Source organism: Streptomyces sp. NPDC048496 (assembly GCF_043200055.1).
Taxonomy (GTDB): domain Bacteria; phylum Actinomycetota; class Actinomycetes; order Streptomycetales; family Streptomycetaceae; genus Streptomyces.
Window position 1 is genome coordinate 229563 of sequence record NZ_JBICXB010000003.1, and the last position, 46236, is coordinate 275798.

General features: G+C 70.8%; 50 protein-coding genes (1 of these 50 cut by a window edge). 26 read left to right on the plus strand and 24 right to left on the minus strand.

The genetic code is table 11. The annotated features are described in order from the left end of the window. Positions 1–342 carry the 3' portion of a LysR family transcriptional regulator gene (locus tag ACGFSA_RS05375; protein ID WP_393299943.1) on the plus strand. 612 nt of this gene lie to the left of the window's left edge, so the window shows 342 of its 954 coding nt (coding positions 613–954); its start codon lies beyond the left edge, outside the window; the stop codon is at positions 340–342. A gap of 27 nt (positions 343–369) precedes the next feature. Here ACGFSA_RS05375 and ACGFSA_RS05380 read toward each other — a convergent pair whose 3' ends face one another. Continuing rightward, a complete protein-coding gene (locus ACGFSA_RS05380; RefSeq protein ID WP_393299946.1) occupies positions 370–639 on the minus strand; it encodes a hypothetical protein in 270 nt (89 codons plus the stop codon). Between the two features lie 274 nt (positions 640–913). Here ACGFSA_RS05380 and ACGFSA_RS05385 point away from each other — a divergent pair, with 274 nt between their 5' ends. Continuing rightward, complete coding sequence (locus tag ACGFSA_RS05385) at positions 914–1477, plus strand: Uma2 family endonuclease (RefSeq protein WP_393299949.1); 564 nt, start codon at positions 914–916, stop codon at positions 1475–1477. Positions 1478–1652: 175 nt separating this feature from the next. Continuing rightward, the gene (locus tag ACGFSA_RS05390) at positions 1653–1817 is read left to right on the plus strand and encodes a hypothetical protein (RefSeq protein WP_393299952.1); all 165 of its coding nucleotides are present in this window, start codon (positions 1653–1655) and stop codon (positions 1815–1817) included. A gap of 16 nt (positions 1818–1833) precedes the next feature. Here ACGFSA_RS05390 and ACGFSA_RS05395 read toward each other — a convergent pair whose 3' ends face one another. Further along, positions 1834–2511, minus strand: coding sequence for an alpha/beta hydrolase (locus tag ACGFSA_RS05395; RefSeq protein ID WP_393300285.1), 678 nt, complete (start codon positions 2509–2511; stop codon positions 1834–1836). A 187-nt stretch (positions 2512–2698) separates the two neighbouring features. Between ACGFSA_RS05395 and ACGFSA_RS05400 the strand changes: the two genes are divergently transcribed. Together ACGFSA_RS05400 and ACGFSA_RS05405 are read left to right on the plus strand one after the other, a co-directional pair. After that, a complete protein-coding gene (locus ACGFSA_RS05400) occupies positions 2699–3853 on the plus strand; it encodes an adenosine deaminase (RefSeq protein WP_393299956.1) in 1155 nt (384 codons plus the stop codon). A gap of 134 nt (positions 3854–3987) precedes the next feature. Then, on the plus strand, positions 3988–4338 hold the full coding sequence (locus ACGFSA_RS05405; RefSeq protein WP_393299962.1) for a hypothetical protein: 351 nt from the start codon (positions 3988–3990) through the stop codon (positions 4336–4338). 105 nt (positions 4339–4443) lie between these two features. Here ACGFSA_RS05405 and ACGFSA_RS05410 read toward each other — a convergent pair whose 3' ends face one another. The 5 genes from ACGFSA_RS05410 to afsQ1 form a co-directional block, all read right to left on the minus strand. Continuing rightward, positions 4444–4647, minus strand: a complete 204-nt coding sequence (locus tag ACGFSA_RS05410; protein WP_366691116.1) for a PspC domain-containing protein — start codon at positions 4645–4647, stop codon at positions 4444–4446. 94 nt (positions 4648–4741) lie between these two features. Further along, positions 4742–5296, minus strand: coding sequence for a VanZ family protein (locus tag ACGFSA_RS05415; RefSeq protein ID WP_393299966.1), 555 nt, complete (start codon positions 5294–5296; stop codon positions 4742–4744). 70 nt (positions 5297–5366) lie between these two features. Then, positions 5367–5990 carry a hypothetical protein gene (locus ACGFSA_RS05420; RefSeq protein WP_393299970.1) on the minus strand — a complete coding sequence of 208 codons (624 nt, stop codon included), beginning with the start codon at positions 5988–5990 and terminating at the stop codon, positions 5367–5369. After that, positions 5990–7528, minus strand: a complete 1539-nt coding sequence (locus tag ACGFSA_RS05425) for an ATP-binding protein (RefSeq protein ID WP_393299973.1) — start codon at positions 7526–7528, stop codon at positions 5990–5992. The genes ACGFSA_RS05420 and ACGFSA_RS05425 overlap by 1 nt, the downstream gene beginning before the upstream one ends. Then, a complete protein-coding gene (gene afsQ1 / locus ACGFSA_RS05430; protein WP_189275392.1) occupies positions 7525–8202 on the minus strand; it encodes a two-component system response regulator AfsQ1 in 678 nt (225 codons plus the stop codon). The genes ACGFSA_RS05425 and afsQ1 overlap by 4 nt, the downstream gene beginning before the upstream one ends. A gap of 181 nt (positions 8203–8383) precedes the next feature. On the opposite strand from afsQ1, the gene ACGFSA_RS05435 reads away from it, so the two are divergent. From ACGFSA_RS05435 to ACGFSA_RS05445, 3 genes are all read left to right on the plus strand, one after another. Then, positions 8384–9172 carry a SigE family RNA polymerase sigma factor gene (locus ACGFSA_RS05435; RefSeq protein ID WP_393299976.1) on the plus strand — a complete coding sequence of 263 codons (789 nt, stop codon included), beginning with the start codon at positions 8384–8386 and terminating at the stop codon, positions 9170–9172. A 393-nt stretch (positions 9173–9565) separates the two neighbouring features. After that, entirely contained in the window at positions 9566–9700 is a 135-nt protein-coding gene (locus ACGFSA_RS05440; RefSeq protein ID WP_393299979.1) for a hypothetical protein, read from the plus strand. 556 nt (positions 9701–10256) lie between these two features. Continuing rightward, on the plus strand, positions 10257–10508 hold the full coding sequence (locus ACGFSA_RS05445; protein ID WP_393299983.1) for a hypothetical protein: 252 nt from the start codon (positions 10257–10259) through the stop codon (positions 10506–10508). 94 nt (positions 10509–10602) lie between these two features. On the opposite strand, the gene ACGFSA_RS05450 is transcribed toward ACGFSA_RS05445, so the two are convergent. Continuing rightward, positions 10603–11313 (minus strand): uridine kinase, encoded by a 711-nt coding sequence (locus tag ACGFSA_RS05450; RefSeq protein ID WP_393299986.1) that lies wholly within the window; start codon positions 11311–11313, stop codon positions 10603–10605. A 64-nt stretch (positions 11314–11377) separates the two neighbouring features. Here ACGFSA_RS05450 and ACGFSA_RS05455 point away from each other — a divergent pair, with 64 nt between their 5' ends. Beyond that, the gene (locus tag ACGFSA_RS05455; RefSeq protein ID WP_393299989.1) at positions 11378–11782 is read left to right on the plus strand and encodes a hypothetical protein; all 405 of its coding nucleotides are present in this window, start codon (positions 11378–11380) and stop codon (positions 11780–11782) included. Between the two features lie 69 nt (positions 11783–11851). Here the strand turns inward: ACGFSA_RS05455 and ACGFSA_RS05460 are convergent, their stop codons facing one another. Genes ACGFSA_RS05460 through deoC form a run of 3 tightly spaced genes read right to left on the minus strand, consistent with a single transcriptional unit; the run spans position 11852 to position 15145 of the window. Next, entirely contained in the window at positions 11852–12748 is an 897-nt protein-coding gene (locus ACGFSA_RS05460; protein WP_393299992.1) for an aldehyde dehydrogenase family protein, read from the minus strand. Then, on the minus strand, positions 12738–14177 hold the full coding sequence (locus ACGFSA_RS05465) for an aldehyde dehydrogenase family protein (protein WP_393299995.1): 1440 nt from the start codon (positions 14175–14177) through the stop codon (positions 12738–12740). Before ACGFSA_RS05465 ends, ACGFSA_RS05460 begins: the two co-directional genes overlap by 11 nt. A gap of 5 nt (positions 14178–14182) precedes the next feature. Continuing rightward, on the minus strand, positions 14183–15145 hold the full coding sequence (gene deoC, locus ACGFSA_RS05470) for a deoxyribose-phosphate aldolase (protein ID WP_393299999.1): 963 nt from the start codon (positions 15143–15145) through the stop codon (positions 14183–14185). Positions 15146–15282: 137 nt separating this feature from the next. Between deoC and ACGFSA_RS05475 the strand changes: the two genes are divergently transcribed. Then, positions 15283–15927, plus strand: coding sequence for a PH domain-containing protein (locus ACGFSA_RS05475; protein ID WP_393300002.1), 645 nt, complete (start codon positions 15283–15285; stop codon positions 15925–15927). Positions 15928–16539: 612 nt separating this feature from the next. Here ACGFSA_RS05475 and ACGFSA_RS05480 read toward each other — a convergent pair. The 3 genes from ACGFSA_RS05480 to ACGFSA_RS05490 all read right to left on the minus strand — a co-directional run bounded on the left by ACGFSA_RS05480 (position 16540) and on the right by ACGFSA_RS05490 (position 19650). Beyond that, positions 16540–18177: a phospho-sugar mutase gene (locus ACGFSA_RS05480; RefSeq protein WP_393300005.1), complete on the minus strand. Its 1638-nt coding sequence runs from the start codon at positions 18175–18177 to the stop codon at positions 16540–16542. A 108-nt stretch (positions 18178–18285) separates the two neighbouring features. Then, positions 18286–19110: a purine-nucleoside phosphorylase gene (locus tag ACGFSA_RS05485; protein ID WP_376338517.1), complete on the minus strand. Its 825-nt coding sequence runs from the start codon at positions 19108–19110 to the stop codon at positions 18286–18288. A gap of 102 nt (positions 19111–19212) precedes the next feature. Beyond that, a complete protein-coding gene (locus ACGFSA_RS05490; RefSeq protein ID WP_393300009.1) occupies positions 19213–19650 on the minus strand; it encodes a gamma-glutamylcyclotransferase in 438 nt (145 codons plus the stop codon). A 274-nt stretch (positions 19651–19924) separates the two neighbouring features. Between ACGFSA_RS05490 and ACGFSA_RS05495 the strand changes: the two genes are divergently transcribed. Both ACGFSA_RS05495 and ACGFSA_RS05500 read left to right on the plus strand, forming a co-directional pair. Next, a complete protein-coding gene (locus ACGFSA_RS05495) occupies positions 19925–21364 on the plus strand; it encodes an NAD(P)H-quinone dehydrogenase (RefSeq protein ID WP_393300012.1) in 1440 nt (479 codons plus the stop codon). A 187-nt stretch (positions 21365–21551) separates the two neighbouring features. Next, entirely contained in the window at positions 21552–22514 is a 963-nt protein-coding gene (locus ACGFSA_RS05500; RefSeq protein WP_393300015.1) for a DeoR/GlpR family DNA-binding transcription regulator, read from the plus strand. A 330-nt stretch (positions 22515–22844) separates the two neighbouring features. Here ACGFSA_RS05500 and ACGFSA_RS05505 read toward each other — a convergent pair whose 3' ends face one another. Continuing rightward, positions 22845–23441 carry a TetR/AcrR family transcriptional regulator gene (locus ACGFSA_RS05505; RefSeq protein ID WP_393300017.1) on the minus strand — a complete coding sequence of 199 codons (597 nt, stop codon included), beginning with the start codon at positions 23439–23441 and terminating at the stop codon, positions 22845–22847. Positions 23442–23624: 183 nt separating this feature from the next. Beyond that, complete coding sequence (locus ACGFSA_RS05510; RefSeq protein WP_393300020.1) at positions 23625–25379, minus strand: acetyl/propionyl/methylcrotonyl-CoA carboxylase subunit alpha; 1755 nt, start codon at positions 25377–25379, stop codon at positions 23625–23627. Positions 25380–25791: 412 nt separating this feature from the next. Between ACGFSA_RS05510 and ACGFSA_RS05515 the strand changes: the two genes are divergently transcribed. Further along, complete coding sequence (locus tag ACGFSA_RS05515; protein ID WP_393300023.1) at positions 25792–26262, plus strand: hypothetical protein; 471 nt, start codon at positions 25792–25794, stop codon at positions 26260–26262. 40 nt (positions 26263–26302) lie between these two features. Here ACGFSA_RS05515 and ACGFSA_RS05520 read toward each other — a convergent pair whose 3' ends face one another. The 4 genes from ACGFSA_RS05520 to ACGFSA_RS05535 all read right to left on the minus strand — a co-directional run bounded on the left by ACGFSA_RS05520 (position 26303) and on the right by ACGFSA_RS05535 (position 29087). Then, a complete protein-coding gene (locus ACGFSA_RS05520; RefSeq protein WP_393300026.1) occupies positions 26303–26914 on the minus strand; it encodes a nucleoside triphosphate pyrophosphatase in 612 nt (203 codons plus the stop codon). Between the two features lie 111 nt (positions 26915–27025). Continuing rightward, positions 27026–27154, minus strand: a complete 129-nt coding sequence (mmpB, locus tag ACGFSA_RS05525) for a morphogenic membrane protein MmpB (protein WP_393300029.1) — start codon at positions 27152–27154, stop codon at positions 27026–27028. Between the two features lie 128 nt (positions 27155–27282). Next, positions 27283–27489: an acyl-CoA carboxylase subunit epsilon gene (locus tag ACGFSA_RS05530; RefSeq protein WP_358857825.1), complete on the minus strand. Its 207-nt coding sequence runs from the start codon at positions 27487–27489 to the stop codon at positions 27283–27285. 14 nt (positions 27490–27503) lie between these two features. After that, positions 27504–29087 (minus strand): acyl-CoA carboxylase subunit beta, encoded by a 1584-nt coding sequence (locus ACGFSA_RS05535; protein WP_393300032.1) that lies wholly within the window; start codon positions 29085–29087, stop codon positions 27504–27506. 188 nt (positions 29088–29275) lie between these two features. Between ACGFSA_RS05535 and ACGFSA_RS05540 the strand changes: the two genes are divergently transcribed. The 5 genes from ACGFSA_RS05540 (at position 29276) to hutH (ending at position 35469) form a co-directional block, all read left to right on the plus strand. Then, positions 29276–30142: a biotin--[acetyl-CoA-carboxylase] ligase gene (locus ACGFSA_RS05540; RefSeq protein WP_393300035.1), complete on the plus strand. Its 867-nt coding sequence runs from the start codon at positions 29276–29278 to the stop codon at positions 30140–30142. Between the two features lie 362 nt (positions 30143–30504). Next, complete coding sequence (locus ACGFSA_RS05545; RefSeq protein ID WP_393300038.1) at positions 30505–31677, plus strand: adenylate/guanylate cyclase domain-containing protein; 1173 nt, start codon at positions 30505–30507, stop codon at positions 31675–31677. A gap of 70 nt (positions 31678–31747) precedes the next feature. Then, positions 31748–32560 (plus strand): enoyl-CoA hydratase/isomerase family protein, encoded by an 813-nt coding sequence (locus ACGFSA_RS05550; RefSeq protein ID WP_393300041.1) that lies wholly within the window; start codon positions 31748–31750, stop codon positions 32558–32560. Positions 32561–32646: 86 nt separating this feature from the next. Continuing rightward, complete coding sequence (locus ACGFSA_RS05555; protein ID WP_393300045.1) at positions 32647–33828, plus strand: diguanylate cyclase domain-containing protein; 1182 nt, start codon at positions 32647–32649, stop codon at positions 33826–33828. A 90-nt stretch (positions 33829–33918) separates the two neighbouring features. Then, positions 33919–35469: a histidine ammonia-lyase gene (hutH, locus tag ACGFSA_RS05560; protein ID WP_393300048.1), complete on the plus strand. Its 1551-nt coding sequence runs from the start codon at positions 33919–33921 to the stop codon at positions 35467–35469. Between the two features lie 156 nt (positions 35470–35625). Here hutH and ACGFSA_RS05565 read toward each other — a convergent pair whose 3' ends face one another. Further along, positions 35626–35931: a hypothetical protein gene (locus ACGFSA_RS05565; RefSeq protein WP_393300052.1), complete on the minus strand. Its 306-nt coding sequence runs from the start codon at positions 35929–35931 to the stop codon at positions 35626–35628. A 323-nt stretch (positions 35932–36254) separates the two neighbouring features. Here ACGFSA_RS05565 and ACGFSA_RS05570 point away from each other — a divergent pair, with 323 nt between their 5' ends. The 7 genes from ACGFSA_RS05570 (at position 36255) to gdhA (ending at position 42183) form a co-directional block, all read left to right on the plus strand. Beyond that, complete coding sequence (locus ACGFSA_RS05570) at positions 36255–36620, plus strand: hypothetical protein (protein WP_393300289.1); 366 nt, start codon at positions 36255–36257, stop codon at positions 36618–36620. Positions 36621–36827: 207 nt separating this feature from the next. After that, entirely contained in the window at positions 36828–38099 is a 1272-nt protein-coding gene (locus tag ACGFSA_RS05575; protein WP_393300055.1) for an Ig-like domain-containing protein, read from the plus strand. A gap of 207 nt (positions 38100–38306) precedes the next feature. Next, on the plus strand, positions 38307–38777 hold the full coding sequence (locus ACGFSA_RS05580; RefSeq protein WP_393300058.1) for a hypothetical protein: 471 nt from the start codon (positions 38307–38309) through the stop codon (positions 38775–38777). A gap of 44 nt (positions 38778–38821) precedes the next feature. Continuing rightward, positions 38822–39505, plus strand: coding sequence for an ABC transporter ATP-binding protein (locus ACGFSA_RS05585; protein WP_393300061.1), 684 nt, complete (start codon positions 38822–38824; stop codon positions 39503–39505). Between the two features lie 237 nt (positions 39506–39742). After that, positions 39743–40255, plus strand: coding sequence for a hypothetical protein (locus ACGFSA_RS05590; RefSeq protein WP_393300064.1), 513 nt, complete (start codon positions 39743–39745; stop codon positions 40253–40255). 107 nt (positions 40256–40362) lie between these two features. Next, entirely contained in the window at positions 40363–40533 is a 171-nt protein-coding gene (locus ACGFSA_RS05595; protein ID WP_393300067.1) for a hypothetical protein, read from the plus strand. 270 nt (positions 40534–40803) lie between these two features. Next, positions 40804–42183: an NADP-specific glutamate dehydrogenase gene (gene gdhA / locus ACGFSA_RS05600; RefSeq protein ID WP_393300292.1), complete on the plus strand. Its 1380-nt coding sequence runs from the start codon at positions 40804–40806 to the stop codon at positions 42181–42183. A 126-nt stretch (positions 42184–42309) separates the two neighbouring features. Here gdhA and ACGFSA_RS05605 read toward each other — a convergent pair whose 3' ends face one another. The 3 genes from ACGFSA_RS05605 to ACGFSA_RS05615 form a co-directional block, all read right to left on the minus strand. Beyond that, positions 42310–42666 carry a YrdB family protein gene (locus ACGFSA_RS05605; RefSeq protein WP_393300295.1) on the minus strand — a complete coding sequence of 119 codons (357 nt, stop codon included), beginning with the start codon at positions 42664–42666 and terminating at the stop codon, positions 42310–42312. A gap of 81 nt (positions 42667–42747) precedes the next feature. Continuing rightward, the gene (gene msrA, locus ACGFSA_RS05610) at positions 42748–43413 is read right to left on the minus strand and encodes a peptide-methionine (S)-S-oxide reductase MsrA (protein WP_393300070.1); all 666 of its coding nucleotides are present in this window, start codon (positions 43411–43413) and stop codon (positions 42748–42750) included. A 244-nt stretch (positions 43414–43657) separates the two neighbouring features. Next, a complete protein-coding gene (locus ACGFSA_RS05615) occupies positions 43658–44761 on the minus strand; it encodes a hypothetical protein (protein WP_393300072.1) in 1104 nt (367 codons plus the stop codon). Between the two features lie 67 nt (positions 44762–44828). Here ACGFSA_RS05615 and ACGFSA_RS05620 point away from each other — a divergent pair, with 67 nt between their 5' ends. Next, a complete protein-coding gene (locus ACGFSA_RS05620) occupies positions 44829–45974 on the plus strand; it encodes a cystathionine gamma-synthase (protein WP_393300075.1) in 1146 nt (381 codons plus the stop codon). Positions 45975–46236: the final 262 nt, after the last annotated feature.

Below are 46236 nucleotides of genomic sequence, written 5' to 3' on the forward strand. Positions count from 1 at the left end.
CTGGCCGAGGCCGCCGACGAGGCGTTCGTGACGCTGGAGCCGGGGTACGGTCTGCGGCGGATCACCGACGACCTGTGCGCGGAGGCAGGCTTCACCCCGCGTGTGGCGTTCGAGGGCGAGGAGGCGGAGACCCTGCGCGGCCTGGTGGCCGCCGGCCTCGGCGTGGCCCTGCTGCCGCCGCCCGCGGTGGCCCGCCCCGGCGTGGTCGAACTGACGGTCACGGCACCACGCGCGGCCCGCGAGATCGGCGTGGCCTGGCTGGACGGCCACCCGGACACACCTCCGGTGGCGGCGTTCAAACAGTTCCTGCTGTCGCGCCGGGGGCATCTGCTGCCGGAGTGAGCAGCCTTCAGCAGCCCTCGGCAGCCCTCAGATGAGTGCGTTCTTGTAGTAGAACAACTGGACTGCCAACAGGTGGAGTTCTCCCGGCGTCCAGGCACGTCCGGCGAGGATCTGATGCGCTTTCTCGATGAGGTCACCGGCCAAGCCGAGCGGAGCCGCCTCCATGTTGTCGGCAAGGCGTGACAGGAACCAGGCCCCGTCTCCTGCGAGGTAGCACGGCTTTCCCTCCGGCCCCGCCCACGGCAACAGGCGTGCGGCCGGTGCGCGGGCCCGGCCGCTACGGCGCCGCCCCGCCAACCCGAACCCGGCCCCTGGCCGCGCAGAACAGCACCCCGGAACAGCCGGTAGACCGCAGGATCTCCCGACGTGCAAGCACTTGGTAGGCCAGATCAGCCGTGCGCGAGCCCACGCCGACGCCGCCACTGGCAGAGGGCTGTACGGCACGCGTGTTCGGGGCCTCGCTCGTAGCAGCGAAAGCTGGTGTCGGCAGGTGGGAGCGCCCGTATGCTGGCCGTGTGCCGCTTGTCGAGGTCGCACCGAGACCGCCGGTCGGACGAGGAGGTGAAAGGGAATGAGCGTTGCCATCGACCACACCGGGCCCTGGACCGTCGCCGACGTCCTGGCCCTGCCCGAAGACCGCACGACCCGCTACGAACTGCTGGGGGAGTCCCTGCTGATGTCCCCCGCTCCCGGCGTTCGCCATCAGCGTGCCTCGTTCCGCCTCCACCTCGCCCTGGACGCGGCCGCCCGGGCCGTCGGCGCGCCCGTGGAGATCCTCGAAGGCGTCAACGTGGTCCTGCCGTCCGGGCTGGTCGTGCCCGACCTGGTCGTGGCCGATGCCGGTGCGACCGCCGACGACCCCGTCACCGTCGACATCGAAGCGGTCCAGCTTGTCGTCGAACTCGTCTCCCCCGGCAACAGCACCATGGACCGCAAGGTCAAGCCCATGCTGTACGCGGAGGCTGCCCTCCCGCACTTCTGGCGACTCGAATTTGACCCCGCCCCCATGCTCGTCATCTACGAACTGCAGGGCGGTCGCTACGTAGAGCGGACCACGGCTCTTGCGGGCGCGACCACCCACCTGGACGCCCCGTTCCCGCTTGCAATCGATCCAGCTGGACTCTCCCGGCAGTAGGTGCCGTCTGACGGCAACGCTGACGGCAACCCGACCCGCCAACGGCGTACGCCAGCGGACTTCCACGGATCTCCAGGACGCCGCTGACCTGCGAAAACGCAGGTGAAAAGGGTTCGCCCATCACACGTACCATGTACTCGCCGGCAACACGCCAGTCCTCGTTCACAAGCGCGCCTTGCACCTTGCCGGTCGTGGTGTCGACGGCGGTGGTGTGGCCGGTCGGGCGCACTGGTTCGGTGCAGCCGCCGACGTGATCGATCTGCCGCTGTGTGCGGTGGAAGCGTGGGTGGTTGACGAGGGGTGGGCCGAGACTGTGATCTTCGCGCGGCTGTTCCGGTGAAGAGTGATTGTTGGCCTTACCGCCCCAGCGACCGCCCGAACCCCGCGGCCAGCGGCATCCGCAGCCCCAGGGGCGGGGGTGCGGCCAGGGCGTCGGCGACCGGGCGGGCGTAGGCCCGGCCGAACAGCGATCCCCGGACGAAGTCCGCAGCCAGTGCCACCACTTCGGCGCGGTGCTGGCGCAGGCCGTGGCCGTCCGAGTGGACCTCGAAGCGGCAGGTGTCCCGGTTGGTCTTCTTGGCCCGCTCGGCCAGCCGGAACGACAGCTCCGGGTCGGACCGGGTGTCATTCGTGCCGTGGACGAGCAACACCTGGCGGCCCAGCAGGTGCTTCACCGGTTCCGGTTCCGCCGATGCTTCCCCGGGAAGCCAAGGCGCCATCGCCAGAACGGAGTTGACCGCCGCGTGGCCGCCCGCGCGCAGCGCCGCCCGACCGCCCATACCGTGGCCGGCCAGACAGACGGGGATGTCGCCGTAACGTCGCACGACCTCCTCCACCGCCCACTCCGCGTCCGCCGCGAGCTGCGCGTCCGTGGCGTTCCAGCCCCGGCAGCGGTAGCGCACGACATGCGCGGCCAGCCCGTCGTCCTGGCCCGCGCGGGCCAGGGTCCGGGCGAGCGGCAGCTGCAGTACGTATGCCAGGGAGGAGGGGCGGCGGTGCGAGTCGGCCTCGCCGTCCGGGAGCAGCAGAACCACGCCGCTGACCGCAGGTTGTGCTCCGGCCGTCTTCACGGCCCGTCCCAGCCTCGGAGCAGGCAGGGGAAGTGCGCGCTGTCCCATGACAGAACAGTGTCAGAAGAAGAGGTGTACTCCACCCCTATTCGCGGTCACTGTTCCGCATCGGCGCGCAGCGCTCTACGCGCGTAGGCGCTAGAGTGCACAGATGATGAGCCCGACCCTCCATGTGCCCGGCGCCGACCAGATCCGACGCGCCCCCAAGGTGCTGCTCCACGACCACCTCGACGGCGGTCTGCGCCCCGGCACGATCGTCGACCTGGCCCGTGACGCGGGCTACGAAGCCCTTCCCGAGACCGACCCGGACAAGCTCGGCATCTGGTTCCGTGAGGCGGCCGACTCCGGCTCGCTGGAGCGTTACCTGGAGACGTTCGCCCACACCTGTGCCGTCATGCAGACCCGGGACGGCCTGTTCCGGGTGGCCGCCGAGTGCGCCGAGGACCTGGCCGCGGACGGTGTCGTGTACGCGGAGGTGCGGTACGCCCCCGAGCAGCACCTGGAATCCGGGCTGACCCTCGAAGAGGTCGTCGAGGCGGTCAACGAGGGCTTCCGCGAGGGCGAGCGCCGGGCCCGTCGGGACGGCAACCGGATCAGGGTAGGCGCCCTGCTCACCGCGATGCGGCACGCCGCGCGTGCCCTGGAGATCGCCGAACTCGCCAACCGCTACCGCGACCAGGGCGTCGTCGGCTTCGACATCGCGGGCGCCGAGGCGGGCTTCCCGCCCACCCGCCACCTCGACGCCTTCGAGTACCTCAAGCGCGAGAACAACCACTTCACCATCCACGCGGGCGAGGCCTTCGGTCTGCCGTCGATCTGGCAGGCGCTCCAGTGGTGCGGCGCCGACCGACTGGGCCACGGCGTCCGCATCATCGACGACATCGAGGTCGCCGAGGACGGCAGCGTGACGCTCGGCCGCCTCGCCTCGTACGTACGGGACAAGCGCATCCCGCTGGAGATGTGCCCGACCTCCAACCTTCAGACCGGCGCCGCCGCCTCGTACGCCGACCACCCCATCGGGCTGCTGCGGAGGCTCCATTTCCGCCTCACCGTGAATACGGACAACCGGCTGATGAGCGGTACGAGCATGAGCCAGGAATTCGAGCGGCTGACCGAGACCTTCGGATACACGCTCGACGACATGCAGTGGTTCACGGTCAATGCGATGAAATCAGCGTTCATTCCTTTCGATGAACGTCTCGCGATGATCAATGACGTGATCAAGCCCGGATATGCCGAGCTGAAGTCCGAGTGGCTCTTCGAGCAGACCGCTGCGACCAGCGGCTCTTCTTCCCCCGCGGGCTGATTCGCGCTCTGTGCCGAACGGCCGGGACGGTCAAATCCCGGCCGTTCGGCGTCTCCGGCATGTTTGCGGGACCGGTCGTGGGCTGACTAGTTTGCAGAGCCGCTCACATCCCCTTCCCCAAGGATGAATTCCACATGAAGCAGTCTGCTGCCAGGACTCTCGGTGTCGCCGCTCTCGGCGCCGCTTTCGCCGCTGCCGCCGCCGGTACCGCTTCCGCGTCCGCGCTGCCCGTCGCCGGCTCTGCGCTGCCTTCCCCCAAGCTCTCGGCTCCGCTCGAGCAGGGAGTTGCCCCCTTCGGCTCTGCGCTGGGGACCGCCACCCAGAGCCTGCCGGTCCAGGACACGGCCACCAAGCTTCTCGGCAGCGGTCAGACGAAAGTCGTCCACGACGCCACCTCACCACTGGGGGGCCTGCTCGGCGGACTGCCCGCCGGCGGCGTGAAGGCCAACGGTCTGTCGACCAACAGTCTCCCGCTCGGCGGCTGACACCCCCGTACCCACGTACGTGGGGCGGACACCCTGGCCGGGTGTCCGCCCCACGTGTGTGTCCAGGGACGAGAGGATGTCCGGCCAGGATCCGCCGGACGCCCTCTACCAGTCGGTCGCCGCCGACGACTTCTCGGCCGGCAGCAGCAGCCACAGTGCCAGGTAGAGCAGGAACTGCGGGCCGGGCAGCAGGCAAGAGACGAGGAAGATCACGCGCATGGTCCCGGCGGACGTGCCGAAGCGCCGTGCCAGCGCTGCGCACACTCCGCCGATCATGCGTCCGTCACGGGGGCGGGCAAGTGCGGCCATGGTGGGCTCCTTCGTGAACCGTCTGCTGGGGAGCAGTTCCGTCGTGCTCCCGATGTCTCCATGGTGGCTCCGTGAACGGGGGCAAAGCGTCGCTCTACGGTGCGATACCGACCCTGGAAATCGTCGGGGTCGACCCCTGAGAGCCTTCCTCCCTCTGGCGGGGAATCGCCCCCCGCACCAGTTGCTCCTGCTTCCGGCGGCGCAGCCGCTTCCGGAACACCGGCACCACCAGCAGATGGGCCAACGCCACCCCGACCGTGTTCAGCAGCAGCGAGTCGACATCGACGACCTGCCCGGGCACCCCGGTCTGCGCCAGTTCGATGGTCAGCGAGACCAGTGACCCGGCGGCGACGGTACGCGCCAGCGAGGCCCACGGGGAGACGTGGAGCCGGCCCCCGGCCATCGGCAGCAGCACCCCCAGCGGTGCCAGCAACAACAGTCCCTCACCGATCCGGTGCGCCGCCTCGGCCGGGCCGAGGGACAGGTCCGCCTTGATGCCGGCGAGCGGTTGAAGATTCGCGGCTGTCGTCCACGGGACGTCCAGCGGGCGCAGAGTCAGCCACCCGACCAGCAGCAGATGCGCGAGGAGGAGGAACCCTCCGGCCGCGCGGAAGCGGATGACGGCCTGGCCGTCCGAACCTTGACCCACGCCCCCCAAGACGCCCCTGGCGGCGGGATCGGTTCCGCCCCGCCCCAGGAAACCCGGGCGGGGGAGGCCGTCAGGGCGGCTCGAGCGCGCCGAGCGTCGGTACGGACTTCGGCCGGGCCTTCGTCTCCGAAGTGCACAGATAGCCGCGCGGCGCGTAGTTCCCCGGTCCGCCGAGCATCACCGTGCCGTCCGGGGCGAGCGACTCGCTCTCCGCGTAGGTGCACACGATCTGCGCCACCGCCTCCGACGGCAGGTCCTCCGGCTGCTCGCTGAGCCGCAGCGCGGCCGCCGGATCGCCCCGACGTGCCTCGCTGATCCGGAGCGTCGTCGGCACGGTCGTGGAGAAGCCGGCCTGGCGCTCATCGCCGGCCGGTTCCCGCTGCAGCTCGTCGAGGAGCGCCTGCGCCACCTGGATCCGGTCCGACTTCGCGTCGTGGACCTGCACCGCGCGGTCCACCGTGACCAGCTGCGAGGCGCAGACCAGATAGATCTGGACCGGGATGCCTTTCAACGCCTGTGTGCTGACGTCCTCCGCGGACATCGAACACGGCACCCGCGACGGCGCGGCCCCGGCGTCGACCGGCACCGAGGTGGTCCTGATCCCGCACCCGGCGGCCAGCACGGCACAGACGACGGCGCCGGCCAGCGCCCCGGCCGAGCGGCGCGCCCGGCACCCACCACGGTTGCTGCGCATCACGTCGCGTCTCCCTCCTCGTCCTGGACCTCCGCGTCATGATCCTGCGCGGTGCGGGTGAGCTGTTCGGCATCGCGCGGCAGCCGCAGGACGAACACCGCGCCGTCGCCGTCCGGCGAGTTCGCCGCGGTGATGTCACCGCCGTGGATGTGCGCGTTCTCCATGGCGATCGACAGACCCAGCCCGCTGCCCTCCGAACGTGGCCTGGACGCACTGGCCTTGTAGAAACGGTCGAAGACGTGCGGCAGGACGTCCTCGGGAATGCCGGGGCCGTGGTCGCGCACCTCGATGACGAGTTCGTCGCCGTCGGTCCGTACCGCGACCCGTACCGGCGAACCGCCGTGCTTCAGCGCGTTGCCGATCAGATTGGCCAGGATCACATCGAGCCGACGCGGATCGAGGCGGACCATCATGCCGCGCTCGGCGTCCAGATCCACCGCGTCCAGCCAGGCGCGGGCGTCGATGCAGGCGGTGACCTGGTCGGCGACATCGACCGTGTCGAGGACGAGCCGGGCGGTACCCGCGTCGAAGCGGGTGACCTCCATCAGGTTCTCCACCAGGTCGTTGAGCCGTCGGGTCTCGCTGACCACCAGGTGCACGGCCGGCGCGATCATCGGGTCGAGGCTGTCGGCCTCGTCCTCCAGCACCTCGGCGACCGCGGTGATCGCGGTGAGCGGAGTCCGCAGTTCGTGCGACATGTCGGCGACGAACCGGCGGCTGGACTCCTCCCGCGCGCTCATGTCCGCGACCTTCTTCTCCAGCGAACTCGCGGCCTTGTTGAACGTGCGGGAGAGATCGGCGAGTTCATCGGTGCCGGACACCACGAGGCGGGTGTCGAGTTTCCCCTCGCCCAGCTTGCGCGCCGCGTCACCGAGCCGCTGCACCGGCCGCAGCACCGTCGTCGCGGCGGCCTGCGCCAGCAGCGCGGAGCCGACCAGGGCGAGAGCCGTGGCGATCCCCAGCGACCACGCAAGGGAGTTGAGGTCCTGCCGTTCCTGGTCGAGCGACTTCAGCATGTAGCCGGTCGGACCACCACCGATGATCTTCGTGCCGGCCACCAGGTACGGCGTACCGCGGATCGAGGTCCGCTGCCAGAACAGGTGGTACGCGTACTTGTTGCCCGCCTCCACCGGCTGCTTCCGGTTGACCTGCCGCTGCAGCGAGAGCGGCACGTTGTCGAGCGTGAACGAGTCCAGATCGGAGTTGCCCACGATCGGCTTGCCGCCGTCACGCTTGTCGACGAGCAGCACGCTGTAGCCGGGGCTGCTGCTCGCCATCTGCACCGCGGTGTTCTGCAGGTCATCCTTGGTCGGGCGCAGCGGCAGCGAAGCCGCCCGGTTCTGCATCTCCTGCCGGAAGTCCCCGAGCGCCGCGTCCTGCGTCCGCGTCAGGACCGCCTCGCGGTTGAGCCAGTACGCGATTCCCGAGGCCGACACCGCGGCGGTCAGCGCCACCAGTGCGAACACGATGACGAGCCGCAGCCGCAGACTGGTCCAGCGGAGTCCGGCGAGCAGGCTGCGTTTGGCGGCAGCACTCACTGAGGTGAGTCCAGCCGGTAGCCCACGCCGCGTACGGTACGGATCAGGGTCGGCGAGGACGGCACGTCCTCCACCTTGGCGCGCAGCCGCTGCACACAGGCGTCGACCAGCCGGGAGTCACCGAGATAGTCGTGCTCCCAGACCAGCCGCAGCAACTGCTGGCGCGACAGGGCCTGTCCGGGGCGACGGCTCAGTTCGAGCAGGAGCCGCAGCTCGGTCGGCGTGAGCTGCAGGTCCTCCCCGTTCTTCGTCACGGTCATCGCGGAACGGTCGATGACGACGTTCCCGAACGTCGCCGAGTCCGTGGACTCGCGCTCGCCGCGGCGCAGCACCGCACGGATCCGGGCGTCGAGCACCCGGCCCTGCACGGGTTTCACCACATAGTCGTCGGCGCCGGACTCCAGTCCGACCACGACGTCGATGTCGTCGCTGCGCGCGGTCAGCAGAATGATCGGCAGCTGGTCGGTGCGCCGGATGCGGCGGCACACCTCGAAACCGTCGATGCCGGGCAGCATCACATCCAGCACGATCAGGTCCGGCCGCTGCTCGCGCAGCAGTTTCAGGCCGTCCTCTCCCGTCGCCGCGGTGGCCACACGGTGGCCCTGGCGCGACAGCGAGAGTTCGAGGGCCGTGCGGATGGCGTCGTCGTCCTCGATCAGCAACAGGAAAGGCACGGAGGTCATTCTGGCCCATGGTGGAGCTTCAGTTCGACACTTGAAGCGCTCTCATGCGTCCGGCGCACCGGTGGGAGAACCTGTGACAGGTCTGTGACAGTCGGCGGACAGCGCCATGAAACAGCCCGGGCAAGCTCATTGGCACAAGGAACGGACGGACTCCACCGACGGGGGGCGCGGGATGAACGCACTGCACAGCACGACCACAAGCGCAGTTGTCACGCGTCTCCACGACGTCGGCAGGGGCACCGAGAAGTCCGGCACCGGAGGGGGTGCCTCCCTGCTCGAGCGGAACCGAGAGCTCGGGGGCGGCCGGGGGTGCGTTCGTGGCGCCGGGCGTCAGCACACGTCCTGTATGACGGTGGTCGACGCCACTGCGGGAGCCGGCGGGGGAGCCGCGTACGGGGAGGTCACGGGGGAGCAAACGTCCCGGACGGAGAGCTCGGACGCCGAAGCGGCGTTCACGGCCTACGTCCAGGAGCGCCGCGCCTCCCTGTACGCAACCGCCTACCACCTGACCGGAGACCGGTTCGAGGCCGAGGACCTGCTGCAGAGCGCCCTCTTCTCGACGTACCGGGCGTGGGACCGGATCAGTGACAAGGCGGCGGTCGGTGGCTATCTGCGCCGCACCATGACCAACCTGCACATCAGCGCCTGGCGCAGGCGCAAGCTCAACGAGTACCCGACCGAGGAGCTGCCGGAGACGGTGGGCGACACGGACGCGATGCGCGGTACGGAACTGCGCGCCGTGCTCTGGCAGGCGCTGGCGCGGCTGCCGGAACTCCAGCGCACGATGCTGGTCCTGCGGTACTACGAGGGCCGCACCGACCCGGAGATCGCGTCGATCCTCGACATCAGTGTCGGCACGGTGAAGTCGAGCATCTGGCGGTCGCTGCGGCGGCTGCGCGACGACGAGGTGCTGAGCTTCGGCCGTGACGAGGAGGAGTCCTTCGGCGAGCTGGTGGCCTGAGGCGACGAGGGGAACGGGGACACGGGGGACACGGGGGAGGAACGGGCCGCGGCTTCGGGGGAGGCGGCGGTACGGGGGAGAGCGCAGCGGGGTCGGACGGGCCGGGGGGTCCCGTCCGGCCCCGCTCGACGTGTGTGCGGCGGTGTTCCGGGCACGGGCGGACCGGTCCCGTCGCTTTGCCCTGTGCTGAGCCCCGGATCCGGCCGGGCCTGCATCTCTCACAGGCGTCCCCTCCTTCACGCGTCGCCTTGCCGCCGCGCGGAAGAAGGCTCTTGTCAGCCTGAGGCGACCACGTCAAGCGCGGGCGTGCCGGGGGAACTCATGAGTGAACAAGTAAGCAGTCAGGCAAGCGATCAGATATCGACGGCTACAGGGAGCGGTGGGTCGCCCGCGATGCGGCTCAACCAGGCCCCGGCCGAACCGTCTTCACCCCCCGTGTACGGCCCCTTCGTGCCCGGCGGCGCCGGGCTGGTCTCCACCCCGGCGGAGAAGCGCGCCGCGGCCGACGCCATCGAGACGGCTTCATGACGTACACGGCTTCCCGGGACCCGCTGCTCATCTCCGCTGTGAAGAAGTCGCCGGGCACGAGCAAGGGTGAGGCGCCGGACGGCCGGGAAGCCGAGGTCGTCGATTCGCAAAGGATGGTTCTGCCCTGTGCTCAAGGCGATCTCTATCTGGCGGCTGAGAGCCTGTCGGGTGACCTTCGATCGGAAAGCGGACGCGGTCTGGTGCGTGCGATTCCAAGGCGCTGGAAGGTCCTCGGATGGGGTCTCCCCTGCTCGAACGAAGTTGAGAGCTTGGGGAAGGAGCTACTAGGGCCTTTCGGCAACGCGGGAAGCGTGCGTGCCAGGGCGTGGCCGCCCAATCAGAGGTCACCCGACAGGCTCTGAGTCGGGGCTGCAGTACTTGGAGGCACGGAAGCGTCACTCGGATCTCCCGGCGCGGGACACGTACTTCGAGTCCTTCGTGAAGTCCGCGACTGAGACGTTCGACTGCGGCACAGCCGTGAGGTGAGGGTGTGACCGTGTGCCTGGCGCTGTTCAAGCTCCTGTGCGCGCCGGGCTGAATATGCGGCCGGCCGGGCGTGGCCGACCGCAGGACGCGTCCGGCCGCTGTTCCCGCCGTCTCCGAGGACGCGGCGGGACACCTCGTCGCCCGGTGGTGCGTGCAGGTGGGCACCACCGGTGCCGAAGTCCTTGAGAAGGAGGGGGCGTTGATGTTCGGGGAGTGGCGTGACGCGGCGGGGGCCGCAGGGGCCGACCGGGAGGCGGCGCGCGAGCGGGCCGAACGCGGGCAGAGGCCGGCCCGCCGCGAGGCCCTGACGTACCTGGACTGAGCCGCGCCGAGCCGGCCTCACGCACACAGGTGGTGACCTTCCGGTTCAGAGCCCCAGCAGCGACTCCACACCGGCAAACCCCGCCGGCCTGCCCCTACTCCGGGACCGGCGCCCCCACCGGTGCCCGCCGGCAGCGTCCCGCAGCCGCCGCGGCCAGGCGGCCCAGGGCCTCTTCCTTGCCGCAGGGGTACGCACCCAGGGCCGTCTGGCGGGCCACGATGCGGCGTTCGGCGCGCATCAGGCGCCAGCCGCGTCGCAGCAGGAACGGCACGGACTTGCGGCCCTCGCGCAGGTCGCGCAGCAGGCGGCGGCGGAACGTGGTCGAGGGGCGGCCGCGCAGGCACAGCGCGTCGGCGAGCACACCCAGCTCCTGGCACCGCTCAGCTATGTCCGCCGCGAAGATCCCCTCGGCCACGAACAGCGGCGTCCGCTCGATGTGGAGGGCTTCCCGGTCGACCCGGGAGCTCGTGGCGATGTCGTACACCGGCACTTTCGTACGCCCCGTGCGGCACAGCTCCATGATCGCGGCGACCGCCGCATCGGCGTCCCAGGACTGCGCGGAGTCCCAGTCGATGTCCGTGCTGCCGGGGACGAGCGGCAGTGTGGGGTCGTCGCCCTCCTTGTAGAAGTCGTCCAGGCGCAGCACCGGAAGGTCGGTGCGGGCGGCCAGGGAGGACTTGCCGGAGCCGGAGGGGCCCGCGAGCAGCACGACGCGGGTCGGGATCGGTTGGGAACTCACAGGACACGAGTGTGAGGCATTGACCCGCGCAGGGGATCCCCCGGTGCCCGTGTTGGTATCCAGCATCACACCTCAACTACTCTACGTACTCAGATGATTACTCGATCGGCATCGATCAGGCGGGAATTCCATGGCACGACATGCACTTTCCAGGTCCCGGCGCCGCGCGCTGCTGCGCGCAGGTCTGACCGTCACCGCGGTGGGCGCCGCGCTCGGTGCGGGGGGTGCGGCGGCCCAGGCGGCGCCGCTGCCCATCGCTCCGGCCTCGGGTGCCGACAGCAGCCTCGACGCGGTCGGTGAGGCGACCGGGGGCGCGGTGACCGGGGCACTCGGACACGGGGTCTCTCCGGTCACGAACCTTCGGCTCGACCCGCTGGCCAAGACGGGTGTGGACCCGCTGTCCAACCGGGTGGGGACGCAGATCGCCGACTTCAAGCCGGTCACCACGGGCATCGTCACCGACCCGCTGAGCGGCGGTGGTTCGCTGAACGACCTGCCGTTGGTGGGGCAGGTGACGGGGCTGGTGCACGGCTGATCACGGCACACAGGGCTGCGGCCCGCCCCTCCGCGGTGTTGCCGGAGGGGCGGGCCGCAGCCGCGTCGGTCAGTAGGAGGAACCCGAGGCGCCGAGCGCGCCCGTGGGGTGCCAGACCGTCTTGGTCTCCAGGAAGGCCGTCAGGCGGTCCGTGCCCGGGTCGGCCGACCAGTCGTCGCCGTCCACAGCCTGTGGACGGCGGACACGCTTCAGGTTGTCCGCTGCCGCGATCTCCAGCTCCTTCGCCAGACCGGCGTCGGCGCCCGTGAGATCGATCGCGTTCACGTCCTGGTGGGATGCGAGCGGGGCCGCGAGCTCCGCCGTCTTCCCGGACAGGATGTTCACCACGCCGCCCGGCAGGTCGGAGGTGGCCAGCACCTCGCCCAGGGACAGCGCCGGGAGCGGGGCGTCGGCGGACGCGATGACGACCGCCGTGTTGCCGGTCGCGATCACCGGCGCTACGACGGAGACCAGGCCCAGGAACGACGACTTCTGCGGCGCGACGACCGCGACCACGCCCGTCGGCTCGGGCGTGGACAGGTTGAAGAACGGGCCCGCGACCGGGTTCGCCCCGCCCACGATCTGGCCGATCTTGTCGGTCCAGCCCGCGTACCAGACCCAGCGGTCGATCGCCGCGTCCACGACGGCCGCCGCCTTGGACTTCGACAGGCCCTCCGCGTCCGCCACTTCCTGTACGAACTGGTCCTTGCGGCCCTCCAGCATCTCCGCGATGCGGTAGAGGATCTGGCCGCGGTTGTACGCCGTCGCGCCCGACCAGCCGCCGAACGCCTTGCGGGCGGCCACGACCGCGTCCCGTGCGTCCTTGCGGGAGGACTGCGGGGCGTTCGCCAGCCACTTGCCTTTGGAGTCCGTCACCTCGTACACCCGGCCGCTCTCGGAGCGGGGGAACTTGCCCCCGACGTACAGCTTGTAGGTCTTGAAGACGCTCAGACGGTTATCGGACATCGAGGTACGCCTCCAGGCCGTGACGGCCGCCTTCGCGGCCGAAGCCCGACTCCTTGTATCCGCCGAACGGCGAGGTCGGGTCGAACTTGTTGAACGTATTGGCCCAGACGACGCCCGCCCGGAGCTTGCTCGCCACCGCGAGGATGCGGGAGCCCTTCTCCGTCCAGATGCCGGCCGACAGGCCGTACTGGCTGTTGTTGGCCTTGGCCACCGCCTCGTCCGGCGTACGGAACGACAGGACGGAGAGCACCGGGCCGAAGATCTCGTCGCGGGCGACGGTGTGCGCCTGGGTGACGTTCGTGAACAGCGTCGGGGCGAACCAGTAGCCGGAGGACGGGAGTTCGCACGGGGCCGACCAGCGCTCGGCGCCCTCCGCCTCGCCCGTCTCGACCAGCGCCGTGATCCGGGAGAGCTGCTCCGCGGAGTTGATCGCACCGATGTCGGTGTTCTTGTCCAGCGGGTCGCCGAGGCGCAGCGTGGACAGCCGGCGCTTCAGGGAGTCCAGCAGCTCGTCCTGGATCGACTCCTGCACGAGGAGGCGCGAGCCCGCGCAGCAGACCTGCCCCTGGTTGAAGAAGATGCCGGTGACGACGCCCTCGACGGCCTGGTCGATCGGGGCGTCGTCGAAGACGATGTTGGCGCCCTTGCCACCCAGCTCCAGGGTGACCTTCTTGTCGGTGCCCGCGATCTGGCGGGCGATGGCCTTGCCGACCGCGGTCGAGCCGGTGAAGGCGACCTTGTTGACGTCCGGGTGCTCGACGAGGACCGCGCCCGCGTCGCCGTACCCGGTGAGGATGTTCACGACGCCCTTCGGCAGCCCCGCCTGGCGGCAGATGTCCGCGAAGAAGAGCGCGGAGAGCGGGGTCGTCTCGGCGGGCTTCAGGACCACGGTGTTGCCGGTGGCGAGCGCCGGCGCGATCTTCCACGCCAGCATGAGCAGCGGGAAGTTCCACGGGATGATCTGGCCCGCGACACCGAGCGGGCGCGGGTTCGCGCCGTAGCCCGCGTGGTCGAGCTTGTCGGCCCAGCCCGCGTAGTAGAAGAAGTGCGCCGCGACCAGCGGGAGGTCCGCGTCACGGGTCTCCTTGATCGGCTTGCCGTTGTCGAGGGTTTCGAGAACGGCGAGCTCGCGGGAGCGCTCCTGAATGATCCGGGCGATCCGGAACAGGTACTTGGCGCGCTCGGAGCCCGGCAGTGCCGACCACTTCTCGAATGCCTTGCGGGCCGCCTTCACGGCCCGGTCGACGTCCGCGGCGCCGGCCTGCGCGACCTCGGAGAGCACCTCCTCGCTGCTCGGCGAGACCGTCTTGAAGACCTTGCCGTCGGCCGCGTCGGTGAACTCGCCGTCGATGAACAGGCCGTACGACGGCGCGATGTCGACGACCGAGCGTGACTCGGGGGCGGGGGCGTACTCGAATGCAGATGCCATGGGGATCAGTCCACCGTCACGTAGTCGGGGCCGGAGTAGCGGCCGGTGGCCAGCTTCTGGCGCTGCATCAGCAGGTCGTTGAGCAGGCTCGACGCGCCGAAGCGGAACCAGTGGTTGTCCAGCCAGTCCTCGCCGGCGGTCTCGTTGACCAGGACGAGGAACTTGATCGCGTCCTTGGAGGTGCGGATGCCACCGGCGGGCTTCACACCGATCTGCACACCGGTCTGCTCCCGGAAGTCGCGCACGGCCTCCAGCATCAGCAGGGTGTTCGCGGGCGTGGCGTTCGTCGCCACCTTGCCGGTCGACGTCTTGATGAAGTCCGCGCCCGCCAGCATGCCGAGCCAGGAGGCGCGGCGGATGTTGTCGTAGGTGGACAGCTCGCCGGTCTCGAAGATGACCTTGAGGCGGGCGTCGGTGCCGTCGGCACGGGCGCACTCGGCCTTTACGGCGAGGATCTCCTCGTACACCTTGAGGTAGTGGCCGGAGAGGAAGGCGCCCCGGTCGATCACCATGTCGATCTCGTCGGCCCCGGCGGCCACGGCGTCGCGGACGTCCGCGAGCTTCACGTCGAGCGCGGCGCGCCCGGCGGGGAAGGCCGTCGCGACGGACGCCACCTTCACGCCGGAACCGGCCAGCGCGGCGGCGGCCGTCGCCGCCATGTCGGGATAGACGCAGACCGCGGCGGTGCGCGGGGTCGTGCGGTCGGTCGGGTCGGGATTGACGGCCTTGGCGGCGAGAGCCCGGACCTTGCCCGGGGTGTCCGCGCCTTCCAGCGTCGTCAGGTCGATCATCGAGATGGCGAGGTCGATGGCGTACGCCTTGGCCGTCGTCTTGATCGAACGGGTTCCGAGAGACGCGGCGCGCGCTTCGAGGCCGACGGCGTCGACGCCGGGCAGCCCGTGCAGGAAGCGGCGCAGCGCACTGTCGGACGCGGTGGCGTCGGAGAATGCGGGTGCAGTGGTGGGCATGGTCACCAGAGGAGCATATCTACGCGCGTAGCGGCCTGTACAGGGGGGAGGGGTCACCGGCGTGGGGGCGTGGTGCCGTTCGGGTGCGGGGGTGGCCGCTCCGGCGGGGCTTGCGCACGTCAGGCAGAATCGGCCTCATGACGAGCCCCACACCTCCCACCGAGCCGACCTACGCCGACCGGACCTTCAGGTCGCCCGCCGGGATGGCGGGTGGTGCCCTGCTGCTCCTGATGATCGGCTGGCTCGGCGTGGATGCCCTGATCAGCGGTGACGGGCGGACGCCGTGGCTGGCCCTGGCCGGGCTGCTGACGGTTGTGCCGCTGATCGTCGCGTTCACGCTGCGACCGGTCGTGTCGGCGAACAAGGAGCGGATCCGGATCCGCAACCCGTTCCGGACGATCACGATGCCGTGGGCGGCGGTCGCGGACGTGCGGGCCAGGTACTCCACCGAACTGTTCACCCAGGACGGTGCGAAGTACCAGCTGTGGGCGGTGCCGGTGTCGATTCGGCAGCGCAAGAGGGCGGCACGGCAGCAGTCGCGCCAGTCGCAGGACGACCCGTACCGGCGGACGTCGGTGCATGCGGATGTGCGGGACACGAAGGCGCGGCTTGCTGCGGCGGATCAGACGGTGGCGGATCTGCGTGAGATGGCTGAGCAGGGTGGGGGCGGCGCGGGTGGCGCCGGTGGCGCCGGGGCGGTCGTCGTGCGGTGGGCGTACGAGGTGATTGCGACGTCGGTCGCGGGGGCTGTGCTGCTGGTGGTGCTGCTGGCGCTGGGCTGAGAGCCTGTCAAGTGACCTTCGATCGGAAAGCGGACGCGGTCTGGTGCGTGCGATTCCAAGGCGCTGGAAGGTCCTCGGATGGGGTCTCCCCTGCTCGAACGAAGCTGAGAGCTTGGGGAAGGAGCTACTAGGGCGTTTCGGCAACGCGGGAAGCGTGCGTGCCAGGGCGTGGCCGCCCGATCAGAGGTCACCCGACAGGCTCTGAGGGCTGTTCCGTCGTCGCCGGCGGCCATCACCAGCAGCGGACGGAGAGGCGAGAACGCCCTGCCAGGAGGTGGTGGGCGTCGGCCACAGCGCCTGGCCCTTGAGACCGGCCACCGGTGAGCACCAGCAGCCCGAGGAGGCGTACGGCTGCGCAGCAGGCCAGGGCGGGCGCGGCGTACCGGACCGCAGGGATCCGGCCCCCTACGCCACCGCCTCCCGTGACCGGCGGCTGCGCGGCACGGGAGGCGGGGACAGCGAGGGCGGCCGGGGACGATCGGGACAGCGGGGGCGGCCCGGTGCGAGGACACCGGCCAGCCCTGCCCCGCCTCGGTCCGATGATCGGGAAGGGAGGGGGAAGGCTGCGGCAACTGCCGTACCCGATTCCCCCGTACGAGGGGGCGCTTCCGCTCAGATCCCGGCGGCCGCCGACAGATCCCTCTTGATCCCCGCGAGCAGTTCGGCGCCCTTGGCCCGCGCGGCGGGCAGCTCGTCCGCCGAACCGACCGGCACCACGACCTCCAGGTAGCACTTGAGCTTCGGCTCGGTGCCGCTCGGCCGGACGATCACCCGGGCGCCCTCCAGGTGGTAGCGGAGTCCGTCGGTGGGCGGCAGCTGCTCCGTGCCCTCCGACAGATCCTCGGCCGAGGTGACGGCGAGCCCCGCGAGTGCGGTCGGCGGGGCCTCGCGCAGCCGCCGCATGGCGTCCGCGATGACCGACAGGTCCTCCACCCGGACCGACAGCTGGTCGGTGGCGTGCAGCCCGTGCTCGACCGCGAGGTCGTCGAGGAGATCGAGGAGCGTGCGCCCCTGCTCCTTGAGTACGGAGGCCAGCTCGGCGACGAGCAGCGCGGCCGTGATGCCGTCCTTGTCACGTACGCCGTCGGGGTCGACGCAGTAGCCGAGCGCCTCCTCGTACCCGTACCGCAGGCCGTCGACGCGGGCGATCCACTTGAAGCCGGTCAGCGTCTCCTCGTACCCGTTCCCCGCCTTCTCGGCGATCCGGCCGAGCAGCGACGACGACACGATCGACTCGGCGAAGACACCCGTGGCACCGCGGGCGACCAGATGGGCGGCGAGCAGCGCGCCGACCTCGTCGCCGCGCAGCATCCGCCAGCCGCCGTCCACGGACGGGTCCGGGACGGCGACGGCGCAGCGGTCGGCGTCCGGGTCGTTGGCGATGACGATGTCCGGGTGCGCGCGCCGGGCGGTGGCGAACGCGAGATCCATCGCCCCCGGCTCCTCCGGGTTCGGGAACGCGACCGTGGGGAACGCCGGGTCGGGCTCGGCCTGCTCGGCGACGAGCACCGGTTCCGGGAACCCGGCGCGGGCGAAGGCCGCGGTCAGGACGGACGTGCCGACGCCGTGCATGGCGGTGTACACGACCTGGGCGGTACGCGGGGACCCGGCGTCGAGCACCGCGTCCGTACGGACCAGATAGGCGTCCAGGACCTCGTCGCCGAGGACCTCCCAGCCGCTCTCCGGCCGGTCCACGCCGGCCAGCGGGCCGACCGCGGCGATCGCGTCGGCGATCTCCCCGTCCGCCGGGGGCACGATCTGCGAGCCGTCGCCCAGATAGACCTTGTAGCCGTTGTCGCGCGGCGGATTGTGGCTCGCGGTCACCTCGACGCCCGCGACGGCGCCCAGGTGACGTATGGCATACGCCAGGACGGGGGTCGGGAGCGGGCGGGGGAGGACCGCCGCGCGCAGACCCGCACCGGTCATCACGGCCGCGGTGTCGCGGGCGAAGTCGGCGGACTTGTACCGGGCGTCGTACCCGATGACGACCGTGCCGGTCTGCCCCTTCGCCTTGAGATAGGCGGCGAGCCCGGCGGCGGCGCGGATGACGACGGACCGGTTCATCCGCATCGGCCCGGCCCCCAGCTCACCGCGGAGCCCGGCGGTACCGAACTGCAGCGTGCCGGCGAACCGTGCGGCGAGCGCGTCGAGGTCCTCGGCGTCGATGAGCTTGGCGAGCTCGTCGCGGGTCTCGGGGTCGGGGTCCTCGGCGAGCCAGGTCCTGGCCTGCGTGATGAGGTCCTGCTGCACGGTGTCCGCCTTTCTGCGGGGTGAGGTGTTTTCCGGGTGCGAGTGGGTGGCACGCCGCGCGGGGCCGTCCCGGGCGGGAGACACCGCCCGCCGCAGGGTGACGCCCGGTCAGATGCGGTCGAGCACCCGCGCGAGCAACGACCCCATCCGGGTCGCCGAGTCACGCCCTGCCTGCAGTACCTCTTCGTGGTTCAGCGGCTCGCCGCTCAGCCCGGCGGCCAGATTCGTGACGAGCGAGATGCCCAGCACCTCCGCCCCCGCCTCCCGCGCGGCAATGGCTTCGAGCACCGTGGACATGCCGACCAGGTCGCCGCCCATGACCCGGACCATGTTGATCTCGGCCGGGGTCTCGTAGTGCGGACCGGGGAACTGCACGTACACGCCCTCTTCGAGGGTGTCGTCGACCTCCTTGCACAGCGCGCGCAGCCGCGGCGAGTACAGGTCCGTGAGGTCGACGAAGTTGGCGCCGACGATCGGGGACGCCGCGGTCAGGTTGATGTGGTCGCTGATCAGGACCGGCTGCCCGGGGCGCATGCCCTCGCGCAGACCGCCGCAGCCGTTCGTCAGGACGACGGTCTTGCAGCCGGCGGCGACGGCGGTACGGACCCCGTGCGCGACGGCGGCGACGCCGCGGCCCTCGTAGAAGTGCGTGCGGCCGAGGAAGACCAGGGCGCGCTTCTCGCCGATCCGGTACGAGCGGATCGTGCCGCCGTGGCCCTGGACGGCGGGTGCCGGGAAGCCGGGCAGTTCGGTCACCGGGAACTCGGCCTCCGGGGTGCCGAGCGCGTCGCCCGCAGGTGCCCAGCCGGAACCCATCACGAGGGCGACGTCGTGGGTCTCGGCACCGGTCAGCTCGCGCAGGCGGGCAGCGGCGTCGGCAGCGGCGGCGTGCGGGTCGCCCTGGATGTTGTCCGGAATAACAGATGCGTTCACGCGGAAGAGGGTAGCCGGTGATTCCCTACGCGCGTAGATGCCTCTGCGCAGAGTCTGCCCGCGCCTGCTTGTACATTCATGCAAAAGTGCTGGTCCGGCGGGTCAGCAGGGGCGTTTTCGCAGTTCCATCACATAGTCGTGCGGCGCGCCTGCCGACTCGGCGGCGTCCGCGATCTCGCCCAGATAGCGGGCGGACGGCAGCCCGCCCTCGTACCCGTTCAGCACGTACATCCAGGCCGGCTCCTCGCCGTCCAGGGTGTGCACCCGGACCCGCATCCGCCGGTAGACGTCGAGGCCGACACCCTCCCAGCGGTCCATGGAGTCCTCGTCCATCGGCGCGAGGTCGTACAGCGTCACGAAGACCTGCGAGCGCGGCGCCTCGACCACCGTGGCCAGCGCGCCTTCCCAGCCCATCTGCTCCCCGCCGAAGGTCAGCCGCCAGCCGTTGAGCCAGCCCGTGCCGCGCAGCGGGGAATGCGGTGCGCGGCGCGTCATCAGCCGCGCGTCGAGGTTGCCGGCGTACGCGGCGTAGAGCGACATGGGATCGAGGGTACGGGAGGTGACCCCGGGAGCGGCGATTCCTGTGAGGAAGACCCCGGTCGGCGCCCCCGGGGAGAACCGGTGGAGGGCTCTGCGAGGGGACCTCGCCGCGCCCCTTCCGCGCTCCCGGCTCCCGTATGGAGGGCCCCGGGGCGAAGCATGTTGGCGGGTGCGGGACAATGGAGTACGTACTGCATACCCCCGGGGTGATCCCCCGGACCCCCGGCCGGGGCGGCAGACGGCCGCGGGATGACATACGCGAGGCGGACTTTTCGTGACCCGGATCGTGATCATCGGCGGCGGACCCGGCGGCTACGAGGCGGCACTGGTCGGCGCCCAGCTCGGCGCGGAGGTGACCGTCGTCGACTGCGACGGCCTCGGCGGCGCGTCGGTACTCACCGACTGCGTGCCCTCGAAGACCCTGATCGCGACGGCAGAGGTGATGACCACCTTCGACTCTTCGTACGAGGAGTTGGGCATCATCGTCGCCGACGACACGCCGCCCGTCGAGCAGGCGGCGCGGGTGGTCGGTGTCGACCTCGGCAAGGTCAACCGACGGGTGAAGCGCCTGGCGCTCGCCCAGTCCCACGACATCACCGCCTCCGTCACCCGTGCGGGGGCCCGGGTGATGCGCGGCCGCGGGCGTCTGGAAGGCCTCCAGGCCGCCGACGGCGCCCGCACGGTCGTCGTGACCGCGGCCGACGGTACGGAGGAGAGGCTCACCGCCGACGCCGTGCTCATCGCGACCGGCGGCCACCCCCGGGAGATCCCGGACGCGCTCCCCGACGGCGAGCGCATTCTGAACTGGACCCAGGTCTACGACCTCGATGAGCTCCCCGAGGAGCTCATCGTGGTCGGCTCCGGTGTCACCGGTGCCGAGTTCGCCGGCGCCTACCAGGCGCTCGGCTCCCGCGTCACGCTCGTCTCGTCCCGCGACCGCGTGCTGCCGGGCGAGGACCCGGACGCGGCCGCCGTGCTGGAGGACGTCTTCCGGCGCCGCGGCATGAACGTCATGGCCCGCTCCCGCGCCCAGGCGGCGAAGCGGGTCGGCGACCGGGTCGAGGTCACCCTCGCCGACGGCCGGGTCATCTCCGGTTCGCACTGCCTGATGGCGGTCGGCGCGATCCCGAACAGCGCGGGCATGGGCCTGGAGGAGGCCGGCGTCAGGCTCAAGGAGTCCGGCCACATCTGGACCGACAAGGTATCCCGCACCAGCGCCCCCGGCGTGTACGCGGCCGGCGACGTCACCGGCATCTTCGCGCTGGCCTCGGTCGCCGCGATGCAGGGCCGGATTGCGATGTACCACTTCCTCGGTGACGCGGTGACCCCGCTGAATCTGAAGACGGTCTCCTCGAACGTCTTCACCGACCCCGAGATCGCCACCGTCGGCTACAGCCAGGCCGACGTCGACTGCGGCAAGATCGACGCCCGGGTGGTCAAGCTGCCGCTGCTGCGCAACCCGCGTGCCAAGATGCAGGGCATCCGCGACGGCTTCGTCAAGATCTTCTGTCGGCCCGGCACCGGCATCGTGGTCGGCGGCTGCGTCGTCGCGCCGCGGGCGAGCGAGCTGATCCACCCCATCTCGATCGCGGTCGACAACAATCTGACGGTGGAACAGATCGCAAACGCTTTCACCGTGTATCCGTCCCTGTCGGGATCGATCGCGGAAGTGGCCCGTCAGTTGCACACCCGTAAGCTCGCGGGCGAGGCGTAAGCGCCTTCGGGAACCCGGCATTCCCCGGCAACGCCTGGTAACTCGGGCGGGCGGGAAGCCGTCGGACGATCAGTACGGAACAACAACGGGGCCGCCTATATCACTTGGCGGCCCCTTGTATGTACAACTTCCGTTATTCGGCGCAAACTGCTGAAAACTCTCGTGTGGTCACGTTACTGTCAGTTTCGTGTTCGCTGCAGAACGTCGTCAATTGATCCTCGAAATGGTGCGCGCCAACGGGGCAGTATCGCTCCGTGAGCTCGCCCGCGTCGTCCAGACCTCCGAAGTGACCGTACGGCGGGACGTGCGGGCACTGGAGGCAGAAGGACTCCTCGACCGCCGGCACGGCGGTGCGGTTTTGCCGGGCGGTTTTACGCGGGAGTCCGGCTTTCCGCAGAAATCCCATCTCGCCACCGCGGAGAAGACGGCCATCGCCGACCTGGCCGCCGGTCTCGTCGAAGAGGGCGAGGCCATCGTGGTCGGAGCCGGTACGACCACGCAGGAGCTGGCCCGCCGGCTCGCGCGGATCCCCGGCCTGACCGTCGTCACCAACTCACTGCTGGTCGCCCAGGCGTTGGCCCATGCCAACCGGGTGGAAGTGGTGATGACCGGAGGCACCCTGCGCGGTTCCAACTACGCCCTGGTGGGCAGCGGTGCGGAGCAGTCGCTCCAGGGGCTGCGGGTGTCGCGCGCGTTCCTGTCCGGGAGCGGACTCACCGCGGAACGGGGGCTGTCCACCTCCAACATGCTCTCGGCGAGCGTCGACCGGGCGTTGGTGCAGGCCGCCGCGGAGGTGGTGGTCCTGGCGGACCACACCAAGCTCGGCTCCGACACGATGTTCCAGACGGTGCCCACGGACCTGATCACCCGTCTGGTGACGGACGAACCTCCGGCCCACGACGAGCGGTCCGCCACCGAGTTGCAGGCACTGGCAGACCAGGGCGTACAGATCGCGGTGGCCGGGGCGGGGATGGGGCCGGTCGGGACCGACTCCCACCCGTCGGGGCGCCAGGCGCGCCGCGACATGCCCCTGCCCGGTCAGCGGCGCACGCATGGCGGTCCGGGGCCGCAACTGCGCAGCGCGGCTCCGGCCCTGACGGATCAGTCCCCCGGCGACCGGGCCCGCGTGGCGGACCTGCGCCGCCGCTGACGGCCTCCCCCACGACAGGGAGTGGATCGGCGAGCGGCGTCGTGCGGCTTCGACGGCAAGGTGGAGGACGGAGTCGACGCGGAGGGAGTACCTCCCACGCCCTTAAGGCTGTGGGGGAGTCGGTGACTGACGACAACACCGAAGGGGCCCCTCCCTGCTTGAGCGAAGCCGATCGCTTGGGGGAGGAGTCGCAGGGCGTCGGGAGCGCACTCCCTGTCGTGGGGGAAGCCGTGAGTCCATCGGGGCACTGCCCCGACCCCAGCGCTCACCTGCCGGACGGGCTTGATGGGGCCGACGGAACCCGGCCCCTCCGGCGATTGAGGAGCAGTCTCAGCCCGCCGTCGCCCGCGGCCCCTTCAGCCCCTGCAACGTCAGTGTCAGCAGTCTCCCGGCCAGCGCCGGATCCTCCGGCGCCTGCTCCGCCGCCAGCGCGATCGCATTCGTCAGCTGCATCAGGTCGCCGATCGACACGTCCGCCCGTACCGTCCCACTCTCCTGCGCCCGTGCGAGCAGCCGTGCCCCCGCCTCGCGCAGCGGCACGTTGCAGTCGGACAGGGCCGAAGTCTCGTCCCGTGACGTCGACATGAGTGCCTGCGCGAGTCCGCGGTACTCGCCCGCATGGGTGATGATCGCGCCGAGCCAGTCCACCAGGCCCCCGCACGGATCCGCCTTCGCCAGCTCGTGGGAGCGGGCGAGCAGCGAGGCGACCGCTTCCTGGAACACCGCACTCATCAGCGCGTGCCGGTTCGGGAAGTGCCGGTACAGCGTGCCGATCCCCACGCCCGCCCGGCGCGCGATGTCCTCCAGCGAGGCATCGGTGCCGTGCTCCGCGAACGCCGTACGGGCCTCGCACAGCAACCGGTCGTAGTTGCGGCGCGCATCGGCGCGCATGGGCCGGCCCGGCGTCTGTGCCGTGCTCATCGCCATTGCGCAGTCCTCCCTTTTCCGCCCCCGGGGTCCAGGATGCCATTGCGTCAACGTAGGCCTCCGCCGCCGGCCGGGGACCGGCCCGGAACCCCGCCGCGGCACCGGGACGGCGCCGACAGACGGCAAGGGCCCCTGCGGAGTCGTTCGTACGACTCCGCAGGGGCCCCGGGACGGCTCCGTGGATCAGTCCTTGATCTCGCAGATCACGGCGCCGGACGAGACCGAGCCGCCGACCTCCGCGGCCAGACCCTTGATCGTGCCGGCGCGGTGCGCGTTGAGGGGCTGTTCCATCTTCATGGCCTCCAGGACGACGATCAGATCGCCCTCGTTGACCGCCTGGCCCTCCTCGACGGCGATCTTGACGATCGTGCCCTGCATCGGGGACGCGAGGGTGTCGCCGGAGACCGCGGAGCCGGTCTTCTTCGCCGCGCGGCGCTTGGGCTTGGCGCCCGCCGCGAGTCCGGTGCGGGCCAGGCTCATGCCCAGTGACGAGGGCAGGGAGACCTCGAGTCGCTTGCCGCCGACCTCGACGACGACCGTCTCGCGGCCCACCTCCTCCTCCGCCTCCGCGTCGGCGGGGGTGGCGAAGGGCTTGATCTCGTTGACGAACTCGGTCTCGATCCAGCGGGTGTGGACGCGGAACGGGTCGCTGGTGAACGCCGGGTCGACGACGACCGCGCGGTGGAACGGGATCGCGGTGGCCATGCCCTCGACGTTGAACTCGGCCAGTGCGCGCGCCGCCCGCTGCAGAGCCTGTTCACGCGTCGCACCGGTCACGATGAGCTTCGCCAGCAGCGAGTCCCAGGCGGGGCCGATGACCGAGCCGGACTCGACGCCCGCGTCCAGGCGGACACCCGGACCGGTCGGCGGCGCGAACACCGTCACCGTGCCGGGGGCGGGCAGGAAGCCGCGACCCGGGTCCTCACCGTTGATCCGGAACTCGAACGAGTGTCCGCGTACCGCCGGGTCGTCGTAACCGAGCTTCTCGCCGTCCGCGATCCGGAACATCTCGCGGACCAGGTCGAGACCGGTGACCTCCTCGGTGACCGGGTGCTCGACCTGGAGACGGGTGTTGACCTCCAGGAACGAGATCGTGCCGTCCGTACCGACCAGGAACTCCACGGTGCCCGCACCGACGTACCCGGCCTCCTTCAGGATCGCCTTCGACGCCGCGTACAGCTCCGCGTTCTGCGCCTCGGACAGGAACGGCGCGGGAGCCTCCTCCACCAGCTTCTGGTGGCGGCGCTGCAGCGAGCAGTCACGGGTCGACACGACGACGACATTGCCGTGGCTGTCGGCCAGGCACTGCGTCTCCACGTGCCGCGGCTTGTCGAGGTAGCGCTCCACGAAGCACTCCCCGCGCCCGAACGCCGCGACCGCCTCGCGGACCGCGGAGTCGTACAGCTCCGGGATCTCCTCCAGTGTCCGGGCCACCTTCAGCCCGCGGCCGCCGCCGCCGAACGCCGCCTTGATCGCGATCGGCAGCCCGTGCTGCTCGGCGAACGCCACGACCTCCGCGGAACCCGACACCGGGTCCGGGGTGCCGGCGACCAGCGGCGCACCGGCACGCTGCGCGATGTGCCGGGCTGCGACCTTGTCGCCCAGGTCCCGGATCGCCTGCGGCGGCGGACCGATCCACGTCAGCCCGGCGTCCAGCACGGCCTGGGCGAACTCGGCGTTCTCCGACAGGAAGCCGTAGCCCGGGTGGATCGCGTCCGCCCCCGAGTCCTCGGCAGCCTGCAGCACCTTGGCCATGTCCAGGTAGCTGGCGGCCGGTGTGTCACCGCCCAGAGCGAATGCCTCGTCGGCCGCACGTACATGCAGAGCGTCCCGGTCCGGGTCGGCGTAGACGGCCACGCTCCCGATCCCGGCATCCCGGCACGCCCGAGCAACACGGACAGCAATTTCGCCACGGTTGGCGATGAGCACCTTGCGCACGATGGCTCCCTCCTTGAAACAAGCTGAGTTTAGGGACTACCGACACGGCCTTACGACCCGTCCCCATTGGTGAGCTTGCCCACACGGAGCGTGATTCGAGGCCTGCTCGAAGCGCGAAATCCCTTGTGGCACCACGGTACGCCGGGTTTCATGACCGCATAGTAGCCACGAGGTGTGGTCCGGGTCTCTGTTCACAGGAGCGCCGGCTCGTGGCGTTTCTTTGTGGAGTACCTACTAACGGGCGGGGTTTTCTTTGCGCGACGCACGAGGGGCGCGACAACGCGGAGTTCGTGTGCCGAGTGTGATCCGTGTCCGGGTGCGGAAAGAGGGAGGCAGGGCGGTCTGAACTCTTGTCCGAAGGATTACCCGTTAGTAGGGTCCGCGCTATCGCACGTACTGCAGGTAACAGGGGGTGAGCGCCGTGGTGCGCAGACCGGTGGCCTTCGTGGCCGCGATCGTGCTGTTCGTGGAAGCCGCGGGCATGGTGCTCGTCAACGGCATCCTGGCGACGGTGGTCGACAACCAGGAGATGTCACTGGCGGGGCTCGATCCCGCCGCCATGTCCGCCGGAGCGTGGGCGATGGGCGGCGTCGCCGGCCTCTATCTGCTGCTGTGCGGTCTCGTCCTGCTGGTGACCGGCATCCGTGACCGCGCCCCCGGCCGGGTCGGCCGGTTCGCCCTGATCAGCTGCGCCGTGGTGCACGGGGTGCTGGGCGCGCTGACCGTGGGGCTGGTCGGCTGGACCGCGTTCGCCTTCATGATGGTCGTGCTCGGACTGATCGTGCTGACTCTGGTGGCGTACGGGACCGTGCGCGAGAAGCACGACGGCGAGCCGGACGGGAACGGCGGCGGCGCCGAACAGGGTGCTCCGGCGCCCGCGTGACCCGCCCGCGTGACCCGCCCGTGCGCGTCAGCCGTGCGCGTCAGACCCACAAGTCGGTGACGGAGAAACCCAGTTCGCCCAGGAGTCGGCGCAGCAGCGGCAGTGAGAGCCCGATGACATTGCCGTGGTCGCCCTCGATGGAGTCGATGAACGGTGCCGAGCGCCCGTCCAGAGTGAAGGCGCCCGCGACATGGAGCGGCTCGCCCGAGGAGACGTAGGCGGCGATCTCGGCATCCGTGGGCTCACCGAACCGGACGACGGTGGACGCCGTCGCGGACGCCGTACGCCCGGTCGCCGTGTCGATCACGCTGTGGCCGGTCTGCAGGATCCCCGACCGGCCGCGCATGGACTTCCAGCGGGCGGTGGCGTCCTCGCTGTCGGCCGGCTTCCCGAGCGCCTCGCCGTCGAGTTCGAGGACCGAGTCGCACCCGATGACCAGGGCCCCCGCGGCCTCCGGACGGCCGGCCACGGCGGCGGCCTTCGCCTCGGCGAGAACGAGTGCGAGCTCGCCCGGCGTCGGGGCGGTCAACGCGTCCTCGTCCACACCGCTGACGATCACCTCGGGTGCGAGGCCGGCCTGGCGCAGCAGACCGAGACGGGCGGGAGAGGCGGAGGCGAGCACGAGACGGCGCTGATCAGTCATACCGGCCATCGTAGAAGGGCCCGGCGCGCCGCAGTACCACGCATCCACGGCCCCGGCGCACGCCGCGGTACCGAGCGCCCGCGACTCTGGCGCACGCCGCGGCACCGGGCGCCCACGGCGTCAGCGTGTGCCCAGCGCCAGCATCGTGACGACCATGGCGAGCGCAAGCACCAGCCACACACGCCGCATCATGTCCTGGGCGTCGCGCAGCTCTTTCGGGGGCTTGTTCTCGGGGTCGGACCACAGCATGATCCCGATCCTGCTGCGGCCGCCCCCGCGGCGCCTGAGTACGGGTACTCAGGCGCCCTGGTGCGTGTGCACCGGATCGTTCCGCGGCCGCACGGCGGGTTCCGGGCCTCCGCCGTGCGGCCGGACGGTTACCCCGGCCAGTACGTCCGCGCCCAGGCCCGCGGGCCGGGCCGGTGGCGCTCCCGGCGGGCTATGCGGCCCGGGTCGGACCACCGCTCGGGCAGCGCGGGCGCGCCGGACGACACAGCGGCCGTCGCCGCGGCGCGCGCCTGGACCACTGCCAGTGCGGCAGCCAGCTCCTCCGGGGTCGGGTTGCCCCGTACGACCTTGATCATGGTCAGGACCCTTTCTAGAGGGGGATGTTGCCGTGCTTCTTCGGGGGCAGCGATTCCCGCTTCGTCCGCAGCTGGCGCAGCCCCTTCACCACGTGTGCCCGGGTGTCGGACGGCATGATCACCGCGTCCACGTAGCCGCGTTCGGCCGCCACGTACGGGTTGAGCAGCGCGTCCTCGTAGTCGGCCAGCAGCTCGGCGCGGGTCGCCTCCTGATCCTCGGCGGCCGCGATGGTGCGGCGGTGCAGGATGTTCACCGCACCCTGCGCGCCCATCACCGCGATCTGCGCGGTCGGCCAGGCGACATTGATGTCGGCGCCCAGATGCTTGGAGCCCATGACGTCGTACGCGCCGCCGAACGCCTTGCGGGTGATCACCGTGATCAGCGGGACGGTCGCCTCCGCGTACGCGTAGATCAGCTTGGCGCCGCGCCGGATGATGCCGCCGTACTCCTGGTCGACGCCGGGCAGGAAGCCGGGGACGTCGACGAAGGTCAGCACGGGCACGTTGAACGCGTCGCAGGTACGGACGAAGCGTGCGGCCTTCTCACTCGCGTTGATGTCCAGACAACCCGCGAACTGCATCGGCTGGTTGGCGACGATGCCGACGGGGTAGCCCTCGACACGCCCGAAGCCGGTGATGATGTTCGGCGCGAACAGGGCCTGCGTCTCAAGGAACTCGCCGTCGTCCAGCACATGCTCGATGGCGGTGTGCATGTCGTACGGGTGGTTCGCCGAGTCCGGGATGAGGGTGTCGAGCTCACGGTCCTCGTCGGTCACCGTGAGATCCGCCTCCTCCGGGAAGGCGGGCGCCTCGGAGAGGTTGTTCGACGGGAGGTAGGACAGCAGCGACTTGACGTACTCGATGGCGTCCTTCTCGTCACCCGCCATGTGATGCGCCACACCCGAGGTCGTGTTGTGCGTGCGGGCGCCGCCCAGCTCCTCGAAGCCGACGTCCTCACCGGTGACCGTCTTGATGACATCGGGCCCGGTGATGAACATGTGCGAGGTCTGGTCCACCATCACCGTGAAGTCGGTGATCGCGGGGGAGTAGACCGCGCCGCCCGCGCACGGGCCGACGACCAGCGAGATCTGCGGGATCACCCCGGAGGCATGGGTGTTGCGGCGGAAGATCTCCCCGTACATGCCGAGGGCCATGACGCCCTCCTGGATACGGGCGCCGCCGGAGTCATTGATGCCGATGACCGGGCAGCCGGTCTTCAGCGCGAAGTCCATCACCTTCATGATCTTCTGGCCGAAGACCTCGCCCAGGGAGCCGCCCAGGACCGTGAAGTCCTGGGAGAACACCGCCACCGGGCGGCCGTCGACCGTGCCGTAGCCGGTGACCACACCGTCGCCGTAGGGGCGGTTCTTCTCCATCCCGAAGTCGGTGGAGCGGTGCCGGGCGAATTCGTCGAGCTCCACGAAGGAGCCCGCGTCGAGCAGGAGAGCGACCCGCTCGCGGGCGGTCAACTTGCCCTTGGCGTGTTGCTTTTCGACCGCGCGTGCGGAACCGGCATGGGTCGCCTCGTCGATACGGCGCTGCAGGTCCGCGATCTTGCCCGCGGTGGTGTGGATGTCGATCTCTTCCGGCTCGGACATCGGGTGGCGGCTCCCTGCCTGGTCACGGGGACGACTGACTGGTGCGTTCTACGGCTGCGTGCGCGGCCGGGTGCGCGAGGACGGCCGGGCGGCCAGCCGTCGAAGGTGCTGAATGGCTACTGATCCGTAGCGTATCGGCGCGGATACCGTTCGGCAGTGCGTCGTTTGCCACACCTAGGGTGGCTTGCATGACACCTCCGGATGCGTCACAGAACCGCTGGTCGGACCTGGACCGGCCGCCCCTGAACGTCCCCGCGCTGCGCCGCGGACTGCTGCGGCCGGGCGGACTGTGGACCTCGCTCGACGTCGTGGACACGATCGGTTCCACCAACTCCGACCTCGCGGGACGGGCCGCGGAACTCACCGAGGGCACGGTCCTGATCGCCGAGGAACAGACCGCGGGCCGAGGCCGCCTCGACCGGACCTGGACGGCGCCCGCCCGCTCCGGCCTGTTCTTCTCCGTCTACCTGACCCCCGGCGACGGCGTACCGGTCCATCGCTGGGGCTGGCTGCCGCTGCTCGCGGGTGTCGCGGCGGCGACCGGCCTGGCAAAGGCGGCGGGCGTCGACATGGCGCTGAAATGGCCGAACGACCTGCTGGTCACGGTGGCGGGCGAGGAGCGGAAGGCGGGCGGCATCCTGGCCGAGCGCGCCGCGAACGGCGTCGTGGTCGGTATCGGCATCAACGTCTCCCTGCACGCGGACGAACTCCCCGTCCCCACGGCCGCCTCTCTCGCCCTGGCCGGAGCGGTCTCCACCGACCGGGAGACGCTGCTGCGGGGCGTGCTGCGCTCGCTGGAGCACTGGTACGGGGAATGGCGCGCGGTCGACGGCGACGCGGCGGAGAGCGGCCTCCAGGCGGCGTACGCGGCGGGCTGCGCGACGCTGGGGCGGACGGTACGCGCCCAGCTCCCCGGCGACCGCTCCCTCACCGGTGAGGCGGTGGCGATCGACGGTGACGGCCGCCTGATCCTGTCCACCGACGAGGGCCTCCAGGAACCCGTGTCGGCGGGCGACATCGTCCACCTGAGGGGCGCGGAGGGCGGCCTCGCCTAGTGCCTGACCGGGGCGCCCACCGGTGGCCCCCGCCGCGCGGCGGGGACGGCATGTGGGCGCCCCGGCCCGGGCCGGCCCCGTACCCGGGTGCCCGATCCGGCCGTCGTCCCCGTGGAAACCGCCCACCGGGGAGCAGCCCCCCACGCCCCCGGCCCGGGCCGGCCCCGTACCCGGGTGCCCGATCCGGCCGTCGTCCCCGTGGAAACCACCCACCGGGGAGCAGCCCCCCACGCCCCCGGCCCGGGCCGGCCCCGTACCCGGGTGCCCTGATTTAGTGAGGTAGCGCACACCTGCCGTATCGTTGAGGCGATCCACCGACAGATCGGCAGGGCAGTGCGCAGGGAACGGGCAGGAGGCGGCTGGTGACCGTCGACGACACGAGCTCCGGCGCGGGCGCGGAGCCCCCACCGGAACCCTCGGTCCACGCGACGCCGCATCACGAAGTCGACCACACGGCGGAACCGACCGACGATCCCCTCGCGATCCGGCTGGAACAGCTGATCCTGGGGGCCGACCGCCGCTACACCCCGTTCCAGGCGGCCCGTACCGCCGGTGTCTCGATGGACCTGGCGTCGCGGTTCTGGCGGGCCATGGGGTTCGCCGACATCGGGCAGGCGAAGGCGCTCACCGAGGCGGACGTGCTGGCGCTGCGGCGGCTCGCCGGACTCGTGGAGGCGGGGCTGCTCAGCGAGCCCATGGCGGTGCAGGTCGCCCGGTCCACCGGACAGACCACCGCCCGGCTGGCCGAATGGCAGATCGATTCCTTCCTGGAGGGGCTGACCGAGCCGCCCGAGCCCGGCATGACCCGCACCGAGGTCACGTATCCCCTGGTGGAGCTGCTCCTGCCGGAGCTGGAGGAGTTCCTCATCTATGTCTGGCGCCGCCAGCTCGCCGCCGCGACCGGCCGGGTGGTGCAGGCGGCCGACGACGACGAGATGGTGGACCGCAGGCTCGCCGTCGGCTTCGCGGACCTGGTCGGCTTCACTCGGCTGACCCGGCGGCTGGAGGAGGAGCAGCTCGGCGAGCTGGTCGAGTCGTTCGAGACGACCTGCGCCGACCTGGTCGCCGCGCACGGCGGCCGGCTCATCAAGACCCTCGGTGACGAGGTCCTCTTCGCCGCCGACGACGCGGGCACGGCGGCTGAGATCGCGCTGCGCCTGATAGAGGCGATGTCCCAGGACGAGACGATGCCCGCGCTGCGCGTCGGCATCGCGTTCGGCACCGTCACGACCCGGATGGGCGATGTCTTCGGCACGACGGTGAACCTCGCCAGCCGGCTCACCTCGATAGCGCCCAAGGACGCCGTGCTGGTGGACGGCGCGTTCGCGGAGGAGCTGACGCGTACGGGCGACGCCCCGGCCTCCGAGGCGCAGGCGGCGGAGGAGGCCGCGGCGGCCGAGAAGGAGCGCGAGGACGGCATGGAGCCGCCGGCCGTGCCGAAGTACCGGTACGGGCTGCAGCCGATGTGGCAGCGGCCGGTGCGTGGGCTCGGCGTGGTGGAGCCGTGGCTGCTGGCCCGGCGCGGTACGTCCTGACCCGCGCCCCGGGGCACGCTCAGGACCTAGGATCCCTCCGGTAACGCTCGTTAACCGGAGGGGTGCAGTCATGACCGTCACGTCCGAGCAGCGGTTCGGGGAGTTCGTTGTCGTACGGGTCCATGAGGGCCAGGACCATGTCGCCGAACTGGTTCTGGACCGGCCCAAGGCCATGAACGCCGTGTCCACGGACATGGCCCGCTCGATCGGTGCCGCCTGTGCGGCGCTCGCCGCCGACCCCGCCGTACGGGTCACCGTTCTCACCTCCAGCCACGAGCGCGCCTTCTGTGTGGGCGCGGACCTCAAGGAGCGGAACTCCTTCACCGATGCCGAGCTGGTGCGGCAGCGGCCCACTGCCCGCGCCGCCTACACCGGCGTCCTCGACCTGCCGATGCCGACGGTCGCCGCCGTGCACGGGTTCGCCCTCGGCGGCGGATTCGAGCTGGCTCTCTCCTGCGATCTGATCGTCGCCGACCGGACCGCCGTCGTGGGACTGCCGGAGGTGTCGGTCGGCGTCATCCCGGGGGGCGGCGGCACCCAGTTGCTGCCGCGCCGGATCGGGGCGGCGCGCGCCGCCGAACTGGTCTTCACCGCCCGGCGGGTGGAGGCCGCGGAGGCAAGGGAGTTGGGCCTCGTCGACGAGCTGGTGGAGGCCGGGGAGGACCGGACGCAGGCGCTCGCGCTCGCCGGGCGGATCGCGGCCAACTCGCCGGTGGGTCTGCGCGCTGCGAAGCGTGCGCTGCGGCTCGGACACGGGCTCGATCTGCGGGCCGGACTGGAAGTGGAGGACGCGGCCTGGCGCTCGGTGGCCTTCTCCGGGGACCGGACCGAGGGCGTGGCCGCGTTCAACGAGAAGCGGAAGCCGAACTGGCCCGGCGAGTAACGGTACGTCGTGGCTCCGACCCGCAGAGCAGGCGATTCCCGGCTTCAAATTGATCAAATCACCACAGATCTACATACGATGTAACGATGGGTGGTGAGGATGTTCGGCTACGGGCCGTCGTATCGCTTGCGCAGTCGATGGCTGCGGCGCATACCCCGCGCGAGTCCTGGCGGGCGGCCGCGTTGGGGGCGTGCGAGGCGTTGGGCGGCAGTTTCGCCGCGCTCTCCGTGTGGGAGCGCGGGCCGGGACGGCTCCGGGTGCTGGTGAACGCGGGTGAACGGGCCGAGGGGGAGGAGGAGTTCCCCGACGAGGAGATGTACCCGGTGCACGAGTTCCCGGAGATCACCGAGTTCCTGCACGAGCGGTGGGCGGGGGGCGGTGAACCGGACGCCTGGGTGGAGACGGCCGACGGGCGGGTCGGCGAGGGCGGTGTCGCGTCCGACGTGAAATCGGCGGGTGCGGGCGGGCGCGGGAGCGGTTACCGCCATCAGCGCGTGGCGGCTCTGCGGCGCCGCCGGCGCGGCTGCTGTGTGGTCGCGCCGATCGTGCTGCACGGGCGGGCCTGGGGTGAGCTCTATGTGGCGCGACCGGTGGGGGCGCCGGTGTTCGGGCGGGAGGACGCGGACTTCGCGACCGTGCTGGCCGCCGTCGTCGCCGCCGGGATCTCCCAGACCGAGCGCCTCGAAGAGGTCCGCAGGCTCGCCTTCACCGACCCGCTGACCGGGCTGGCCAACCGTCGCCTCGTCGATGCGCGGCTCGACGAGGCGGTGGAACGGCACGATGCCGACGGCTCGGTGGTCAGCCTGGTCGTCTGCGACCTGAACGGCCTGAAGGGGGTCAACGACACGCTTGGCCACGCGGTCGGCGACCGGCTGCTGGAACGTTTCGGCTCGGTGCTGTCGCGGTGTGGCGCGATGCTGCCGGGCGCGCTCGCGGCCCGGCTCGGCGGTGACGAGTTCTGTCTGCTCGCCGTGGGATCCGAGGCGGACGAGGTGATCCGGGTGGCCACCGAACTCTGCGACCGGGCATCGGGGTTGGAGCACGGCGAGGGGGTCGCCTGCGGGATCGCGTCGACCGGTGACCCGATCGGTCCGGTGGTCTCGGCCCGGCGGCTCTTCCGGTTGGCGGACGCCGCCCAGTACCGGGCGAAGGCGGCCCGCTCGACGAAACCGGTGGTGGCGGGGCGGGACGGCGAGGTCATCAGGCTGGCCGACTCGCCGCCGAAGTCCGCTCATGACCGCCGTCGGCTGCGCGGCAGCCGTCCGTAGCGCTCGCGCGGAACCACGATCGTGATCGGTAAGGGGTCAACCGAACGACCACTAGTGACATGGAGAGTTTCAGTCCGTACGCTTCTGAATATGGATATGCACACAGTCGTGGTGGGGACGTCCGGTACCACCGCAGAGGACGTCATCGCCGTGGCTCGCGCGGGAGCCCGCGTCGAGCTCTCCGCAGCCGCAGTCAGCGCACTCGCCGCCGCCCGCGAGATCGTGGACGCGCTGGCCGCCAAGCCCGAGCCGGTCTACGGCGTCTCCACCGGCTTCGGCGCGCTCGCCAGCCGGCACATCAGCCCCGACCTGCGGGCCCAGCTCCAGCGCAACATCGTCCGATCGCACGCGGCCGGGATGGGCCCGCGCGTCGAGCGCGAGGTCGTGCGGGCGCTGATGTTCCTGCGCCTGAAGACGGTCTGCTCCGGCCACACCGGCGTACGCCCCGAGGTTGCCCAGACCATGGCCGACGTACTGAACGCGGGCATCACCCCCGTCGTGCACGAGTACGGCTCGCTCGGCTGCTCCGGCGACCTGGCACCCCTCTCGCACTGCGCCCTGACGCTGATGGGCGAGGGCGACGCCGAGGGCCCCGACGGTGTCGTGCGTCCGGCCGGTGAGCTCCTCGCCGCGCACGGCATCGCCCCCGTCGAACTGCGCGAGAAGGAGGGCCTCGCCCTCCTCAACGGCACCGACGGCATGCTCGGCATGCTCGTGATGGCCCTCGCCGACCTGAAGAACCTCTACACCTCTGCCGACATCACCGCCGCGCTCAGCCTGGAGGCACTGCTCGGCACGGAGAAGGTCCTCGCCCCGGAGCTGCACGCCATCCGCCCGCACCCGGGCCAGGGCGTCAGCGCCGACAACATGCTGCGGGTGCTGTCCGGGTCCGGCCTCACCGGTCATCACCAGGACGACGCGCCGCGCGTCCAGGACGCCTACTCCGTGCGGTGCGCGCCCCAGGTCAACGGCGCCGGGCGGGACACCCTCGCGTACGCCGGGATCGTCGCCGACCGCGAGCTGGCCTCCGCCGTCGACAACCCCGTCGTCCTGCCGGACGGCCGCGTCGAGTCCAACGGCAACTTCCACGGCGCCCCGGTGGCGTACGTACTCGACTTCCTGGCGATCGTCGCCGCCGACCTCGGCTCGATCACCGAGCGCCGCACGGACCGGCTGCTGGACAAGAACCGTTCGCACGGGCTGCCGCCGTTCCTCGCCGACGACGCCGGTGTCGACTCGGGTCTGATGATCGCCCAGTACACGCAGGCCGCCCTGGTCAGCGAGATGAAGCGGCTCGCGGTCCCGGCGTCGGCGGACTCGATCCCGTCCTCCGCGATGCAGGAGGACCACGTCTCCATGGGCTGGTCGGCGGCGCGCAAGCTCCGTACCGCGGTGGAGAACCTCGGCCGGATCGTCGCCGTCGAGCTGTACGCGGCGACCCGCGCCATCGAACTGCGCGCCGCCCAGGGGCTCGCCCCGGCGCCCGCGTCCCTCGCCGCGATCGAGGCGCTGCGGGCGGCCGGCGTCGAGGGGCCCGGCCCGGACCGGTTCCTGTCGCCGGATCTGGCTGCCGCGGACGCGTTCGTGCGGAGCGGGAAGCTGGTGGCCGCGGTGGAGCCGGTCACCGGGGCACTGGCGTAGAGCGCGTCCGCAAAGTCCCGCCCGGCCCGCAGAGTTGCCGGGATTCCCAAGTGGCTCCGCTGCTCGGGAATCCCGGCGCCCTGCTTCAAGTCGACGGCGACACCTTGCGGGCACCCCCTGGGGGCGTCCGGCGGATCCGCCGGACGGGCCTGTCCCTCAAGCCCGTCCGGCGATCGAGGACAAGGCGCCCGCGCGGCGCCCGGAGTGGGCGACGAACGCTGCGCCGATGGCCAGGAACGCTGTGCCACCGATCAGATACGGGGTGGTGTCGACCCCGGCCCCGGTCTCGGCGAGCGCCGGCCCGGGCGCCTCGTCACCGGCGTTCGTGACCGCCGGTCTGCTCGGCGCACCGGCTGCACCGTCGGCATCGTCCGTCGCGTTGGCCGACGGGACGAACCACAGGGCGCACAGCAGCGTGGCCGCCGCGGTGGCGGTCAGGAGCGGACGGCGGGCCATGGCCACGGGATCGATCCCCCTTGTGACAGCAGTGAGTCAGGTCCTGTCCTGCCGGTCTTCGTGGGCCCGGAACGCCTGGCACGGCACCTCGCTGCGTTGTCGTCAGTCGCCCACGTACGTCCAGTACGAGGACGATCCTCCGCCTTGCGATGCGCCGCACCGGACGCCGCGTCGGGCTGATCCATGAAGACCGGCAGGACAGGGCCTGGCCGGGTGCGCCGATGCTAATGAAAGCAGCGGGTCGCGGGGAAGCCGGGGGAGCCCTTGGCCCTACGCTCCGGCGTATGAGCACTTCAGAGACATCACGGTTTGTTCGTCTTCGCGTGGAGATGGTGTTGGAGATCACAGACGCGGACGCCCTCAGCGGTACGGCACTGGAGAGCATCGCCGCCGAGTACGGCGAGCCCGGCGGCGAGTCGGCCGAGGAACGCATGTATGCCGAGTCCGCGGTACGGGAAGACGGTGCGGAGGCCATCGCCTCCCTCATCGACCCGTTCGATCTGGTCGGCGAGGTGCCGGGGGTCGAGCTGGCCCAGGCCTCCTGGACCAGCGAGACCATCGACTACGACCCCGAGGAACCGGACGCCTGGGACCTCGACGACGAGGACGAGGGTTATGGCGACGGCGACGAGGACGGCGACGACGTCGCGCACAATAGGGAGGACGACGACGGGGAACAGCGGTCCAGCCGGTGAACACACCGGCCCCGGCCCGTTTCCGGTGGGCCGGGGCCACCAGGTGTCCGGCCCCTGGAACCACAGCTGCCACGGCTGCGTCGATGAGTGGTGTTCCCCACATCTTTGACGGATGCGGAACGGAGGGCCCCTTCCCGGGTGTTCTGGAACATTGACGGGGTACCGCCGGCCGGCGGCTCTGCGCGGGGTATGGGGGATACGGCAACGATGGAGAAGCGTGTGATGACGGACAGCAAACGACGCAGGGGCCTGATGGCCGCGTCCGCACTGCTGGGCGGCGTTCTGGTGCTCACCGGCTGCAGCGACGGCGGCGACAAGGGCGGCAACAGCGCCGAGAGCTCGAAGAAGTCGCAGGCGGCAGAGGTCGACAAGGCGGCGGCCCAGGACGCTTCGGAGGCGCAGATAGCGATCTCGCCGAAGAACGGCGCGACCAACGCCAGCATCAACAACGACGCCAAGGTCACCGTGGCCAAGGGCAAACTGACCGAGGTCACCATGACCACGGCGGCCGGCGCGAGCGTCCAGGGCACCCTGGCGGCCGACGGCATGAGCTGGCAGCCGAACGGGCAGCTGGAGCGCTCGACCACGTACAAGATCAACGCGACGGCGAAGGACTCGAAGGGCCGCGAGGCTCACGAGAACTCCTCGTTCACCACCGTGTCGCCCGCCAACAGCTTCATCGGGAACTTCACCCCCGAGGACGGCTCCACGGTCGGCGTCGGCATGCCGGTCTCGATCAACTTCAACAAGCCGATCACGAACCAGAAGGCCGTCCAGGCCGGGATCACCGTAACGTCCAGCAGCGGCCAGCAGGTCGTCGGCCACTGGTTCAACTCACAGCGTCTGGACCTGCGCCCCGAGCAGTACTGGACGGGCGGCTCCACCGTCACGCTGAAGCTGGCGCTGGACGGCGTCGAGGGCTCGAACGGCGTCTTCGGTGTGCAGCAGAAGACGGTCACCTTCAAGGTCGGCCGCAACCAGGTCTCGACGGTCGACGCCAGCACGAAGATGATGACCGTCACCCAGAACGGCAAGACGATCAAGACGATCCCGATCTCGGCCGGTTCCCCGGCCAACCCGACGTACAACGGTCAGATGGTGATCTCCGAGAAGTTCAAGGAGACCCGGATGAACGGTGCGACGGTCGGCTTCACCGACGCCGACGGCAAGGGCGAGTACGACATCAAGGACGTGCCGCACGCCATGCGGCTGTCCTCGTCGGGCACGTTCATCCACGGCAACTACTGGGGCGCGCGGTCGGTCTTCGGCAGCGCCAACACCAGCCACGGCTGCGTCGGCCTCCCCGACGTCAAGGGTGCGGGCGACGCCAACCAGCCCGCCGCGTGGTTCTACAACAACTCGCTCGTCGGCGACGTGGTCATCGTCAAGAACTCCCCGGACAGGACCATCACCCCCGACAACGGCCTCAACGGCTGGAACATGAGCTGGGCCGACTGGCAGGCAAGCTCCGCAGCCTGACCCCGGCGGGCGTCCCCGGACGCCCTCCGTATCCCACGCTCGACCGCGTACCCGCGCAATCCCCGACGCCGCGTACGTACGCAAGGCGGCGGCACCCCGGATCCCCTCGGATCCCCGGTGCCGCCGCCTTCGTCGTCCGGAAGCGTTCTCATCCGGATCTCATGGCGGCCTCAACCCGCCATCACCACCGATCCATAGCGTCGCGTCATGTTCTTCACCTACCTCCGGCGCGAGCTGCGCCGCCGCAGAAAGGCGGCGCTGGTCGTCGCCTCGGGGCTCGCCCTGGGTATTGCGCTGGTCATCATCGTCAGCTCGGTCTCCTCCGGCATGAGCAAGGCCCAGGACAAGGTCCTGGAGTCGCTGTACGGCCTCGGTACGGACATGACGGTCATCGCGGTCGGTCTGACCGGCGCGTACATCGTGACGGCCATCAGCCCCACCCTCACCGCGCAACTCGGTGGCTCGGGCGGCGGTGGCGGCATGGTCGGCGGCCCCGGCGGCCCCGTCCGGCAGACGGCGGCCAAGTCCCTCGACATCGCGCTGACCGCGCCCGTCTCCCTCTCCACCATCCTCATCGCCGTCGTGCTGGCCGTGGCGGGCGGGCTGATCGCCGGCGCGTTCGGCGGCTGGCGGGCCTCCCGGCTGCGACCCGCGGACGCGCTGCGCCGCGTCGAATAGCCCGCCCGCGAGCCCACCCCTTTCAGCCCAGCAGGAGTTGACCCATGTACACGCTCAGCGGCGTCACCAAGCGCTATACCCGCGGCAAGTCCACCGTCGATGCGCTCGCCGGCGTCGATCTGACCATCGAGGACGGCGGCCGCCTGGTCATCCAGGGCCCCACCGGCGGCGGCAAGTCCACGCTGCTGCAGATGCTCGGCGGTCTGGACCGTCCGACGGCCGGCAGCGTCGAACTCGACGGTGTGGACCTCGCGAAGCTCAGCGAGGCCAAGCTCACCAAGGTGCGCGCGCAGAACATCGGCTTCGTCTTCCAGAGCTTCAACCTCATCCCGACACTGACCGCGCAGGAGAACGTCGAGACGGCGCTCGTCCCGCTCGGCGGCAGGCCCGCGGAGCGGCGCAGGCGGGCCGCCCAGGCGCTGGACTCCGTCGGACTCGGCGAACGGCTCGGACACCTCCCGAGCGAGATGTCCGGCGGGCAGCAGCAGCGTGTGGCGATCGCACGGGCCCTGGTCAAGCAGCCGAAGGTGCTGCTCGCCGACGAGCCCACCGGCAACCTCGACGAATCGATGCGCGACGAGGTCATGGAGGTGCTGGAGACGATGTGGAAGGAGCACGGGCTGACCTTCATCATGGTCACCCACGACAGCGCGATCGCCCGCAGGGCGCCGCGGCTGGCGACCATCCGCAAGGGCCGCGTCACGATCACGGAGAACGCGGCGGCCTGACGTACGGGCGCCAAGGTGTGGCGTACGGACGACGAAGGTGGCGTACGGACGTGGACGTGTGACGCACGGGCACACCGGCCGGGCACACCGGCCTGCCGGACAGGGGCGACGGCGCCAACGCTGTTGCCCCTGCCTGGCGTTAATGGTTCCGTGGGTGGTCCGGTACGCGGCCGCGTAAGCGGTGCCATGGCATCATCACGCCCGCGCCCGTTCGCTCATCGCATTAATCTCGCAGTCATGACCGCTGCCATCACCGCCATGATCACCGCAGTCGTCGGTGTGCTCGGCACCCTGTTCGCGCCGATGCTCGCGCAGCGGATGAGCGCGCGGGAGCGCCAGGCGGAGGCCGAACTGGCCGACACGCGGCGGAGGTTCGAGGAGCGGCGCGCCCAGTACACGGCCATGAACCGGGCCTCCCGGCAGTTCCACACACTCCTCAAGGACGCCCTGCACCGGATCAGGGACGGCGTCTATGCGGAGCAGGAGCGCACCCAGCTCGAAGAGGCCCGCCTCGACCACCGCGACCGCTACGCCGAGGCGCAGATGATCGTCCCGGAGCGGATCCTGCAGGCCTCCCGCGACCTCAACCAGGTCCTCGCGAACGCCGACGGGGCCGTCAAACGCCTGGACCGGGGGCTCGCCCGCGACGGCGAGACCGTGGCCCGCATCCTGGAGAACCTGAGGGCGGCGAGTCCGTTCCTCGACACGATGCGGGAGCTGATGCGGAAGGACCTGGGCATCACCGACTGAGCCGGGTGTAGCTGGCTACACCCCCGTTCCGGGGGACGGGTCCCTCGTTGCGGCGCGCCCCGCCCTGGAGAATGGATCACGTCGGATCAACCACGGAGGGAACCCCCATGAAGCCGCTGCTCTGGCTCGTGCTCTGTCTCGCAGTCGTCGCCAATGTCGGCCTCAACCTGATGGACGACACCGGGCTGCACATCGCCCTGAGCATCGTCTCGGGCGCGGTCGTCCTCGCGTCCGGCGTGCGGCTGTGGATGCTGCGGGACAGGCACGAGGAAGCCTGATCCCTCCGCCCAGACCGGCCGCATCCGGTGCGGATTGCGCCACATCCCCGGTGCCGGAAGGCTCGGGAGGGCTCAGTATGTGGATGCGGCCGAGGATATTGCGGCTTCCCTGGGACAATCGATACGTCACAGCGGTCCTGTACGTCGCATTGGTGAGTGCGCTTCTCACGATGTCTGGGTGACGTCCTCAATGGGGAGGGGGACCGGCGGTGCCCCTGGGGACGGGGGCGCCTTCGCGCACGTTGCCGACCCATGGAAGGTCTTGATCAGATGCCGGCCACCCCTGTTTCCTCGGAGCCGCACGCAGCCGAGATCCGTGTCATCGAGCCGCTGTACGCGGAGGTCCTGCGGCGCAATCGGGGCGAGAGCGAGTTCCATCAGGCGGTACGGGAAGTCCTTGAGACGCTCGGCCCGGTCCTGGCGCAGCGACCGGAGTTCGTGGACGCCCGGATCATCGAGCGGATCTGCGAGCCGGAGCGTCAGCTCATCTTCCGCGTGCCGTGGTCGGACGACTCCGGCGACATCCATGTGAACCGCGGCTTCCGGGTCGAGTTCTCCAGCGCCCTGGGACCGTACAAGGGCGGGCTGCGCTTCCACCCCTCGGTCGACCTCGGCATCGTGAAGTTCCTCGGATTCGAGCAGATCTTCAAGAATGCTCTCACCGGCATGCCGATCGGCGGTGGCAAGGGCGGCGCCGACTTCGACCCGAAGGGCCGCTCCGACGCCGAGGTCATGCGGTTCTGCCAGTCGTTCATGACCGAACTCCACCGTCATCTGGGCGAGTACACGGACGTCCCGGCCGGTGACATCGGCGTCGGCGGCCGCGAGATCGGCTACCTGTTCGGCCAGTACAAGCGGATCACCAACCGGTACGAGTCCGGTGTGCTCACCGGAAAGGGCCTGGGCTGGGGCGGTGCCCAGGCGCGCACCGAGGCCACCGGCTACGGCTGTGTGCTCTTCACCGACGAGATGCTCAGGAGCCGGGGCGGATCCCTCGACGGCCGGCGGGTCGTCGTGTCGGGCTCCGGCAATGTCGCGATCTACGCGATCGAGAAGGCCCAGCAGCTCGGCGCGACCGTGGTGACGTGCTCCGACTCCGGCGGCTACGTCGTCGACGAGAAGGGCATCGACCTCGCCCTGCTCAAGGAGATCAAGGAGGCCGGTCGCGGCCGGGTCTCGGAGTACGCGCAGCGGCGCGGCGCGCATGTCCGTTTCGTCGCCGGTACGGGCGTGTGGAACGTCCCCTGCGACGTGGCCCTGCCGTGTGCCACGCAGAACGAACTCCACGAGGCCGATGCGCTGACGCTCGTACGCAACGGGGTGCAGGCGGTCGCCGAGGGCGCCAACATGCCCACCACCCCGGAGGCCGTGCGGGTCTTCCAGGAAGCGGGCGTCGCCTTCGCCCCCGGCAAGGCAGCAAACGCGGGCGGAGTGGCCACCAGCGCGCTGGAGATGCAGCAGAACGCGTCGCGCGACTCATGGACCTTCGCGCACACCGAGGAGCGGCTCGCGGAGATCATGCGCCACATCCACGACTCCTGCTTCACCACGGCGGAGCGCTACGGCAGCCCCGGCAACTATGTGGTCGGCGCGAACATCGCCGGCTTCGAACTGGTCGCGGACGCGATGCTCGCGCAGGGTCTCATCTGATCCCGCCCCGTACACACCACCGGCCCGGCCGCCTCGCGGCCGGGCCGGTGGCGTCGGGGCCCTTCCCTTCGGATCGGGCCCCGCGAGCCCGGCGTGATCCGAACGCGAGAGGGCCTGAGAGCCGCGTCACCGCGCGGGCCGGCGCCGGAAGAACTCTGCCAGCCCCGTGTTCACGACCACCACGACGCCGGCCACCGCCGCCGCCACCGGATGACCCACGCGGTACACCGCGTACACCCCGCCGCCGAGCACAACCGCCTTCACCAGCAGGACGCCCCACAGCGGAAGCCGGATTTGGGCGCGAGGAGCGGCGAACAGCCCCCACAGCACGATGGCCACCGCCGGCATTCCTAGCCCCAGCAGCCACCGGGCAGCGTCTGAGCCGCCGGCCGTGAAGCCCCACCAGGACAGGCACGCCAGCGCCGCCAACTCGACGACGAACGCCAGGAGTTCGTTGGCCATGAACCAGGGGCGGCCGCGCATCGCGGCCAGGCTGTCGAGGCCGTCACTCGTCATCGGGCGGGAATCCTCCTCAGGCAGGTCCGCGAGACGACGGGCGGCAGGTCAGCCGTCCGCGGGCGCGACACCGATCGGGCACGATACGCCCGTCCCGCCGATCCCGCAGTAGCCCGCCGGGTTCTTGTCGAGGTACTGCTGGTGATATGCCTCAGCGGGCCACAACGTGCGGCCCTCCGCCGGGAGGATCTCCGTGGTGATCTCGCCGTGGCCGGAGGCCGTCAGGACCTTCTGGTACGCCTTGCGGGACGCGGCCACCGCCGCCTCCTGCTCGGGGGAGTGGGTGTAGATCGCCGACCGGTACTGCGTACCCACGTCATTTCCCTGGCGGAAGCCCTGCGTCGGGTCATGGGACTCCCAGAAGACCTTCAGCAGCTCGGAGTACCTGACGATCTTCGGGTCGAAGACGACGCGGACCGCTTCCGTGTGCCCCGTCAGGCCCGAGCAGACCTCCTCGTACGAGGGGTTCTCCGTATAGCCCCCCTGGTAGCCGGCGAGCGTCGTCCAGACGCCGTCCATCTGCCAGAACTTGCGCTCGGCGCCCCAGAAACAGCCCAGCGCGAAGTCCGCGACCTCCAGGCCGTCCGGGTACGGGCCCAGCAGCGGATTGCCGAGGACCGTGTGGCGGGACGGGACGGTGAATTCGGGGGTGGGGCGGCCGCGCAGGGCCTCCTCCGGGGTGGGGAGCTGCGGGGTGCGGCGGTGCAGGAACATGCGGGGGCTCCTCCGGGGTAGGCGTGTGCAGTCCGTACAACGCGGCGGGGCCGCCGCGGATTCCGGCGCCCCCGCCACGTCGCACCGGTCAGTTCCCGCCCGCCGCCAGGACCTGTGCGGCGCTGAAGTCGCGCGGCGGATGCGAGTCGTACGGGGAGGACGGCTCGGTCGGCAGGGAGCCGCGCATCCCGTCCAGCTCGTCCTGGCGGGCGGCCAGCAGACCAGCGGGGGAACCGGCCCCGCGTCACCGGGGCAGTGCCGCCGGGCTGCCGCCGTTCGCCTCGTACCCGGCGACCGCCAGCGCCCGGTAGACCGTGTACTCGGCGGCCGGGTCGGGGTTCTGCGTCCACGGCAGCGCGCCCACGTGCCCGTCGATGTGGACGAGCTGGTGCATCGCCTCCGCCCAGCGTTCCATCCGGACCAGGAACAGCACCAGCAGATGACGGACATGGGCGAGCATCGGGTCGTCGGGGCGTGCCGCGTGCACCGCGAACAAGGCGCCCTCGACGGCCTTCGTCACCACGACGCCCCGGTAGAAGCCCTGCACCAGATTGACCTCGGGCAGATGCTCGTACACCGCGAACAGCGGCAACGCGGCCAGCAGCGACCCCTGCGGGGCGCGGGCCGCGGCGGATGTCGCGAACCGCTCGGCCTCCTCGCGGGAGCCGTGCCACTTCTCGCACCAGAAGTGCAGCGCGGCGATGTGCGCGCCCATGTGCGCCGGCGCGCGGTCGATGATCTTCGCCCAGAGCTGGTCGAACTGCTCGTGGGAGTAGCCGAGTCCACGCGCGACGGCCAGTTCGACGATGTACGGGACCGGGTCGCCGGGCGCCAGCAGGGCCGCCTCGCCGCAGACCGTACGCGCCTCCTCCAGGATGATCCGGAAGTCGTCCGTCCCCGCGGAGGAGGACCGCCATGCCTGCTGGACCAGGAACTCGGCGTGCACCGCGGCCCCGCCCGCGTCCTTCGGCGAATCCGCGCGCCACGACCGCAGCCACGCACCACCGACCCCGGGCGCCTGCAGCAGCTCCAGCGAGGCGGCACCGGCGAACGCCTGCACGCGCTGCCACCGCACCTCGCCCTCCTTCGGCGTCCCCGCCAGCAACTGAGAGGCGGCGCGCCAGTCCTGGGTGCGCTGCACGACATCGAGGACATCGAGGAGGTCCTGGTCGGGGCCCGGCATCCGGATGTCCAGCTGCTCCTGGCGCACGAAGCCGTACGTGTCCGGGTCGGCGGCGTCGGGGGAGCCCGGCGCGACCTGGCGGATACCGGAGCGGCGACGCAGCACGAAGGGGCCGAGGGCCGCGGCGAGCATGCACAGCGCGATCAGGAACCAGAGAATCTCCATGCGTCCATTGTCCCCGGACGGCGCAGTGGCCGTGGATCACCCCTGTGACGAACTACGCTCGGGCCCCATGAGCGACCAGCAGAGCTTCGAGACCCTCGCGATCCACGCGGGCAACACCGCCGATCCCCTCACCGGCGCCGTTGTTCCGCCCATCTATCAGGTGTCCACGTACAAGCAGGACGGCGTCGGCGGACTGCGCGGCGGCTACGAGTACAGCCGCAGCGCCAACCCGACGCGCACCGCACTGGAGGAGAACCTCGCGGCCATCGAGGGCGGCCGCCGCGGTCTCGCCTTCGCGTCCGGGCTCGCGGCGGAGGACTGCCTGCTGCGCACGGTGCTCCACCCCGGCGCCCATGTCGTCATCCCGAACGACGCCTACGGCGGCACCTTCCGGCTCTTCGCCAAGGTCGTCAAGCGGTGGGGCGTCGACTACTCCGTCGCGGACACCTCGGACCCGGCGGCGGTCCGGGCCGCGGTCAACGACCGTACGAAGGTCATCTGGGTCGAGACGCCGTCCAACCCGTTGCTCGGCATCACCGACATCGCCGCGGTCGCGGAGGTGGCGCGCACCGCGGGTGCCCGGCTGGTCGTCGACAACACGTTCGCCAGCCCTTATCTGCAGCAGCCGATCGCACTCGGCGCGGACGTCGTCGTGCACTCCCTGACCAAGTACATGGGCGGCCACTCCGACGTCGTCGGCGGTGCGCTGATCGCCGCCGACGCGGAGCTCGGCGAGGAACTGGCGTACCACCAGAACGCGATGGGCGCGGTCGCCGGACCGTTCGACTCCTGGCTGGTGCTGCGTGGCATCAAGACGCTGCCCGTCCGGATGGACCGGCACAGCGAGAACGCGGCCAAGGTCGCCGAGCTGCTGACCCGGCACCCCAAGGTCACCCAGGTCCTCTACCCGGGGCTGCCGGAGCACCCGGGGCACGAGATCGCCGCCAAGCAGATGAAGGCGTTCGGCGGCATGGTCTCCTTCCGGGTCCAGGGCGGCGAGGAGGCGGCGGTCGAGGTCTGTAACCGGACCAAGCTCTTCACGCTCGGTGAGTCGCTCGGCGGCGTCGAGTCGCTGGTGGAGCACCCGGGCCGGATGACGCACGCCTCCGTGGCCGGCTCTGCCCTGGAGGTGCCGTCCGACCTGGTCCGCCTCTCCGTCGGCATCGAGTCCGCGGACGACCTGCTGGCCGACCTGACGCAGGCGCTCGGCTAGGGCGTCCGGGTACGGGGTTGGCCCGGGCGGGGGCTGTGGGGGGTTGCTCCTCGGTGGGTGGTTTCCACGGGGTGCCGGCCGGTCGGGGCGTCCGGGTACGGGGTTGGCCCGGGGCGGGGGCCGTGGGGGGTTGCTCCTCGGTGGGTGGTTTCCACGGGGTGTCGGCTGGTCGGGGCGTCCGGGAACGGGGTTGGCCCGGGGCGGGGGCCGTGGGGGGTTGCTCCTCGGTGGGTGGTTTCCACGGGGTGTCGGCTGGTCGGGG

What these genes read in the sequence shown, in the direction of transcription:
- ACGFSA_RS05615 (WP_393300072.1), bottom strand. Translation starts at nt 44,761, where the DNA reads ATGGAGATTCTCTGGTTCCTGATCGCGCTGTGCATGCTCGCCGCGGCC.
- ACGFSA_RS05385 (WP_393299949.1), top strand. Translation starts at nt 914, where the DNA reads ATGAGCGTTGCCATCGACCACACCGGGCCCTGGACCGTCGCCGACGTC.
- ACGFSA_RS05420 (WP_393299970.1), bottom strand. Translation starts at nt 5,990, where the DNA reads ATGCGCAGCAACCGTGGTGGGTGCCGGGCGCGCCGCTCGGCCGGGGCG.
- ACGFSA_RS05595 (WP_393300067.1), top strand. Translation starts at nt 40,363, where the DNA reads ATGAAGCCGCTGCTCTGGCTCGTGCTCTGTCTCGCAGTCGTCGCCAAT.
- ACGFSA_RS05620 (WP_393300075.1), top strand. Translation starts at nt 44,829, where the DNA reads ATGAGCGACCAGCAGAGCTTCGAGACCCTCGCGATCCACGCGGGCAAC.
- ACGFSA_RS05400 (WP_393299956.1), top strand. Translation starts at nt 2,699, where the DNA reads ATGATGAGCCCGACCCTCCATGTGCCCGGCGCCGACCAGATCCGACGC.
- ACGFSA_RS05460 (WP_393299992.1), bottom strand. Translation starts at nt 12,748, where the DNA reads ATGTCCGATAACCGTCTGAGCGTCTTCAAGACCTACAAGCTGTACGTC.
- ACGFSA_RS05590 (WP_393300064.1), top strand. Translation starts at nt 39,743, where the DNA reads ATGACCGCTGCCATCACCGCCATGATCACCGCAGTCGTCGGTGTGCTC.
- mmpB (WP_393300029.1), bottom strand. Translation starts at nt 27,154, where the DNA reads ATGCTGTGGTCCGACCCCGAGAACAAGCCCCCGAAAGAGCTGCGCGAC.
- ACGFSA_RS05535 (WP_393300032.1), bottom strand. Translation starts at nt 29,087, where the DNA reads ATGTCCGAGCCGGAAGAGATCGACATCCACACCACCGCGGGCAAGATC.
- ACGFSA_RS05475 (WP_393300002.1), top strand. Translation starts at nt 15,283, where the DNA reads ATGACGAGCCCCACACCTCCCACCGAGCCGACCTACGCCGACCGGACC.
- hutH (WP_393300048.1), top strand. Translation starts at nt 33,919, where the DNA reads ATGGATATGCACACAGTCGTGGTGGGGACGTCCGGTACCACCGCAGAG.
- ACGFSA_RS05455 (WP_393299989.1), top strand. Translation starts at nt 11,378, where the DNA reads ATGGCACGACATGCACTTTCCAGGTCCCGGCGCCGCGCGCTGCTGCGC.
- msrA (WP_393300070.1), bottom strand. Translation starts at nt 43,413, where the DNA reads ATGTTCCTGCACCGCCGCACCCCGCAGCTCCCCACCCCGGAGGAGGCC.
- ACGFSA_RS05580 (WP_393300058.1), top strand. Translation starts at nt 38,307, where the DNA reads ATGTTCTTCACCTACCTCCGGCGCGAGCTGCGCCGCCGCAGAAAGGCG.
- ACGFSA_RS05550 (WP_393300041.1), top strand. Translation starts at nt 31,748, where the DNA reads ATGACCGTCACGTCCGAGCAGCGGTTCGGGGAGTTCGTTGTCGTACGG.
- ACGFSA_RS05605 (WP_393300295.1), bottom strand. Translation starts at nt 42,666, where the DNA reads ATGCGCGGCCGCCCCTGGTTCATGGCCAACGAACTCCTGGCGTTCGTC.
- ACGFSA_RS05505 (WP_393300017.1), bottom strand. Translation starts at nt 23,441, where the DNA reads ATGGCGATGAGCACGGCACAGACGCCGGGCCGGCCCATGCGCGCCGAT.
- gdhA (WP_393300292.1), top strand. Translation starts at nt 40,804, where the DNA reads ATGCCGGCCACCCCTGTTTCCTCGGAGCCGCACGCAGCCGAGATCCGT.
- ACGFSA_RS05465 (WP_393299995.1), bottom strand. Translation starts at nt 14,177, where the DNA reads ATGGCATCTGCATTCGAGTACGCCCCCGCCCCCGAGTCACGCTCGGTC.
- ACGFSA_RS05570 (WP_393300289.1), top strand. Translation starts at nt 36,255, where the DNA reads ATGGTGTTGGAGATCACAGACGCGGACGCCCTCAGCGGTACGGCACTG.
- ACGFSA_RS05405 (WP_393299962.1), top strand. Translation starts at nt 3,988, where the DNA reads ATGAAGCAGTCTGCTGCCAGGACTCTCGGTGTCGCCGCTCTCGGCGCC.
- ACGFSA_RS05440 (WP_393299979.1), top strand. Translation starts at nt 9,566, where the DNA reads ATGCGGCTCAACCAGGCCCCGGCCGAACCGTCTTCACCCCCCGTGTAC.
- ACGFSA_RS05555 (WP_393300045.1), top strand. Translation starts at nt 32,647, where the DNA reads ATGGGTGGTGAGGATGTTCGGCTACGGGCCGTCGTATCGCTTGCGCAG.
- ACGFSA_RS05450 (WP_393299986.1), bottom strand. Translation starts at nt 11,313, where the DNA reads ATGCTGGATACCAACACGGGCACCGGGGGATCCCCTGCGCGGGTCAAT.
- ACGFSA_RS05585 (WP_393300061.1), top strand. Translation starts at nt 38,822, where the DNA reads ATGTACACGCTCAGCGGCGTCACCAAGCGCTATACCCGCGGCAAGTCC.
- ACGFSA_RS05435 (WP_393299976.1), top strand. Translation starts at nt 8,384, where the DNA reads ATGAACGCACTGCACAGCACGACCACAAGCGCAGTTGTCACGCGTCTC.
- ACGFSA_RS05540 (WP_393300035.1), top strand. Translation starts at nt 29,276, where the DNA reads ATGACACCTCCGGATGCGTCACAGAACCGCTGGTCGGACCTGGACCGG.
- ACGFSA_RS05575 (WP_393300055.1), top strand. Translation starts at nt 36,828, where the DNA reads ATGGAGAAGCGTGTGATGACGGACAGCAAACGACGCAGGGGCCTGATG.
- deoC (WP_393299999.1), bottom strand. Translation starts at nt 15,145, where the DNA reads ATGCCCACCACTGCACCCGCATTCTCCGACGCCACCGCGTCCGACAGT.
- ACGFSA_RS05530 (WP_358857825.1), bottom strand. Translation starts at nt 27,489, where the DNA reads ATGATCAAGGTCGTACGGGGCAACCCGACCCCGGAGGAGCTGGCTGCC.
- ACGFSA_RS05490 (WP_393300009.1), bottom strand. Translation starts at nt 19,650, where the DNA reads ATGTCGCTCTACGCCGCGTACGCCGGCAACCTCGACGCGCGGCTGATG.
- ACGFSA_RS05410 (WP_366691116.1), bottom strand. Translation starts at nt 4,647, where the DNA reads ATGGCCGCACTTGCCCGCCCCCGTGACGGACGCATGATCGGCGGAGTG.
- ACGFSA_RS05520 (WP_393300026.1), bottom strand. Translation starts at nt 26,914, where the DNA reads ATGGCCGGTATGACTGATCAGCGCCGTCTCGTGCTCGCCTCCGCCTCT.